This window comes from Bombella sp. ESL0380, assembly GCF_009725805.1.
GTDB classification, from domain to species: Bacteria; Pseudomonadota; Alphaproteobacteria; order Acetobacterales; family Acetobacteraceae; genus Bombella; species Bombella apis.
This window is the reverse complement of sequence record NZ_WNIH01000002.1, coordinates 57,672-115,342: the sequence shown is the minus strand read 5'-3', so window position 1 is coordinate 115,342 and position 57,671 is coordinate 57,672. Positions and strand designations below refer to the sequence as shown.

General features: G+C 61.7%; 52 protein-coding genes and 4 tRNA genes (2 of these 56 cut by a window edge). 33 read left to right on the top strand and 23 right to left on the bottom strand.

Features of this window, described 5'->3' with window-relative positions:
* The 3 genes from GM608_RS00810 to rph all read right to left on the bottom strand — a co-directional run.
* A protein-coding gene (locus GM608_RS00810; protein WP_333644827.1) for an alginate export family protein crosses the window boundary here: on the bottom strand, positions 1-122 show its start. Its footprint begins 1,498 nt before the window's first position; the window shows 122 of its 1,620 coding nt (coding positions 1-122); it begins with the start codon at positions 120-122; the stop codon falls past the left edge of the window.
* Between the two features lie 271 nt (positions 123-393).
* Positions 394-1,014 (bottom strand): RdgB/HAM1 family non-canonical purine NTP pyrophosphatase, encoded by a 621-nt coding sequence (gene rdgB / locus GM608_RS00805; RefSeq protein ID WP_276825300.1) that lies wholly within the window; start codon positions 1,012-1,014, stop codon positions 394-396.
* On the bottom strand, positions 1,014-1,736 hold the full coding sequence (gene rph, locus GM608_RS00800) for a ribonuclease PH (RefSeq protein WP_103765752.1): 723 nt from the start codon (positions 1,734-1,736) through the stop codon (positions 1,014-1,016). The genes rdgB and rph overlap by 1 nt, the downstream gene beginning before the upstream one ends.
* A gap of 174 nt (positions 1,737-1,910) precedes the next feature.
* Between rph and GM608_RS00795 the strand changes: the two genes are divergently transcribed.
* The 8 genes from GM608_RS00795 to GM608_RS00760 all read left to right on the top strand — a co-directional run bounded on the left by GM608_RS00795 (position 1,911) and on the right by GM608_RS00760 (position 13,121).
* Positions 1,911-4,469 (top strand): penicillin-binding protein 1A, encoded by a 2,559-nt coding sequence (locus tag GM608_RS00795; RefSeq protein WP_249079985.1) that lies wholly within the window; start codon positions 1,911-1,913, stop codon positions 4,467-4,469.
* 39 nt (positions 4,470-4,508) lie between these two features.
* Positions 4,509-5,640, top strand: a protein-coding gene (prfB, locus tag GM608_RS00790) for a peptide chain release factor 2 (RefSeq protein ID WP_103765750.1) whose coding sequence is annotated in 2 segments (ribosomal slippage) — positions 4,509-4,577 and positions 4,579-5,640 — 1,131 coding nt in all. Because the reading frame shifts where the segments join, the coding sequence is not laid out codon by codon here.
* A gap of 601 nt (positions 5,641-6,241) precedes the next feature.
* Positions 6,242-6,931 carry an energy transducer TonB gene (locus GM608_RS00785; RefSeq protein ID WP_043558736.1) on the top strand — a complete coding sequence of 230 codons (690 nt, stop codon included), beginning with the start codon at positions 6,242-6,244 and terminating at the stop codon, positions 6,929-6,931.
* Between the two features lie 202 nt (positions 6,932-7,133).
* Positions 7,134-8,180: a MotA/TolQ/ExbB proton channel family protein gene (locus GM608_RS00780; protein ID WP_249086094.1), complete on the top strand. Its 1,047-nt coding sequence runs from the start codon at positions 7,134-7,136 to the stop codon at positions 8,178-8,180.
* Between the two features lie 3 nt (positions 8,181-8,183).
* Positions 8,184-8,606 (top strand): biopolymer transporter ExbD, encoded by a 423-nt coding sequence (locus GM608_RS00775; RefSeq protein ID WP_043558738.1) that lies wholly within the window; start codon positions 8,184-8,186, stop codon positions 8,604-8,606.
* 113 nt (positions 8,607-8,719) lie between these two features.
* The gene (locus tag GM608_RS00770) at positions 8,720-9,160 is read left to right on the top strand and encodes a biopolymer transporter ExbD (protein WP_043558836.1); all 441 of its coding nucleotides are present in this window, start codon (positions 8,720-8,722) and stop codon (positions 9,158-9,160) included.
* A 3-nt stretch (positions 9,161-9,163) separates the two neighbouring features.
* On the top strand, positions 9,164-10,447 hold the full coding sequence (locus GM608_RS00765) for a tetratricopeptide repeat protein (RefSeq protein WP_333644826.1): 1,284 nt from the start codon (positions 9,164-9,166) through the stop codon (positions 10,445-10,447).
* 211 nt (positions 10,448-10,658) lie between these two features.
* Positions 10,659-13,121, top strand: a complete 2,463-nt coding sequence (locus tag GM608_RS00760) for a mechanosensitive ion channel family protein (protein WP_181005237.1) — start codon at positions 10,659-10,661, stop codon at positions 13,119-13,121.
* A 109-nt stretch (positions 13,122-13,230) separates the two neighbouring features.
* On the opposite strand, the gene GM608_RS00755 is transcribed toward GM608_RS00760, so the two are convergent.
* The gene (locus tag GM608_RS00755; RefSeq protein WP_333644839.1) at positions 13,231-13,395 is read right to left on the bottom strand and encodes a YqaE/Pmp3 family membrane protein; all 165 of its coding nucleotides are present in this window, start codon (positions 13,393-13,395) and stop codon (positions 13,231-13,233) included.
* A 212-nt stretch (positions 13,396-13,607) separates the two neighbouring features.
* Between GM608_RS00755 and GM608_RS00750 the strand changes: the two genes are divergently transcribed.
* The 6 genes from GM608_RS00750 (at position 13,608) to GM608_RS00725 (ending at position 18,630) form a co-directional block, all read left to right on the top strand.
* Positions 13,608-13,895 carry a YciI family protein gene (locus tag GM608_RS00750; RefSeq protein ID WP_043561763.1) on the top strand — a complete coding sequence of 96 codons (288 nt, stop codon included), beginning with the start codon at positions 13,608-13,610 and terminating at the stop codon, positions 13,893-13,895.
* A 176-nt stretch (positions 13,896-14,071) separates the two neighbouring features.
* Positions 14,072-14,944 (top strand): 3-hydroxyacyl-CoA dehydrogenase family protein, encoded by an 873-nt coding sequence (locus GM608_RS00745; RefSeq protein ID WP_043561766.1) that lies wholly within the window; start codon positions 14,072-14,074, stop codon positions 14,942-14,944.
* Positions 14,941-15,828, top strand: coding sequence for a hypothetical protein (locus tag GM608_RS00740; RefSeq protein WP_333644825.1), 888 nt, complete (start codon positions 14,941-14,943; stop codon positions 15,826-15,828). Before GM608_RS00745 ends, GM608_RS00740 begins: the two co-directional genes overlap by 4 nt.
* 306 nt (positions 15,829-16,134) lie before the next feature.
* Positions 16,135-16,965 (top strand): MetQ/NlpA family ABC transporter substrate-binding protein, encoded by an 831-nt coding sequence (locus GM608_RS00735; protein WP_081562507.1) that lies wholly within the window; start codon positions 16,135-16,137, stop codon positions 16,963-16,965.
* Positions 16,962-17,999: a methionine ABC transporter ATP-binding protein gene (locus tag GM608_RS00730; protein ID WP_043561769.1), complete on the top strand. Its 1,038-nt coding sequence runs from the start codon at positions 16,962-16,964 to the stop codon at positions 17,997-17,999. Before GM608_RS00735 ends, GM608_RS00730 begins: the two co-directional genes overlap by 4 nt.
* Positions 17,980-18,630 carry a methionine ABC transporter permease gene (locus GM608_RS00725; RefSeq protein ID WP_043561771.1) on the top strand — a complete coding sequence of 217 codons (651 nt, stop codon included), beginning with the start codon at positions 17,980-17,982 and terminating at the stop codon, positions 18,628-18,630. Before GM608_RS00730 ends, GM608_RS00725 begins: the two co-directional genes overlap by 20 nt.
* A gap of 88 nt (positions 18,631-18,718) precedes the next feature.
* Here GM608_RS00725 and GM608_RS00720 read toward each other — a convergent pair whose 3' ends face one another.
* From GM608_RS00720 to gyrA, 9 genes are all read right to left on the bottom strand, one after another.
* The gene (locus tag GM608_RS00720; protein WP_333644824.1) at positions 18,719-20,002 is read right to left on the bottom strand and encodes a cystathionine gamma-synthase family protein; all 1,284 of its coding nucleotides are present in this window, start codon (positions 20,000-20,002) and stop codon (positions 18,719-18,721) included.
* A 270-nt stretch (positions 20,003-20,272) separates the two neighbouring features.
* Positions 20,273-20,857 carry a cytochrome b gene (locus tag GM608_RS00715; RefSeq protein WP_227431408.1) on the bottom strand — a complete coding sequence of 195 codons (585 nt, stop codon included), beginning with the start codon at positions 20,855-20,857 and terminating at the stop codon, positions 20,273-20,275.
* A 110-nt stretch (positions 20,858-20,967) separates the two neighbouring features.
* Positions 20,968-21,411, bottom strand: a complete 444-nt coding sequence (locus GM608_RS00710) for a pseudoazurin (protein WP_154980901.1) — start codon at positions 21,409-21,411, stop codon at positions 20,968-20,970.
* Between the two features lie 87 nt (positions 21,412-21,498).
* The gene (gene katG / locus GM608_RS00705) at positions 21,499-23,739 is read right to left on the bottom strand and encodes a catalase/peroxidase HPI (RefSeq protein WP_043561779.1); all 2,241 of its coding nucleotides are present in this window, start codon (positions 23,737-23,739) and stop codon (positions 21,499-21,501) included.
* A gap of 486 nt (positions 23,740-24,225) precedes the next feature.
* A tRNA-Leu gene (locus GM608_RS00700) sits at positions 24,226-24,312 on the bottom strand.
* Positions 24,313-24,329: 17 nt separating this feature from the next.
* A tRNA-Lys gene (locus GM608_RS00695) sits at positions 24,330-24,405 on the bottom strand.
* 141 nt (positions 24,406-24,546) lie between these two features.
* Positions 24,547-25,026, bottom strand: coding sequence for a peptidylprolyl isomerase (locus GM608_RS00690; protein WP_043561902.1), 480 nt, complete (start codon positions 25,024-25,026; stop codon positions 24,547-24,549).
* 116 nt (positions 25,027-25,142) lie between these two features.
* Positions 25,143-25,649, bottom strand: a complete 507-nt coding sequence (gene coaD / locus GM608_RS00685; RefSeq protein ID WP_373364577.1) for a pantetheine-phosphate adenylyltransferase — start codon at positions 25,647-25,649, stop codon at positions 25,143-25,145.
* A complete protein-coding gene (gene gyrA / locus GM608_RS00680) occupies positions 25,642-28,419 on the bottom strand; it encodes a DNA gyrase subunit A (RefSeq protein ID WP_081562510.1) in 2,778 nt (925 codons plus the stop codon). Before gyrA ends, coaD begins: the two co-directional genes overlap by 8 nt.
* A 120-nt stretch (positions 28,420-28,539) precedes the next feature.
* Here gyrA and GM608_RS00675 point away from each other — a divergent pair, with 120 nt between their 5' ends.
* Genes GM608_RS00675 through GM608_RS00665 form a run of 3 tightly spaced genes read left to right on the top strand, consistent with a single transcriptional unit; the run spans position 28,540 to position 32,965 of the window.
* Positions 28,540-29,946: an anthranilate synthase component I family protein gene (locus GM608_RS00675; protein WP_333644823.1), complete on the top strand. Its 1,407-nt coding sequence runs from the start codon at positions 28,540-28,542 to the stop codon at positions 29,944-29,946.
* 3 nt (positions 29,947-29,949) lie between these two features.
* Positions 29,950-30,771: an aminotransferase class IV gene (locus GM608_RS00670; RefSeq protein ID WP_081562512.1), complete on the top strand. Its 822-nt coding sequence runs from the start codon at positions 29,950-29,952 to the stop codon at positions 30,769-30,771.
* Positions 30,772-30,823: 52 nt separating this feature from the next.
* A complete protein-coding gene (locus tag GM608_RS00665; RefSeq protein WP_333644838.1) occupies positions 30,824-32,965 on the top strand; it encodes a S9 family peptidase in 2,142 nt (713 codons plus the stop codon).
* A gap of 65 nt (positions 32,966-33,030) precedes the next feature.
* Here the strand turns inward: GM608_RS00665 and GM608_RS00660 are convergent, their stop codons facing one another.
* Complete coding sequence (locus tag GM608_RS00660) at positions 33,031-33,447, bottom strand: hypothetical protein (protein WP_043561914.1); 417 nt, start codon at positions 33,445-33,447, stop codon at positions 33,031-33,033.
* Between the two features lie 230 nt (positions 33,448-33,677).
* Here GM608_RS00660 and ykgO point away from each other — a divergent pair, with 230 nt between their 5' ends.
* Both ykgO and GM608_RS00650 read left to right on the top strand, forming a co-directional pair.
* Positions 33,678-33,803, top strand: a complete 126-nt coding sequence (ykgO, locus tag GM608_RS00655; protein ID WP_043561915.1) for a type B 50S ribosomal protein L36 — start codon at positions 33,678-33,680, stop codon at positions 33,801-33,803.
* A gap of 27 nt (positions 33,804-33,830) precedes the next feature.
* Positions 33,831-34,577, top strand: a complete 747-nt coding sequence (locus GM608_RS00650) for a M48 family metallopeptidase (protein ID WP_248630819.1) — start codon at positions 33,831-33,833, stop codon at positions 34,575-34,577.
* A gap of 10 nt (positions 34,578-34,587) precedes the next feature.
* Here GM608_RS00650 and GM608_RS00645 read toward each other — a convergent pair whose 3' ends face one another.
* Positions 34,588-36,837 carry a primosomal protein N' gene (locus GM608_RS00645; RefSeq protein WP_249109188.1) on the bottom strand — a complete coding sequence of 750 codons (2,250 nt, stop codon included), beginning with the start codon at positions 36,835-36,837 and terminating at the stop codon, positions 34,588-34,590.
* Positions 36,838-36,871: 34 nt separating this feature from the next.
* On the opposite strand from GM608_RS00645, the gene GM608_RS00640 reads away from it, so the two are divergent.
* The 6 genes from GM608_RS00640 to GM608_RS00615 all read left to right on the top strand — a co-directional run bounded on the left by GM608_RS00640 (position 36,872) and on the right by GM608_RS00615 (position 41,165).
* Complete coding sequence (locus tag GM608_RS00640) at positions 36,872-37,876, top strand: tyrosine recombinase XerC (protein ID WP_227656450.1); 1,005 nt, start codon at positions 36,872-36,874, stop codon at positions 37,874-37,876.
* Positions 37,877-37,939: 63 nt separating this feature from the next.
* Positions 37,940-38,890: a retroviral-like aspartic protease family protein gene (locus GM608_RS00635; protein WP_052349223.1), complete on the top strand. Its 951-nt coding sequence runs from the start codon at positions 37,940-37,942 to the stop codon at positions 38,888-38,890.
* A 121-nt stretch (positions 38,891-39,011) separates the two neighbouring features.
* A tRNA-Asp gene (locus GM608_RS00630) sits at positions 39,012-39,088 on the top strand.
* Between the two features lie 144 nt (positions 39,089-39,232).
* Positions 39,233-39,874, top strand: a complete 642-nt coding sequence (gene queE / locus GM608_RS00625; protein WP_043561795.1) for a 7-carboxy-7-deazaguanine synthase — start codon at positions 39,233-39,235, stop codon at positions 39,872-39,874.
* Complete coding sequence (queC, locus tag GM608_RS00620) at positions 39,874-40,614, top strand: 7-cyano-7-deazaguanine synthase QueC (protein ID WP_333644822.1); 741 nt, start codon at positions 39,874-39,876, stop codon at positions 40,612-40,614. The genes queE and queC overlap by 1 nt, the downstream gene beginning before the upstream one ends.
* A complete protein-coding gene (locus GM608_RS00615; RefSeq protein ID WP_103765739.1) occupies positions 40,611-41,165 on the top strand; it encodes a 6-carboxytetrahydropterin synthase in 555 nt (184 codons plus the stop codon). The genes queC and GM608_RS00615 overlap by 4 nt, the downstream gene beginning before the upstream one ends.
* Before the next feature lie 20 nt (positions 41,166-41,185).
* Here GM608_RS00615 and folE read toward each other — a convergent pair whose 3' ends face one another.
* The 4 genes from folE to GM608_RS00595 are packed head-to-tail and all read right to left on the bottom strand — an operon-like array spanning position 41,186 to position 44,366.
* A complete protein-coding gene (gene folE / locus GM608_RS00610) occupies positions 41,186-41,827 on the bottom strand; it encodes a GTP cyclohydrolase I FolE (RefSeq protein WP_081847770.1) in 642 nt (213 codons plus the stop codon).
* Between the two features lie 17 nt (positions 41,828-41,844).
* Positions 41,845-42,714, bottom strand: a complete 870-nt coding sequence (folK, locus tag GM608_RS00605; protein ID WP_103765738.1) for a 2-amino-4-hydroxy-6-hydroxymethyldihydropteridine diphosphokinase — start codon at positions 42,712-42,714, stop codon at positions 41,845-41,847.
* Positions 42,711-43,571 (bottom strand): dihydropteroate synthase, encoded by an 861-nt coding sequence (gene folP, locus GM608_RS00600; protein ID WP_227431411.1) that lies wholly within the window; start codon positions 43,569-43,571, stop codon positions 42,711-42,713. Before folP ends, folK begins: the two co-directional genes overlap by 4 nt.
* 27 nt (positions 43,572-43,598) lie before the next feature.
* The gene (locus GM608_RS00595) at positions 43,599-44,366 is read right to left on the bottom strand and encodes a DsbA family protein (protein ID WP_103765771.1); all 768 of its coding nucleotides are present in this window, start codon (positions 44,364-44,366) and stop codon (positions 43,599-43,601) included.
* Between the two features lie 338 nt (positions 44,367-44,704).
* Between GM608_RS00595 and GM608_RS00590 the strand changes: the two genes are divergently transcribed.
* Both GM608_RS00590 and recA read left to right on the top strand, forming a co-directional pair.
* Positions 44,705-46,126 carry a gamma-glutamyltransferase gene (locus GM608_RS00590; RefSeq protein ID WP_333644821.1) on the top strand — a complete coding sequence of 474 codons (1,422 nt, stop codon included), beginning with the start codon at positions 44,705-44,707 and terminating at the stop codon, positions 46,124-46,126.
* A 141-nt stretch (positions 46,127-46,267) separates the two neighbouring features.
* Positions 46,268-47,368 carry a recombinase RecA gene (recA, locus tag GM608_RS00585; protein WP_052349241.1) on the top strand — a complete coding sequence of 367 codons (1,101 nt, stop codon included), beginning with the start codon at positions 46,268-46,270 and terminating at the stop codon, positions 47,366-47,368.
* Between the two features lie 120 nt (positions 47,369-47,488).
* Here recA and GM608_RS00580 read toward each other — a convergent pair whose 3' ends face one another.
* Both GM608_RS00580 and GM608_RS00575 read right to left on the bottom strand, forming a co-directional pair.
* Positions 47,489-48,508 carry a hypothetical protein gene (locus GM608_RS00580; protein WP_081562520.1) on the bottom strand — a complete coding sequence of 340 codons (1,020 nt, stop codon included), beginning with the start codon at positions 48,506-48,508 and terminating at the stop codon, positions 47,489-47,491.
* 26 nt (positions 48,509-48,534) lie between these two features.
* A complete protein-coding gene (locus GM608_RS00575; protein WP_333644837.1) occupies positions 48,535-49,140 on the bottom strand; it encodes an ATP-dependent Clp protease proteolytic subunit in 606 nt (201 codons plus the stop codon).
* 330 nt (positions 49,141-49,470) lie between these two features.
* On the opposite strand from GM608_RS00575, the gene GM608_RS00570 reads away from it, so the two are divergent.
* The 6 genes from GM608_RS00570 to GM608_RS00545 all read left to right on the top strand — a co-directional run bounded on the left by GM608_RS00570 (position 49,471) and on the right by GM608_RS00545 (position 56,145).
* Positions 49,471-50,442, top strand: coding sequence for a hypothetical protein (locus GM608_RS00570; protein ID WP_333644820.1), 972 nt, complete (start codon positions 49,471-49,473; stop codon positions 50,440-50,442).
* Positions 50,443-50,591: 149 nt separating this feature from the next.
* Positions 50,592-51,785 (top strand): LL-diaminopimelate aminotransferase, encoded by a 1,194-nt coding sequence (locus tag GM608_RS00565; RefSeq protein ID WP_043561808.1) that lies wholly within the window; start codon positions 50,592-50,594, stop codon positions 51,783-51,785.
* Positions 51,786-51,848: 63 nt separating this feature from the next.
* Positions 51,849-53,183 (top strand): homoserine dehydrogenase, encoded by a 1,335-nt coding sequence (locus GM608_RS00560; RefSeq protein WP_103765737.1) that lies wholly within the window; start codon positions 51,849-51,851, stop codon positions 53,181-53,183.
* Positions 53,180-54,184 (top strand): class II fructose-bisphosphatase, encoded by a 1,005-nt coding sequence (gene glpX, locus GM608_RS00555; RefSeq protein ID WP_333644819.1) that lies wholly within the window; start codon positions 53,180-53,182, stop codon positions 54,182-54,184. Before GM608_RS00560 ends, glpX begins: the two co-directional genes overlap by 4 nt.
* Positions 54,185-54,201: 17 nt before the next feature.
* Positions 54,202-56,028, top strand: a complete 1,827-nt coding sequence (gene recJ, locus GM608_RS00550; RefSeq protein ID WP_333644836.1) for a single-stranded-DNA-specific exonuclease RecJ — start codon at positions 54,202-54,204, stop codon at positions 56,026-56,028.
* 41 nt (positions 56,029-56,069) lie between these two features.
* A tRNA-Glu gene (locus GM608_RS00545) sits at positions 56,070-56,145 on the top strand.
* Positions 56,146-56,308: 163 nt separating this feature from the next.
* Here the strand turns inward: GM608_RS00545 and GM608_RS00540 are convergent.
* Positions 56,309-57,304: a hypothetical protein gene (locus GM608_RS00540; RefSeq protein ID WP_333644818.1), complete on the bottom strand. Its 996-nt coding sequence runs from the start codon at positions 57,302-57,304 to the stop codon at positions 56,309-56,311.
* A gap of 98 nt (positions 57,305-57,402) precedes the next feature.
* Positions 57,403-57,671, bottom strand: partial view of a hypothetical protein gene (locus tag GM608_RS00535; RefSeq protein WP_333644817.1) — the 3' portion only. It continues 403 nt past the right edge of the window; only the last 269 of its 672 coding nucleotides appear in the window; its start codon lies off the right edge, out of view; it ends in the stop codon at positions 57,403-57,405.

The following is a 57,671-nucleotide window of genomic DNA, read 5'->3' as shown; positions in this document are numbered from 1 at the left end:
CCGATCACCCCGGCTCCCGGCATGGTCTCCACGGCAGGGGGAACCTTTTCAGTAACCTGCGCTTCCGCCTGTCCCAGCCCTGCAGCAACGGACAGTACGGCAAGAACTACCGGGGACCGCAAAAACCTGCCCGTCCGCCCCAACAGGCTGACACACCTCAGAGACAGGTCCGGTCTTTCCTGCATCGTCACTCGCCACGATGGCCTGCCTGTCTGCATGAGCGGCTCACTTATTACTTTAAATAATAGTTATTTTTATTAAATATCATTTTATTACCTATGTGAAGACGTGAATTAACTTTTCTCTCATCCATCACGTTTCCCATGGCCAAAAAAAAGATGGGCACAGCCACCAATGGTACCGTACCCATCCCCTACACAGCCACTATTACAGTCAGGCTACGCACTCTTTCAGAAACTGCTGCATCGCCTGCCCACGATGGCTGAAGCGGTTTTTCTCCGTTTCGGCCATCTCGGCAAACGTGCGGCTTTCTCCTTCAGGAATGAAGATGGGGTCATAACCATGCCCATGCGTCCCTCTCGGTGGCCATGAGACCTGCCCCCGACACTCACCCCGTACGAAGCGATGCGTCCCATCCGGCCATGCCAGACACAGCACCACCACAAACGACGCTGCCTTGTCAGCCGACCCGCTGGCCTGCATCTCCTCATGCACACGGTTCATCGCCAGTGTCATGTCCCGCTGCGGGCCTGCCCAGCGGGCAGAATAGACGCCCGGTCTGCCATCCAATGCCGCCACGCAGAAGCCGGAATCATCGGCCAGTGCCGGCAGGCCCGTTGCCCTGGCAGCGGCTTCCGCCTTGATGAGCGCATTGCCCTCAAAGTCGGCAGCCGTCTCTTCAGGCTCTGGCAGGTTCAGTTCGGCAGCCGAGCGGACCGTGATGCCGCTCTCTGCCAGCAGGAGAGAAAATTCCCGCAGCTTGCCTTCATTGTGACTTGCCAGAACAATCTCGCTGCCACGCTCCAGACGGCGGCCAGAATCCTGCCCGCTCATCATGCACTTTCCTTCCTGCGGGCCAGAGCCTCTTTCTGTACGGCGAACAGCTCCTTTGCACCTTTCTGGGCCAGACCAAACAGAATCTGGAATTCTTCAGGCCGGAAGGGGCGCTCTTCTGCCGTACCCTGAATTTCCACGATGCCGCCATCAGCGGTCAGAACGAAATTGGTATCAGCCTGTGCCGTGCTGTCTTCCGCATAATCAAGGTCCAGCACCGGCCCGGCATCCGTCAGCCCGCAGGACACGGCAGCCACCTGCCCCGTCAGCGCCTTCGACTTGCCCATGCCTTCCAGAGCGATGGCCAGAGCCACCCACGCCCCGGTAATGGAGGCACAGCGTGTGCCGCCATCGGCGTTCAGCACGTCACAGTCCAGCGTGATCATGCACTCGCCCAGAGCCTTGAGGTCCACACAGGCCCGCAGGGAACGGCCGATGAGACGCTGGATCTCCTGCGTGCGGCCGGACTGCTTGCCACGGGCGGCCTCGCGGGAACCACGGGTGTGGGTGGCACGGGGCAGCATCCCATATTCCGCCGTGACCCAGCCCTGGCCCTGGCCCCGCAGGAACGGCGGGACCCGTGTCTCGACGGAAGCGGTGCAGAGCACCTCCGTCCCGCCGACACGGATCAGGGCGGACCCTTCCGCATGAGTGGAAAAACCGGTCTCGATGGTAACCGGGCGAAGGGCGTCGTCAGTACGGCCGGAGGGACGTTCGAACATGAAACAGCTTCCTCGAATCTCTTCAGAAAATCCACATGGGCGGGACTGGACCAGCCACCCCATGACAGGACACCACCATAGGCAGCCCCCGTCCCCTCGGCCATACCCACCCATAAAAAACAGGCAACACTCTGCTTCTTCCCGTTCTTTTGCAGGCCATGTTATAGGGAGGGCATGAAGCGTTCCCCCATGCTGCCAGACAGCCCGCCCTCACCATCCCAGAAGCCCCGTTTCCGCCGCTGGCGGTTTCTGCTGGGGGCTGCCCTTGGCATCGGTACGTTTGGCGTTTCTGCCGTCATTCTCACAGGGGTGGGACTGTATGCCCATCTCAGCGCCAATCTGCCCAGCGTGGACGCTCTCCAGCATTACAAGCCGCCCGTGGTCAGCCGGCTGTACACGGCCGATGACCAGCTCATGGCAGAACTGTCCCACGAGCGGCGCATCTATGTGCCCATCCGGGCCATTCCCCCGCTCGTCCGCAATGCCTTCATTGCGGCGGAGGACCAGAATTTCTATTCCCATGGCGGCGTGGACCCGCTGGCCATGCTGCGGGCGGGCGTGACGGACATCGTCAGCATCCTCACCCATCAGGGCAAACGGCCTCTGGGGGCCTCGACCATCACCCAGCAGGTGGCCAAGGTCATGCTGCTGAACAACAACAGCCTGACCATCGAACGGAAGGTGCGGGAAGCCCTGCTCGCCATGCGGATCGAGCACACGCTTTCCAAGGACCGGATTCTGGAAATCTACCTGAACGGCATCTATCTGGGGAACGGAGCCTACGGGGTCGAGGCGGCGGCGCAGACCTACTTCAACAAGACGCTGGACCAGCTGAGCGATGCCGAGGCGGCGATGCTCGCCAGCATGCCCAAATCCCCCAGCAACTATAATCCGTTCCTCCACCCCAAAGCGGCCATGTGGCGGCGCAACTGGGTGCTGGACCGGATGGGCGAAACCCACGCCATCCCTGCCGATGAAGCCCAGCAGGCCAAGCAGGACCCGCTCGTGCCGCAAGGGCAGGTGCGCTTCGGTCCGCTTGCAGGGTCCGAATGGTTCGCTGCGGAAGTCCGCCGCCAGCTGACATCCCTCTATAATGAGGAACAGACAACGGAAGGCGGGCTGGACGTCCATACCAGCCTCGACCCGCACCTCCAGCAGGTCAGCACGAAACTGCTGCGGGAAGGGCTGATGGCCTATGCCCGCACCCATGAGGGCTGGCACGGGGCTGTCGGCCATCTGGACAGTGACGCCATGGCAGACTGGCAGGGCAGCATGGCCCGGCAGAAAAATCCGGCTGGCATGCTGTCCACATGGCGTCTGGCCGTCGTCCTCTCCACAACACCAGCACCCCGTGTCGGCTGGGTGAAGGCGCATGAGGCCCACACTGCCACGCTTCGCAAGACAGACGAAACATGGAGCCGCCGCACCCATCCGCTTCAGACGGGTGACCTCGTGATGATCGAGCCGCAGGATGACGGCTCCGCTGCCCTGGAGCAGATTCCGCAGGTGGAAGGGGCGACCGTTACGCTGGATGCCCATACGGGGCGTGTCCTGGCCCTCGTGGGGGGCTGGTCCTTCCAGCAGAGCCAGTTCAACCGTGTCACGCAGGCGCAGCGCCAGCCGGGGTCTTCTTTCAAGCCGCTGGTCTATCTGGCAGCGATGGAACGGGACATTTCCCCCTCCGAAACATTCGATGATTCTCCCATCAGTTTCGGAGACTGGAAGCCGCAGAATTACGAACACGACAACTGGGGCCCCACCACCCTGCATGATGCCCTGCGGGAAAGCCGCAACCTCGTGACCATCCGTGTGGCGGCCCATCTGGGCATGAAGGCCGTCAGCGACATGGCCGTACGGTCCGGCATGGTGGACAACATGCCACCCTACCTGCCCGCTGCCCTCGGAGCCGTGGAGACCACCGTCCTGCGGGAGGCCGGGGCCTATGCGGCCATCGCCAATGGTGGCCACAGCATCACCCCCAGCCTGATCGACTACATCCAGAATCCTGATGGCACCATCATCTGGCGCAACCAGGCCAACCGGCGTACCGTGACAACAGAAAACGGGATGCCCGTCATCCATGATGGCCGTCCGGTCCTGGCCTCGCCGCAGAGTGCCTTCCAGATCACCACCATGATGCGGGATGTCATCGCCCGGGGCACGGGCGTACGGGCTGGCGTGGGAATCGACCGCCCCATCGCCGGGAAGACCGGTACCAGTCAGGACTATCATGATGCCTGGTTCGCCGGGTTCTCTCCCGACACCGTCACCGTGGTGTGGATCGGCTATGATGCGCCCCGCAGCCTGGGCAAGAATGAAACAGGCGGCCATCTGGCCGGGCCGATCTGGAACGGCATCATGAAGGCCGTCTTCGCCACCCGGCCCCGGCTGGAGTTCCCCGCACCGGACGGCATCACGCTGGCGGAATATGATACAGGGCGCATCCGTGCCACGGATGCCTTCAAACCGAACCAGATTCCGGGAGCCTCCGTGCCGCTGCATGGTTTCGGAGCCGGAACACAGGCCCTTACCGCTGCTGACACCGGTGCGGACATGATTCCTGATTCCGAGACGGACATGCCCAGCTCCAGCCCGTCCAGCAGTGGTACCATCACCGACCCGCTGGATGGAACCATGCCCTCACATGCCCCTGCTTCCCTGCCTGCGGCACCGCCCCAGGAGAAAGCAAACCCGGCAGAGGGAGGTGACATTGGCGTCGGTGGTCTATACTAAGGCAGCAACATCAACCTGAAGAAAGCAGGAGAACGCCTGATGTCGGCTGAGACCGAAGCCCTCTCCGAACAGATCAAGCAGTCGGTGGCACTGCTGAGGAGGCATCTTTGACTGGGATGTCGCCAAAACACGCCTTGCCGAACTGAACCATCTCTCTGAAGACCCGGACCTCTGGAACAACCCGGACGCCGCCCAGAAACTGATGCGTGAGCGCACGATGCTCGCCAACCAGATCGAAGGGGTCGAGGCTCTGGAGGCCGACGTGCAGGACACGCTGGACCTTGTCGAGCTGGCCGAGATGGAAAATGACGACACCGTGGTGCAGGAAGGCCTCGCCACCCTGCGCAGCCTCGCCGCCCAGGCCCAGCAGCGTGAGACGGAAAGCCTCCTCTCCGGTGAAGCCGATAGCAATGACTGCTATCTTGAGGTCAATGCCGGTGCTGGCGGTACGGAAGCGCAGGACTGGGCCGAGATGCTGCTGCGGATGTATACCCGCTGGTCCGAAAAGCATGGCTACAAGGTCTCTCTGATGGAAAGCAGTGAAGGGGAACAGGCCGGGCTGAAATCCGCCACGATCCTCGTCAGCGGTCCCAATGCCTATGGCTGGCTGAAGACGGAAGCCGGGGTGCATCGCCTCGTGCGCATCTCCCCCTTCGACTCCGCTGCACGGCGGCAGACCTCCTTTGCCTCCATCTACATCTCACCTGTTGTGGATGATTCCATCGAAATCGAGATCATCGATTCCGACCTGCGTGTGGATACGTTCCGGGCCTCCGGGGCTGGTGGGCAGCACGTCAACAAGACGGACTCCGCCATCCGCATCACCCACATCCCGACAGGTATCGTCGTGGCCTGCCAGACGGACCGGTCCCAGCACCGCAACCGGGCTACGGCCATGGAAATGCTGAAGGCCCGCCTCTATGAGGCCGAACTTCAGAAGCGGGAGGCCGAGGCCTCCGCCGCCGAGGCCGCCAAGACGGACATCGGCTGGGGGCACCAGATACGGTCCTACGTTCTGGCGCCGTATCAGCTCGTCAAGGACCTGCGGACCAACATCGAGAAGGGCAACCCTGATGCTGTTCTCGATGGCGATCTGGATGAGTTCATGGCAGCATCTCTGGCCCAGCGTGTGAGCGCCACACGCTCCGAGGCCAGCGCCACGGCACAGTAAACCCGTCTGACACAGGGGCACTCACCCGGAGCAGACCGTAAAAGAGGGGGCATGACATTCTGGTTCATGTCCCCTCTCTTAATGGTAGCTTTTTCCGCCAATAAAACGATTAAATATCGTATTTAATGTCAATCATCAAAAAAAATCTGTTTTTTTCATAAGAAGGACCAACCAAAACAATTCACAGGCCGGGCATCATCCCAGCCACGAAAAACCTTTCAAAATCGTCCATAAACTGCCGTTTTTCCGGTTTCCTCAAAAAATATCCACAGATATGCCCCTGTTTATGCACAGGCGATCCTGCGAAAGAGTCGCATGAGAGCCCTTGCATCAAAGGGGCGGCTTGGGCCATTGGTAAAGGAACCGATACGGGAACGTTCCCGTGCTGCTTTGCTGTCTCCCCTTACCGGGCAGGGCCTGACCGCCAGGGACGAAGAGAAGGAATCGGCATGGGGCCGTGCCCGTGATGCGGCACAAGGTTTTTCCCCTCCCCCGTACGGGTACGTCCCGTCTTGTGAGGGTACCAGTCATGCTGGCAGGCCTGCCCTGCCGGGAAGAAGCGCCGGACCTGCGGCGTGGAAAAGGGTAAGAAGGTTTTGGAATGAGAAGCTATGCCGCCCAGCAACGCAAACCGACGGATTACATCGTCGCTGTTGTCGTGGCTTTTCTGGCCATCGGGCTGGTGGTCTATGCCTTGACACTTACCAGGATGGAAAAGCAGGAACCCTCGCATCCTCCCATCCAGACACGTGTCATTGCGGAGGCTCCCCCACCACCGCCGCCTCCACCACCACCGCAGCCGGTGATGGTGCAACCGCCGCCACCTTATATCCCCCCTCCCAAGATCAGGGTGGCACCCCCCCCCAAACCGCCGATCCAGCACAGCCACCAGAAGGCCCCCAAACCGAAGGCGGCGGCACCCCAGCCTGCACCATCGGCCCCGGCCCAGTCTTCAGCAGCGGCACCGTCGGCAAGCTCCAGCAACAGCTCGTCTGAAAGTGACCATTCCGCTGGTGCCATGCCCATCAACAATGTGCGGCCGGAATATCCAGAGGAAGCGCAGGAGGAAAGCCGTGAAGGCTCCGTGACGGCCTCCTGCGACATCCTCACCAACGGCAAACCGGCCAACTGCAAGCTGCTGAGCGTCAAGGGCGGGCACGATTTTGCCGAAAGTGCGCTGGACTTCCTCGAGCGTTCACCAGTCCGCTACCAGCCAGCCGTGGTGGGTGGGCAGCCAGTCGTGGAACACAACCACGTCCTGCATGTGGACTTTACCCTTGGTGATGAATGAAGCCATTCTGAGCCAGCACAGACCAGCATGAAGCTGCCCTGCCCCAAACGGGCCACCCCTGCGGGGGCAGGGTAGCAGACGTTTTCACATTGTCCCGACCTGCCATGGATGGCAGGAATGACAGGGAGACCGATACGGGAGGTTTCTCCCACCGGTGCAGCACCTCCAGACTGGTGCTTTTTTAGACAAGGATATGGGATTCATGACCAGACTGTTCCGCCTCCCCGTAACTGTTGCTGCGCCCCGGGCGCACGCTGTCTATGGCACGGCCCTGGCCCTGACTCTGGCTGCCATGCCGCTGGCCTCCACCGCTTTTGCGCAGGACGCTGCCCCGGCCGCTCCGCCCGCCGGGACCACGATGGCAGCCCAGCCTCCCGCAGGCACCACACCCGCAGTTCCCCCCGCCGGGGCTGCACCGGCCACGGCACCAGCAGGGGCCACACCCGCTGCTCCGCCAGCTGGTGCTGAAAGCGGCACCCCGGTCACCGCTACGCCGGTCAGTGAAAAACCGACCGAGGAAGCACCGAAGGAAAACCCCTACGGGCTGGGTGCACTCTGGAAAAACGGTGACATCATCGCCCGTGGCGTCCTGCTCATCATGGCCATCATGTCTCTGGGGACATGGATCATCATGATCAGCAAATTCCTTGAACAATCCCGCCTCTTCCGGGCCTCCAGGGCCGTCAACCAGACCTTCTGGACACAGAAGACCATCCAGGAAGGGGCACAGACACTGAAGGCGGATTCCCCCTTCCGCTACATTGCCGAGACCGGCATCGTGGCAGCACGCCATCATGAAGGCTCCATGCGGGATTCCATCGACCTCCAGTCATGGACGAGCATGTCCATCCAACGGGCGCTGGAGACCATCAACACACGTCTTCAGGGCGGGCTGGCCTTCCTTGGTACGGTCGGCTCCACCTCCCCCTTCATCGGGCTGTTCGGTACGGTCTGGGGTATCTATCATGCCCTGACAGCCATTGGCATTGCCGGCCAGGCCTCCATCGACAAGGTGGCCGGTCCTGTCGGTGAATCCCTGATCATGACAGCCATCGGTCTGGCCACGGCCGTGCCGGCCGTGCTGGGCTACAACCTGCTCGTCCGTCGCAACAAGGGTGCGATGGACCGTGTCCGCAACTTCGGGTCCGACCTTCATTCCGTCCTGATCGGCGGTTACCGTCATGACGCCGTGTTCAACAGCACGAAGGATAACAGCCCGACCACGACAACCACGAACGAGCGGATCTGAACCATGGCATTCAACACCGGAGACATGGGTGATGATGGCGAGGTGGTATCAGCCATCAACACGACACCGCTGGTTGACGTCATGCTGGTGCTGCTCATCATCTTCCTCATCACCATCCCGGTGGCCACGCACACCGTAAAGGTCAAGCTGCCGGTAGACCGCAACCAGCCAACCCAGACCAAGCCTGGCAACATCGTGCTGGCTGTCACGGCGGATGGGCAGACCTACTGGAACACACAGCCCATCGGGGACCACAAGGTGCTTGTCAGCCGTCTCATGGAAGCAGCACGCCAGCAGCCCCAGCCGCAGATACAGATCCGCGGGGACGGTTCGGCCCAGTACATGCCCATTGGCAAGATCGTGGCGGCCTGCCAGGAGGCAGGCATCCAGCACGTTGACTTCATCACAGAGCAGCCGCACGACTGACCTGTGGTCTTTCCGGCCCCTGCCCTGCCGGGTGGGGGCCCTTCCTGCCGGTTCTCCCCGGCCCGGTTCACCGGGGCATGACGCCCGAGGCAGACAGTTTTTGGAGATTCCTCATGGCCATGAACGTTGGTACGGGCAGCACTCATGAAGATGAAGCCATTGTCGACATCAACACGACACCGTTGATCGACGTGATGCTGGTGCTGCTCATCATGCTCATCATCACCATCCCGCTTCAGACCCATTCCGTAGCGATCGACCTCCCCCAGGGCGATCCACCACCCTCTGCAATACAGCCACAGGTTGCAACAATTGGCATCAGCTATGACAATACGCTGAGCTGGAATGACACGCCCATCACCTCGGAGGAGGACCTTCAGGCCCATCTGAACGGGGCCGTCCATCCCGTGACAGGTGAGCAGCCGGAGATCCATATCCGTCCCGACCGTCTTGCCACCTACAAGACCGTGGCCCATGTGATGGCGGACGCCCAGCGCCTTGGCGTGACGAAGCTGGGCATTGTTGGTCTGGACCAGTTTGTGGAAGGACAGTAACCCATGAGCCTGCCAAACCCGAAACACCCGCACGGCTGGCTGCTGGCTGGCATGTTTGGCCTGTCTGCCCTCTCCTGCCTGTCCCCCATCTCCGGGCAGGCTCCCACCCGCCTGCTCATCGGGGCAGCGCAGGCAGAGGATGAGCTGGGCCGGGAGGTCGGCACGCAGCTCCAGAATGCACAGTCGGCTCTGTCCAGCCATCAGCCAGCCAAAGCCCTGGAGTTCGTCAATGCTGCTGATGCCGTGGCAGGAAAGAGCGACTATGAAAGCTACGTCATCGCTCAGATGCGGGCAGCGGCGGCCAGCCAGGCGGGCAATGTCTCTGTCGCACTGAAGGCCTATGAAACCCTCATCAGGAACAGCCGCACCACTCCGGCCGCACGGCAGCAGATGCTCATGGCGCAGGCCAGTCTGGCCTATGGAGCCCGTGACTATGCCAGTGCCGCCAACGCAGCCAGCCGTTATCTGAAGGAAGTCGGCCCGAACCAGCAGATGCAGACCCTTCTCCTCCAGTGCCACTATCTCCAGCAGGACTGGAAAGGCACGGTGGAGGCAGGCCGGGCCATGCTGGCCGCCGACCGGAAGGCTGGACAGATTCCGGCGGAAAACCAGCTCCAGATGCTCGCCGCCGCTTACGACCAGCTGCATGACACGGCGGGCAAGACAGGCATCTATGTCAAACTGGTGAAATATCATGCCCGACCCCAGTACTGGCAGATGCTGATCCATGACCTGACAACCGACCATTCCCTCACGCCACGCATGGTCTTCAATCTCCAGCGTCTGCGCCTGGCCACTGGCCTGCTGACCAGCCCGGCCGAGTTTCAGGACATGGCAGAGCGGGCCGTGCAGATGGAGCTGCCCCAGCTGGCCCTGAACCTTCTGGATGAAGGCTATGCCCGCCACCTGCTGGGAACTGGCACCGGGGCAGAAGCCCAGGCGCATTTCCGGGCTTTCGTGGCTCAACGTGCCGCAGAAGCCCGCACCAGCCTCCCCGCCATGGTAGAAAAAGCCAAAACCTCCACCGAGGCGGGCCCCTCCCTGACAGCCGGATACAACCTTGTCCTCAACGGACAGGTGGATCAGGGTCTGGCCCTCATGCAGCAGGGACTGGGGAAACAGCCCCACCAGCCGGACCTCGCCCGCCTCTCCCTGGGCATGGCCATGATGGACGCCGGACGCCGGACAGAAGCCCTCCAGCTCTTCAGCAGCATGGATGGCGAGGGGACTGCCAACAATCTGGCCCAGCTATGGGCCGTTCAGCTCTCCGCACGTCCATCCCACTGAAAAACGGGCCATAAGGCCTTGCATACTCCGCCATTCCATCTCCGATACCGGGACGGGATGGCGGCACCCCTCCTGCCTGAAACAGGGGATTTCAGAAAATTAATCCTCCTTTCACCAGAGCGTGCCTTAAAATCCTGACACTGTTCTGCGAAAACGGCCCGGACAGAAGGCATGCTGCCGCCTCACACCAAAAAAGGAGATGCGTATCTACATGACTGACAGAATACCGCACCCCAACACGGGGGCCGCTCCGTACCGGCATTTTACCGGTCTGTTCGTACGCAGCCTGTTGCCAGCCCTGCTGGTGGCCTGTCTGGCCCTGTTCGGGTCCCTGCCCGCCCGGGCACTGGCCGCAGACGCCCCGGCACCAGCCACCACGACAGGTCTCTCCGCTGACCAGGCCCGCCAGCTCATTTCTGTCCTGAGCGATGATGCCCAGCGTCAGAAATTCCTGACGACCCTCCAGAACCTGACCCAGGCCGAGCCACAGGCGAAACATGCCTCCGTCATTGATCTGGCCCGGGAAAACATTGCCCTTTTCGGTGACCGTGCCCTCCAGCAGCTGCACATCCTGCATCAGAGCATCATCGATTTCGGCGCCATTGCCCCGTGGGTTCAGGCCCTTGTGCATGACCCGGCCCTACAGGCCCGTGTCGGCCACATCGCCCTGCGTGTGGTCATCATGCTGGTGTGCAGCTACCTGCTTTTCTTCGGCGTGCGCATCATCCTGCGCCCTCTCTACCGGCGCATCAGCAGCATGGCGAAAAAGCACGACCACATGGTTTTCCAGCAGGAAGCTGAAAAACTGCACAAGACCCGTGCCGAAGCAACGGAAGCCGCCACGGATACAGCCCGCACGGCAGCCACCCATAATGAGCAGACCAAAGAGGAGGCCGCCGCCACCCAGGCCAGCCTTGAGGACAGTCTCCGCCATCAGGGGGCACTGACACAGCTCATGCTCTGCCTGCGCCGCGCTCCCTATACGCTGGCCTGCGCCCTGCTGGAGCTGATCACCATCTGCACCTTTCCCCTGATCGCCCTGCTGATGGGCGTGCTGGACCCTGCACCTTCCACCGAAGCGGCCCATGCAATCTGGAGCATCTCCTGGCTGATCGGCATCGGGCTGGGCGTGTGGACCCTGGTCCTGCGCATCTTCCTCGCCCCACAGACCCCATGGCTGCGGCTGAGCATCCTGCGGGACAGTTCCTCAACCTTCATCTTCCGCTATTTCCGCCAGATTGGTGTCATTCTGGCCTGGGGCTTCTCACTGCTGGCCATGCTGCACGCCATGGCCATGCCTATGGCTGTTTCCAGCGGTCTCCAGAAGCTCCTGCTGCTGGCCGTCCACCTCTTCCTCGCCGTCATGATCATCCGCTCCCGCAAGCGGGTGCAGCATGCCTGCCAGCATATCGGTGCAGCCAACCGCCGCCTCCAGTCCATCATGGCGCTGGTCTCCGGCAGCTGGTGGATTGTGGCCCTGTTCTTCGACTTCGCCCTGTGGCTTGTCTGGGCAGCCGACATTGATGGCGGATACCAGCTCATCCTCCAGATATTCGTCCGTACCCTGGTGGCGCTGGTAGCTGTCCGCATTGTCAGCATTCTGGCCTATGGCGGACTGGAGCGCTTCATGCGGGCACTGGACAGCTGGAATCTCAATGAAGAAACGCTGTTCCGCATCCGCCGTTACTACCCAGCTGCCACGACGGTCATCCGTCTCGTCATGGCCGTCCTGACCATTCTGGCCCTTGCTCTGGCGTGGGGCGCTCCGGTTTACATCCTGCTCGGCCATGACACGCTTGGTCCCCGCATCTTCCAGGCAGCCTTGACCATTCTGGTGGCTCTGGTCATCGGGATTCTGGCTTGGGAGGTCGCCAATGTGACCATCGAGCATCATATCCGCCGTCTGGGCGAACAGGACAGCCGGGATGTGCAGATCCGCATTGCCCGCCTGCAGACACTGACACCGATGTTCCGCATCCTGTTCCTGCTGGTTCTGGCTGTCATCATCGGGCTGACGGTCCTCTCCCAGCTTGGAATTGATACAGGCCCGCTCATCGCCAGTGCTTCCATCTTTGGTGTGGCGCTGGGTTTCGGCTCCCAGAAGCTGGTGCAGGACTTCATCAGCGGAATTTTCCTCCTGCTGGAAAATGCCCTGACTGTCGGCGACTCCGTAACGCTGAACGGCACCTATGGCGTGATCGAACGGCTCTCCCTGCGCTCCGTTCATGTCCGGGCTAATGACGGATCAATGAACATTTTCTCGTTCAGCTCGCTCAGCCAGGTGACCAACTACAACCGTGACTTCTCCCGTGCGATGATTCTCGCCACGGTGGACATCGACAGCGATACGGACCAGGTCGCTGCCATCCTTGTGGAAATTGGCAAGGAAATGCGGAATGAAGAGGCCTACAGAGACCTCATCCTGGCAGATTTCGACCTTTGGGGCGTGTCTGCCATCGGCACATCCTCCGTCTCCGTGAAGGGTGTCTATCCCACCACGAATGCCGGACGCTGGACGGTGGAATGGGAATTCAACCGCCGCATGAAAAAACGGTTCGAACAGGCGGGCATCCAGTATCCCCGTGATGTGGTGGACATCCAGGGCCCGGCGCTGGAGCATTTCATCAACAGCAGGGGCGTGCCCGATACAACCACCGGGCAGAACAAGGCCTGACCGGCCTCTGCCCTTCCCCCCCCCCTTCCGCCATGACAGGCAAGGGGGGCTGATACAGAAAAGCCCCTGCCTTTACGGACAGGGGCTTTTTTCCGGCCAGACTGAAAGCTCAGCGAGCCTCATCATAGGAACGCAGAGCCAGAAGCGCCCAGATGGCTGCCGGAATCCAACCCAGAATGGTGATCTGCAACACCAGGCAGATGATTCCTGCAATCGGACGGCCAATGGTAAAGAACGTCAGCCAGGGGATGAAAAAGGCGATCAGAATACGAATCATGATTATTCCTCCATGCAATACGGGCATGACTGCAAAAATAGTGGGTTCCCAGTACGGAAAACCATCTCCTTCATCCTTAAAAAAAATGCCATTATTATGAAAGTGTTATTCTGTCCGCTGGAATGACACTGCCAGAAAACCGGAACTTCCACCCGCCCCGGGGGCTCCTCTCCCCCAAAACGGCACCATGAATCAGAAGAGTGTCTGCCATGATCATCGCCTCAGTGTCCTATCTCGCCTCCCCGGATGAGGTTCAGGCCCAACGCCCTGCACACCGTGCCTTCCTTGCAACGCTTTTCGAGCGGCGCATCCTGCTGGCATCCGGCCCCAAACTATCGGGGGATGGGGGCATTCTCATTGTCCGGGATGGGATCACCAGAGAGGAAATTGAAACCCTTCTGGCGGAAGACCCTTTCATCACCTCTGGCGTGGGGCAATACGACTTCACCGAGTTCAGAACGGCGCAACTTGCCCCCGAACTGACAGAGACCCGCTGACCATGAGCCCGGCAGGCCACGCCACAAGGAGCATGGCCTGCCAGATGACGTCTCCGTTATCCAAAGATGATCGCAGCAGGCGACGCGTAATGATAAAGTAAATGTTAGCCATTCATTCAATAAGATGAGCCGTGAGGTCTGGCCCCCGCCAGCCCCTTTCAGCAAAGGAACATGCCATGGCAGATTTTCTGACGGAAAAGGTGCCTGAACGCCCTGCCGCCATCCTTGGCGCTGGCACGATGGGCTCCCGTATCGCCCTGATGCTGGCAACACGCGGCGGCACCGTCCGCCTTTTTGACAGGCAGGAAGAAACCACCCGGAAGGCCATCGCCTATGTCGGGCAGCACCTGCCTGACGTTGTCGCCTCTGTCGAAGGTGGAAAAGCCGGCCATGTGGACATCGCCACCACACTGGAAGACGCCGTGAAAGACGCCTGGCTTGTCATCGAGGCCCTGCCTGAAAAGCAGGACCTCAAGACAGACATCTTTGGCCAGCTGGACCAGCTGGCACCTGCCGATGCCATCCTCGCCACCAACTCCTCCTCATTCCCTTCCAGCCAGATCGTCGGCAAGGTGACGAAGAAGAACCGGGTCCTCAACACCCACTTCATGATGCCACCTGAAAAACGGGCCGTGGAACTCATGTCCTGTGGAGAAACTGACACGGCCCTCATGGAGGATCTGGCCCGCTATTTCAGCGAGGTGGGACTGTCCCCCTACATTGCCCGGAAAGAGAGCATCGGATTCATCGAGAACCGCATCTGGGCCGCCATCAAGCGTGAAGCCCTCTGTGTCGCCGCAGAAGGTGTGGCCGACCCCGAAACCATAGACCGCCTCTACTGCGAGACACAGGGCACGACTGCCGGGCCATTCCGCCTCATGGACCAGGTCGGACTCGATATCGTCCTCCAGATCGAGGAACATTATGCCGCAGCCTTCCCCCACCTGCCCGAAGCGCCCCGCACGCTGCTCCGCAGGATGATTGCCGAACACAGGCTGGGCGTGAAAAGCGGGCGTGGTTTCTATGATTACAGCAAGGCCACCTCATGACCCGAAACATCATTCTTCATTCACTCGAGATCGAACCTGCCCGGATCACTGCCCTCTCCGTACAGGATGGCTGCCCACTGTCCCATATCGACATCGGCTGGGGCTGCCCGGACGGGGTGTGGATCGACCCCACGGAAGGCCGGATATACTGGACGAACATGGGCGCCAACCCCAGTGATGCCGATGGCACCATCGAATCCGCCCGACTGGATGGCAGCGACCACAAGGTGCTTGTGGCCAACGGACTGGTCGTCACCCCAAAACAGCTGACATCCACCCCGGGAGGCGAGCATCTCTACTGGTGCGACCGTGAAGGAATGCGCATCATGCGGTGCCGCCGTGATGGCTCCGACGTGGAGGTGCTTCTTCAGACCGGCACCTACCCGGAGCACATGAAGGATGCCACACGCCACTGTGTAGGCATCACCCTTGATACCAGCAACGGCCATCTCTACTGGTCGCAGAAAGGCCCTCCCAAAGGGGGGCGTGGCCGCATTTTCCGCATGTCTCTGGACCTCCCTGCCGGTACGGACCCCGCAGACCGTCATGGCATCGAGCTTCTGGCCGACCATCTGCCAGAGCCGATCGACCTGCATGTCTCGCCTGCTCTGGGCAAGCTCTGGTGGACGGACCGTGGCGCTGCGCCCGATGGCAACAGCCTCAATGTCGCCCGGGTGGATGAACACGGGCTGCATGACCAGCAGGTCATCCTGCGGGACCTGGATGAGGCCATCGGTCTGGCGGTCGATGCCGAAGGTACCCTGGCCTTTGTCAGTGACCTTGGCGGATCCATCCGGGAAGTCATTCTCGAAACCGGACAGGCCAGACTCATCACCAAACAGGCACCAACAACAGGTCTCTGTTTGGTGGTACAGGAAGACTGACCTCCTCTACAGGGGGCAGGAACACCTGCCCCCGAACAGACACGGTGAAAGGCCTTTCATAAAGTCCCGCACATATTCATCAGGCTTTATATTCCTTTATCATTAACTGTTCATATGGTCATCTCTTTACCTTGACAGAATAGAGCGACCCGCTAAAAACACTCTCTACGCACGGCCTTCCCCGGCCAGAAAAATCATTCCGCACAAGCGGGATGTAATGGTGCAGCCTTGGCAAGACTTTTCCACCCCTGTGGAACTGTCCATGATACCGTACTGATCCACCCCTTAATGTTGAAAGGTACCACCATGTCCCGGTTTTCCCACCTTCCCCGGCGCCGTTTTCTTGGCCTTTCAGCAGGGCTGGCTGGTGCTGCCGCCCTTGGCCTGGCCCATCCGGGAATCGCCCGTGCCGATGGCCGTACGCTGAAAATCGGCATCATGTCTGGCGAGGACGAGGATATCTGGCGGCTCGTCAGCCAGAATGCTGCCCAGCGTGGCCTGACGCTGAAGATCATCCCATTCTCCGACTACAACACGCCCAATGAGGCCCTGTCCGAGCATGACGTGGACGCCAATGCCTTCCAGCACCGGCCCTTCCTCGATGCCCAGATCAAGGCCCACGGCTACAGGATCGTCCCTGTCGGCGACACATACTTCCAGCCGATTGGCCTGTATTCCCACAAATGGCACTCCGTGGCCGAAATTCCGCAGAATGCCCGTATTGGCATCCCCAACGACCCCAGCAACGAGGGTCGTGCCCTCCATGTGCTGGAAACACTGGGGCTGATCCGTCTGCCTGCTGATTCCGGCCTTTTCCCCACGGCGCTGGATGTCACCGACAACCCCCGCAACATCTCCATCGAAGAGCTGGATGCCGGTGTGGTTGGCCGCTCCCTGCCTGATCTGGATGCTGCCGTTGTCAACATGGACTGGGCCCGCAAGGCAGGCATCACCGAGCAGGAACGCATTGGCGTGGAGGGGCTGAAGAACAACCCGTACGTCAATTTCATCTCCGTCAATGAGGGTGATGCCAACGCTGAATGGGTCAAGCCGCTGGTGGAAAGCTATCACCAGCCGAATGTCCACAAGCTCATTCTGGACATCTATCACGGCACAGTCACACCTGCGTGGCCATGAAGCCCATTCTCGACATCCAGCACGTCACCCACAGTTTTGGGCAGCATACGGCTCTTCAGGACATCTCCTTCTCGGTAAAGCAGGGGGAGGTCGTGGGGCTGATCGGCCGCTCTGGAGCAGGTAAGTCCACCCTGCTCCGCTGCCTCTGTGCGCTGGAACGCCCCCAGCAGGGCCACATCCTGCTGGATGGTGTGGACCTCACCACACAACCAGAGCGGCAGCTTGTCCGCATCCGCCGCAAGATCGGTCTGGTCTTCCAGCATTTCAATCTGCTGACTTCCCGCACCGTGGCAGGCAACATTGCCCTGCCCCTCCAGATCGCCGGGTGCCCCCGCAAAGAACAGGCCAACCGCATTGCGGAACTGCTGGAGCTTGTCGGGCTGAAGGGCTTTGAAAAGAAATACCCCTCCCAGCTTTCCGGCGGGCAGAAACAGCGTGTCGGCATTGCCCGTGCTCTGGCAGCCAACCCGACGCTGCTCCTCTGCGATGAAGCCACCTCTGCTCTGGACCCGGAATCCACCAGCTCCATCCTCAACCTGCTGGCCGACATCAACAGGAAGCTGGGGCTGACCATCGTTCTCATCACCCATGAGATGGATGTGGTCCGCCGCTTTGCCCAGCGGATCCTGGTCCTCGATCATGGCCGCCTCGTCGAAGATGGAACCCTGCTGGACTTCCTCCGGGATGGACAGAACAACCGGACCCTCCAGACCCTTCTGGCAGATATCCGTCCCTCCCTCCCTGCCTTTCTGGCACAGACAATGGCTGCCACACCGTCAGCAGGACCACACAAGGCCATCGTACGGCTCGTCCTCAGCGGGACTGATGCCAGCGAGCCGCTCTTCAGTGCACTGCATGAACGGTTCGGCGTGCAGACGGCCCTGCTACAGGGCGGCGTGACCACCGTCGGGGACCATCTGAGTGGTGACATGATCCTCAGCCTTGAAGGAGACAGGACGGAACAAGCTCTGAATCACCTGAAGACGGCAGCGCAGAACATGGAGGTCCTGGGATATGTCCCCTCTCATTCTTAAGCTGATCCTCCATTCCACATGGCAGACGCTGGAAATGGTCGTGGCCTCCACGGCCCTTTCCGTCCTGTTCGGACTGCCGCTGGCCCTGTTCATGATCGCCACCGGCCCGCAGGGGCTGTACCGGCTGCCTTTTGCCGCCCGACTGATGGGCATGGTGGTGGATGCCGTCCGTGCCGTGCCATTCATCATCCTGCTGGTGCTGCTCATCCCTGTCACGCGCTTCATCGCCGGGACGTCTCTGGGGACGGAAGCGGCCATCGTGCCGCTATCCATCGCCGGGATTCCCTATTTTGCCCGCATTGCCGAAATGGCCCTGCGGGAGGTTGATTCCGGCCTTGTGGATGCCGTCCGGGCCATGGGTGGCACACGCATGACCATCATCCGCTCCGTCCTGATTGCCGAAGCCCTGCCGGGACTTGTCACCGGCGTGACGGTCACGCTCATCACCATGGTCGGGGCCTCTGCCATGGCGGGCGTCATCGGGGCGGGGGGCCTGGGTGACCTTGCCATCCGTTACGGGTATCAGCGTTTCAACACCACCGTCATGTTCGGGGTGGTGGTGGTTCTCATCATCATGGTCAGCCTGATGCAGCTCATCGGCAACAGTCTGGCCCGCTGGCTGAAACACTGAAGCATCCGCCTTCTTTCTATCGCCACTAAAAAAAGCCCGCCCCTTCAGAGAGGCGGGCTTTTCCGTATCAGGGCTGACACCGTGACCTTCAGGCGACGTCCAGCGCCTGCTTCACGTCCACCAGCAGATCATCCACATGCTCCACACCGATGGAGAGCCGCACGGTGGATGACGTGACGCCAATGCGCTCCCGTACCTCTTTCGGCACGCCGGAATGTGTCATCGTCGCCGGATGGCTGGCCAGAGACTCCGTGCCTCCCAGGCTGACAGCCAGCTTCATGATCTTCAGCGCATTAAGGAAGCGGAAAGCCGCAGCCTCACCCCCTTCAATATCAAAGGAGAAGGTCGAGCCGGCACCACTGCACTGGCGGGCATAGACTTTCCCCTCCGCCGAATCAGCCTCGTAGAACGGTGGGAAATGCACCTTGTTCACCTTGGCATGATCCCGCAGCAGCTCCGCCACACGCTGGGCATTGAGGGTGGCACGCTCCATGCGCAGCCCCAGCGTCTCCAGAGAGCGGCCCAGCATCCAGCAGCTATGCGGGTCCAGATGGGTTCCAATGGCCCCACGGAGCTGACGCACCGGGCGTGTCATGGCATCACTGCCCAGAACGGCCCCGGCCACGAGATCGGAATGGCCGCCGACATATTTTGTCAGGGAATACAGTGACAGATCGGCCCCATGCTTCAGCGGATGCTGATAAAGCGGCCCGAGCAGCGTGTTGTCACAGACGATGATGGGACGGCTGCCCTGTCTGGCCTCGATCTCCTCGGCAATGCGGCGCACCAGCTTCAGGTCCACCAGACCATTGGTCGGATTGGCCGGTGTCTCGATCAGGATCAGGGAGACACGCCCTTCTGCGATGGCCTTTTCGGCAGCCTCACGCATGATGGCCTCATCCACTCCGCAGCTTCCCAGCCCCACGGACTTGATTCCCAAAGAAGCCATGGTCTTGGTCAGCAGGGTTTCCGTCCCACCATAGAGCGGCTGGGAATGAAGAATCACATCACCGGGGCGGGCATAGGCCAGCAGAGTGGTGGCAATGGCCGACATGCCAGAAGAAAACAGCACCCCACGCTCTGCTTCTTCGTAAACAGCCAGACGGTCTTCAACAATCTCACTGTTCGGATGGTTGAAGCGGGAATAGACCAGCCCCTGCCCCTTGCCTTCCGGCGGTTCTTTCCGGCCGGAAACATAATCAAAAAAATCCCGGCCATCTTCTGCCGTGGGAAAAACGAAGGTCGACGTCAGAAACACGGGCGGTTTCACGGCTCCTTCCGAAAGGGCCGGGTCATAACCGTAATTGAGCATCTGTGTCTCGGGATGCAGCTTGTGGCTGCCAATATGGGTCTTCTTGTGATCTGACGCCATTGGGAATTTCCTTCAGCAGGTACCTAGCCTGTATATGATCCATCACCCAGCTTCAGGACTGCCGGACAGTGCCAATACGGCACCAGGGCAGCCAGTCTGGAAAGCAGAACAAGGATATGTTGTTTTCCTTATATCCTGCCTGATCCATCGACTGATACCACATCCCCCAGACTGGATAAAGCTGTGCCCCCCATTGGCAGCCAACATAAAAAAACACCCCCATCGGACCGATGAGGGTGCTTGCTGGCTGACCCGGCAAAAAGGAACCGCTTACCGTCCCCCCCCATGGCGGGGCAGGATGCGGTCCACCACCTGATCTTTCCGGATGAAACGGTGATAAAGAGCTGCCAGCACATGCAGGACTATGAATCCACCGAAAGTCCATGCAAGCCAGTTATGAACATCTGGCATGATTTCCGCCAGATAGCCGCTATCCATCACGCTCTGCGGCAGAGGGATCAGCGGCCACGATACCAGCCCGAACAGCACGATCGGCATGGCCATGGCAGAGACCATGAGCCAGCCCGTCACGGGCAGGATGATCTGATACAGGTAGAGGAGCCCTTCCATCCCACCTGCCACCACACGCTGCCCTGCCGACAGGTCCTGCGGCAAGGCCGGGGCCCTGTGTGTCAGGCGCCAGAGGACACGCACCACGATCAGCAGCATGGTCACGATGCCGACAGACTTGTGCAGCTGATGCAGGGGTGTCGGATCATTGAGGGGTACATGATCCATATACAGCCCCAAGCCGATCATGAAGAGGATCAATACCGCAATCACCCAATGCAGGATGATGGCCACCGAACCATAACGTTCCGGTCTGCCGGTTCCTGTTTCCACTTTCTCTGACACACTCTGTCTCCATAGACCATGGAATAAAAAAAACGGCCCCTCCGTTCCTGAAAACGGAAACAGGGCCGACCCAGCAGTAAACAGTCTCCAGCCCTCGGGCCAGACCCCTCTTACTTGCCCTTCTTGCTGTCCACATCCTGGAACAGCTCATTGAAGCGACGCTTGGCAGCGCCATAAAGCGGCGCCTTGCGGGCCTCTGCTTCATTGTTGGCATTATCGACAACAACCAGCCCTACCATGCCCAGCGCAAAATGGGGCAGGCACTTATAGCCATACAGACCCGGCTTGGTGAACTGTACCGTCTTTTCCTGGCTGAAAGGAACATTGATGGGCTGTGCGCCATCAGGTGTCATGCCGGGGATGGACTGGGCGTTATGACCCTTGTCCGTCGGAATGAAATGAACACTGTCACCAGAATGGATGTAAACGACAGCTGGCTCAAAAGAGAAACCGTGACTGCCACGGCTCAGCATCTGCACATCAACCGTAGCCGCCGTGGCAGAAAAGGCTGTTGCCATAAACAGGGCGAGTGCACCACCAGCAAATTTCAACATGCTATCCTCCACGTTTGGACAGACCGCCGGGGAGATGTCTCCCCGACGGAATGTATCGTCTGATCTTCCCGCAGGAAGGGACAGATCTTAGCGCTGCAGGTCGAAGCGGTCGAGGTTCATCACCTTCGTCCAGACCTTCACGAAGTCATTGTAGAACTTCGCCTTGCCATCGTTGGAGGCGTAAACCTCAGCAACGGCACGCAGCTCGGGGTTGGCACCGAAGACCAGGTCCACGTCCGTGGCTGTCCACTGCTTCTGCCCGGTTGCACGGTCAAAGCCCTCGTAAAGGTCTTCCTGACCCTCAACCTTCTGCCAGCGTGTGTCCATCGTCAGCACGTTGGTGAAGAAGTCCGTGCTCAGCACACCCGGGTTCTTCGTCAGCACACCGTTGGCGGAGTGACCCGTGTTGATGTCCAGAGTACGCAGACCACCCAGCAGGACTGTCATCTCAGGGATGGTCAGACCCAGCGTGTCAGCCTTGTCCACCAGAGCGTTCAGAGGCGGCGTGTTGTCCGCATCCGCACGGTAGTAGTTGCGGAAGGCATCAGCCGTCGGCTCCAGCAGGTTGAAGGAGTTGACGTCCGTCTGGTCCTGTGTGGCATCGCCACGGCCCGGAGCGAACGGCACCTGGATATTCACACCAGCCTTCTTGGCAGCATCCTCGATACCGACGCTACCGCCGAGAACGATGATGTCAGCCAGAGCAACCTTGCGGGCGCTGTGAGCGTTGAACTTGTCGCGGACCTGCTCCAGCTTCGGCAGGACGGTCTTCAGCTCTTCCGGATCGTTCACGGCCCAGCCGTTCTGCGGCATCAGGGCCAGACGGCCACCGTTGGCACCGCCACGGTGATCGGTCACGCGGTGGGAAGAAGCAGCAGCCCATGCTGTCTTGATCAGCTCACGGTCGGACAGACCGGTTGCAGCGATCAGCTTGCGCAGCTCACGGACGTCAGCCTGGTTGATCGGCTTGGCCGGCATGTTGACCGGGTCCTGCCACACGAAGGTTTCCTTCGGAACTTCGCTGCCGAAGTAGCGGCTCTTCGGACCCATGTCACGAACGACCAGCTTGAACCATGCACGGGCGAAGGCATCGGCGAACTCGTTCGGATGCTCGGCCCAGCGGGCAAGGATCTTGTGGTAGGCCGGATCGGTCTTCAGGGCGATGTCCGTGGTGAACATCATGATCGGACGCATCTTGGACGGATCGTTCGGGTTTGCCGGATCCGGAGCAATCTTGTCATCCGTCTTGGTGTGCCACTGGTGAGCACCGGTCGGGCTTGTGCCCAGCACCCAGTCATTGTTCAGCAGGTTGTCAATGTACTGCGTGGTGAAGTGGATCGGATCGGCAGACCAGGAGCCTTCCAGACCGCTGGTGGACGCATCGTCAGCCGTCTGCTTGCCCTTGATGCAGTGGTCGGCCCAGCCCAGACCCTGATGTTCCACACCGTTGGCAACCGGCGGGCCGCTCAGGCAGGAGTTCGGATGGGCACCATGAGCCTTGCCGAAGGTATGACCACCGGCGATCAGGGCCACGGTTTCTTCGTCATTCATGGCCATGCGGCCGAATGCCAGACGGATCATGGCAGCGGACTTGACCGGATCAGGATCGCCGTTCGGCCCTTCCGGGTTCACGTAGATCAGGCCCATGTGCGTGGCAGCCAGCGGGTGCTTCAGAGTACCGTTCTGACCGACCTGGAAGGAGCTCTTGTTCGGGAAGAACGTCGTGCCCGGACCCCAGTAGATCAGCTCGGACTGCCAGTCATCCGGACGACCACCGACGAAGCCGAGGGTCTTGAAGCCCATCTGGTTCAGGGCAACGTCACCGGTCAGGACGATAAGGTCACCCCAGGAGAGCTTCTCACCATACTTCTTCTTGACGGGCCACAGGAGGCGCTTGGCCTTGTCGAGGCTGGCATTGTCCGGCCAGTCGTTCAGCTGGGCGAAACGCTGCTGGGCACCCTCTTCACCACCACGGCCATCGATGGCACGGTACGTACCGGCATTGTGCCAGGCCATACGGATGAAGAACGGACCATAGTTGCCGTAGTCAGCCGGCCACCAGGGCTGAGAGGTCAGCATGACCTTCTCGATGTCCTTGCGGACTTCCTGAAGGTTCAGCTGCTCAAACTTCTTGTGATAGTTCGTATAATAATCCGCACCGTACGGATCAGACTCTGAATCGTGAGCACGCAGCTTGGCCAGGTTCATGCCCTTCGGCCAGTAGTACTGGTTCGGGCTCGGAACATCGGCAGCCATGGCTGCAGAGGCGAAAGATGTCAGGGTCGTGCTGGCGATCAGCAGAGCAGCCCCGAAATTCTTCAGTTTCATCCTGATCAGTTCCCCATTCATGGATAAGATCTCGACAGATTGTATAGCAACAACGAGCCGGAGCACGATTGGAGCCGTCCCACACGCCACTACTACACATCGCAGGAGTTATATTATCGAGGGGGGATAAAACAAGTAAATCGTTATTTTTAATAACTCTTATAAGTTAACTCTTTTCAGAGAAACCCTTCCTCATAAAGGAAACCTAGCATATATACAAGGAAAACTATTATTGCAAGCCCCTCACGATACCTTTGTTATCTTTTTTTGCCAGTTTCCTGCCATTTTCGGGCCATCTCTTACAATGTGGAACCTGGCCTGACAGCTTGTGTTTCCGCCCCACACGCTACCAGCGCACAGGCAGGGGCATGAAATAAAGGGGCCGCTCTTTTATCAGCTGTTAAATATTCACAACAGCCCACACCAGTAATTCTGCTTCATATCAAGCACTCTGTTACCGGATATTATATTTTCTGAAAAAAAGACTGGTGCCCAGAAGAAGACTCGAACTTCCACGTCCTTGCGGACACAGGCACCTGAAGCCTGCGCGTCTACCAATTCCGCCATCTGGGCACACTCTCTTGCGAGCATGGTGAACCGGCTGGGACTCGAACCCAGGACCATTCGATTAAAAGTCGAATGCTCTACCAACTGAGCTACCGGTTCACTTGAGGAGGCTATCTACCTGCTCCCCCGGGGAGCGTCAACCCCGGAGGCCGCAGAAAACACCACCCTCATGATTTTCTTCATCCGCCGGACGGCACGCCACCATGCGGACGGAGAATCATCAGGTTTCAGACAGTTATGTCAGTTCTCGATGTAAGCCTTGATGATATGATCCGGATTCTGGACCATGCCGGAAGCCCCGGAGCCACGCTTGATCTTGTCCACATGCTCCATGCCCTCGATCACCTGACCGGCAATGGTATACTGGCCATCCAGGGACGGTACACGGTCGAACATGATGAAGAACTGGCTGTTGGCGGAGTTCGGGTCCATCGTGCGGGCCATGCCCAGCGTGCCACGGTCGAAGGTGGCCGTCTGGCTGAACTCGGCCGGCAGGTCAGGATAGGAGCTGCCGCCCGTCCCCGTGCCTGTCGGGTCACCACCCTGTGCCATGAAGCCCTCGATCACACGATGGAACTTCACGCCGTTATAGAAACCCTCATTGGCCAGCGTCTCCAGACGCTCGACAGCCTTGGGGGCCAGATCGGGACGCAGGGCGATGACCACCTTGCCATCCTTCAGCTCCAGAACCAGCTTCTTGCCTGTTGTCGTACCTGTCATTGTCGTGCTCTCCCTGAGCTGATCGTTACCATCCTGACCACCGGCCCATGCCTGTGTCAGGGTTCCACCGGTCAAGGCAGAAACTGCTGCAAGACCGGCCATGAAATGTCGCCGTCTCATGTCTGTTCTCCTGTCAGTTTTGCCCGCACGAGACGGGCGGTCATGGGGCTGACAAATGGGGAAATATCCCCCCCAAGACGGGCAATTTCCTTCACGATCCGGCTCGCCGTCGTACGGTGGCTCTCGGATGCCAGAAGAAAAACCGTTTCAATCTCCGGGGCCAGACGCCGCAGCGCACCGGAAAGCTGGGTCTCGAAATCGAAATCCCCGGCAGAACGCAGACCACGGATCACCGTGCCCGCCCCGGCCTGCCTCACGGCATCCACCAGAAGCGTGTCAAACCCGGTGACGGAAATGCGGTCCTTATGCGGCAGGGCGGCCACTTCCTGCTCCAGCAGCTCCCGCCGCTCCTCGAAACCCAGAAGGGGCCCCTTGGCATCATTGATCGCCACACCGACCACGACATGGTCGAACAGGGCCGCCGCCCGGTCGATCACGTCCAGATGACCGAACGTGACCGGGTCGAACGTGCCAGGATAGAAGCCGATGCGCCGGTCAGTCATCCGTCCCACCGGCATCAGCCGCCGGGGCAGCTCCGGTGTCTCCACCGTCCGCCCCATCAGCCTCGGTCTCACCCTCGGCGGTATCGTCCGCATCATCTTCCATCACGGGGAAGACGCTGATGATGCGCTCGTCACCATCCACACGGAAGAGCGTCACCCCCCCTGCCTGACGGGACATCACACGCACCTGCTCGACCGGCAGACGGATGAGACGGCCCGTATCCGTCACCATCATCACGTCCGTGCCATCCAGCGTCACGAGCGTACCCACGACCTCACGCCCACGGCGGGCGTTGGAGAAGGTCATGTTGTTGATGCCCTGCCCGCCACGGCCGGAGACACGATAGTCATAGGCCGAGGACCGCCGCCCGAAGCCCGTGTCCGTCACGGTGAGCAGGATCTGCTCCTGCGCCTCAAGCTCGGCATAACGGTCTTCGCTCAGCGGGCTGTCAGCCAGAATCTCCTCAAGCCCTTCCTCATCGGAAGCCAGCTCGCTGCCATCCTCGATCTCTTCCTCCAGCCCCTCATCCCCGGGCTGGGCCGCCAGAACACGGCGATGGGCATTGGCAGCCCGGAGGTAAGCAGCCCGCTCCTCCACGCTGGCCTCGACATGGTTCAGCACGGCAAGGGAAACGACCCGGTCACCATCAGCAAGGCGGATGCCCCGCACACCGGTGCTGCCACGGCCAGCGAAAACACGCAGCACGTCATCCGTGATCTGGAAGCGGATGGCCCGGGCATTACGGGTGGCGAGGAACACGTCCTGCCCCTCCCGGCATGTTGCCACGCCGATCAGCTGGTCATTCTCATCCAGCTTCATGGCGATCAGACCGGAAGAACGGATGTTGCGGAAGTCGCTCAGGCGGTTGCGTCGCACGTTCCCGCTCGCCGTGGCAAAGACGAGATGCAGGTCATCCCACAGCTCCTCATCCTGCGGCAGCGGCAGAACGGCCGTGATGGTATCCTCGCCCAGCTCCGGCAGCAGGTTGACCAGTGCCCGCCCCTTGGCCGTCGGGGCCGCCTCCGGCAGGTGCCAGACCTTCATGCGGTAGGCCTTCCCGCCCGAGGAGAAGAACAGCACCCACTGGTGGGTATGGGCATTGAAGCTGCGGATGACGATGTCATCGCCTCGCCGCCCCGCTGCCGTGCGGCCACGGCCACCACGGTTCTGCGAACGGAACAGCTCCAGCGGCGTCCGCTTGATGAAACCGTCCCGTGTGATGGTCACCACCATCTGTCCCGGCTCGATCAGGCTCTCATCGGACTGGTCACCCAGCGCATCGGAGATTTCCGTGCAGCGTGGGTCAGCCAGAGCAGCACGGGCGGCCTGAAGCTCGTCCCGCATGACCTCCATGCGGCGCACATGGCTGCCAATGATCTCCAGAAGCTCCGTGATGCGGGCACTGACCTCTGCCAGCTCCGCCTGAATCTTCTCACGCTCCAGACCGGTCAGACGCTGGAGGCGCAGCTCCAGAATCCCACGGGCCTGCGCTTCTGTCAGATGGACACGGCCATCGACGATCACATTGCCTTCATCATGGATCAGCTCCAGCAGCGGCTCCACATCGGCGGCAGGCCATGTGCGTGTCATGAGCTGCTCACGGGCCGTGGCGGCATCCGGGGCGGAACGGATGAGGGCGATCACCTCGTCAATGTTGGCCACGGCCAGCACCAGACCGACCAGCAGATGCCCCCGATCCCTCGCCTTGTTCAGGTCGAAACGGGCACGGCGGAGAATCACATCCTCACGGAAGCGGATGAAGGCCTCCAGCACGTCCCGCAGCCCCATGGTGCGGGGGCGGCCTTCATCCAGTGCCAGCATGTTGACGCTGAAGCTCGTCTGAAGCTGGGTGAAACGGTAAAGCTGGTTCAGCACCACTTCCGGCGTGGCGTCACGCTTCAGCTCGATCACCACCCGCATGCCGGAACGGTCACTTTCATCCCGGATGTCGGAAATGCCTTCAATGTCCTTGGAGCGGACGAGATCGGCAATCTTCTCCTGCAGTGTGGCCTTGTTGACCTGATATGGAATCTCCGTCACCACGATGGCGAAGCGGTCCTTGCGGATCTCCTCGATCTCGGCACGGGCACGGACAGGGATGGAGCCACGGCCCGTCTCATAGGCCTGCCGGATGCCCCGACGGCCCATGATGATCCCGCCGGTCGGGAAATCCGGCCCCGGGACGATCTGCATCAGCTCTTCCAGCGTCATGTCCGGGTTGGCGATCAGGGCCAGAACGGCATCGATCACCTCGCCCGGATTGTGGGGCGGGATGTTGGTGGCCATGCCCACCGCAATGCCGGACGCCCCATTGACCAGAAGATTCGGGAAGGCAGCCGGAAGAACCTGCGGCTCCTGCTCGCTCTCGTCATAGTTGGGCTGGAAGGCGACCGTATCCCGGTCAATGTCATCCAGCAGGAAGGAGGCAGATTTGGCCAGCCGGGCCTCGGTGTAGCGCATGGCCGCCGGACTGTCGCCATCGACAGACCCGAAATTGCCCTGCCCATCCACCAGCCGCACACGCATGGACCAGGACTGCGCCATGCGCACCATGGCGTCGTAAATGGAACTGTCACCATGCGGGTGATATTTACCCATCACGTCACCGACCGCACGGGCCGACTTGCGGTAGGGCTTGTCCGCCGTGAAACCACTCTCCCGCATGGCGTACAGGATACGCCGGTGCACGGGCTTGAGGCCGTCACGCACATCTGGCAGCGCACGGGAAACAATCACCGACATCGCATAGGCCAGATAGGAGGAACGCATTTCCTCTTCAATCGTCACCGGGAGGCGGTCGGAAGGCAAAATATCGTGCGGCTCGCTCAAGACAGGTCCACCAGTTTTCTGTAAATGGTCAGTGATCGAGCATAACCCATTCTACCTCAGGTGCCTAGTTCCTCCCCACCCGCCCTGCTGCAACGTGACCGGATACCCCGCCCCTCCCCCATGCCTTTTTCTCCTCCTCTTCCTGCCCCCCACATCACGGAACTGCCATGGTGCCCCCCGGAGCGGCTCTTCCCCCTCTGCCGGGAGGGAGGCGCATCCGTCTTTCTCGATAGCGGCGGCCCGGCAGAACAGGAACGGCATCGCTGGAGCTTCCTCTGTCCCCGTCCGGCCGGACGGCTCACCCTGCCCCTGGCGGAGATGCACCATCTCCCGCAGCATCTGCGGGCCTTTCTGGCCGCCCATGCACCGGCGGGCCGCCCTTCCCCCCATCTGCCGGAACTTCCCTTCACCGGCGGCGTGATCGGCCTGCTCAGCTATGAGGCCGGCATGGCCCGTGAGGGCCTCACCTCCCGCCACGCAACGGGCTGCCCCGCCTTCACAGCACTGGCCTGCCGGGACCTGTTCATTTTCGACAGGCTGGAGCAGAGGCTCTGGTGGGCCAGTGCGGACGGCACCCCACCACCGGGCCAGCCCGCCACCACGGCCAGATCGGACCACCCGGGGCCGTCTCTCACCCCCGTGGCCGAACAGGATGCCGCCACGTGGCAGGCTGCCGTCCGGACCGTGCAGGAGTACATTGCGGCCGGAGACATCTTTCAGGCCAACCTGACAATGCGCTGGGTCGCCCCCCGCCCGGAGACGCTCGATCTGCACGCCCTCTACAATCAGCTCCGCACCCGCTGCCCGGCCCCCTTCGGGGCCTGGTTCCACACGCCGGACTTCACGCTGCTCAGTGCCTCGGTCGAACGCTTTCTTTCACTGGACCGTCAGGGACGCATCGAGACACGGCCCATCAAGGGCACCTGCCCCGTCAGTGATGATCCCCAGCAGAATGGCGCCCTGAAAGAGGCCCTCCACAGGGATGAGAAAGAGCTGGCCGAGAACCTGATGATCACCGACCTCATGCGCCACGACATCGGCAGGGTCTGTCAGCTGGGCAGTGTGGATGTTCCGCAGCTTTTTGCCGTGGAACGGTTCGCTCACGTTCACCATCTCGTCTCCAGCGTGACGGGGCAGCTTCAAAGGGACCATGATGCCGCCGACCTTCTGGCAGCCACGATTCCCCCCGGTTCCGTCACCGGAGCCCCGAAATACCGGGCCATGCAGATCATTGATGAGGTCGAGTCTTCTGCCAGAGGAGCCTATTGCGGCACGCTTTTCCGGCTGGGCTGGGATGGTGCGCTGGACAGTTCCGTCATCATCCGCAGCATCAGCGCCACAGCCAGCCATTTGCAGGTAGGAGCCGGTGGGGGCATCACCTACCCTTCACATCCAGAGCGGGAATATGAGGAAATGTGCCTCAAGGCCGCTCCCCTGCTGGCCGTCCTGCGTGACCATGGAGCCTGATGCATGGCACCCACACCCTGCCCCTTTCTCTGGCTCAATGACCAGCTGCTCCCGGCGGACAGTCCAGCCATCATGGCACAGGACCGTGGTTTTCTGCTGGGTGATGGGCTTTTTGAAACCATGCAGCTTCGCCACGGGGCTGCCCCCCGGCTGGAAGCCCATCTGGCACGGCTGGAAGATGGCTGCCATACCCTGCGCCTGCCCTTTCCCGGACGGGACACGATCCGGCAGGCCCTGCCCCACCTGATGGCTGCCAACAGCCTGACGGATGGTTCCGCCCGCCTGACCCTCACACGAGGCCCCGGCCCAAGAGGGCTGGCTCCGCCTGTCAGACCACACACCACACTGCTCATCACGACAGCCCCGCCGTCAGAACAGTCCGCCACCCCCGTCCGGCTGCATGTCAGCACGCAGCGACGGGACAGGCAGGCCGTGCTGAACCGGGTGAAGTCCCTCAACGCCCTGCCCGCCATCCTTGCCCGCATGGAAGCACGGGAAAAAGGGGCCGATGATGCCCTCTGGCTCACCCACGAGGGTGAGATTGCCGAAGCCACAGCCGCCAGCTTTCTGGCCCTGCTGGATGGGCAGATCGTCACGCCACCCCTCTCCGCCGGAATCCTGCCCGGAATCTCCCGGGGCCGCCTGCTCGCTGCCGGTCTCTGCACGGAACGCCTCCTGACGGAAGCCGACATTCCCAAGTTCCAGGGGGCCTGGCTCATCACGGCCCTGAGCCTGACTCCGGTCGCCGCCATAGGGACGCAGGCGCTGCCACTTCAGCCGGAACAGACGGGCCGGCTGCGGCATTTTCTTTATGACGCCTCATGACGTCTCCATCTGGACCATTGAATCCCTCCCGATCAACCGCCACATCTCCCCCATGACTGCTGACAAACACACCGCTCCCGCCCTGCCCAAGGCCCCCGTGGCCCGGCGCAATCCCGTCGTGCTGGAACAGCTCGGCCGCACCCGTACGGATTCCTACGCATGGATGAAGGACGAAAACTGGCAGAAGGTCCTGCGGGACCCGTCCGTCCTGCGGAATGACATACGCTCCCATCTGAAACAGGAAAACGCCTATGCGGAGGCCGTCCTCGCCGGAACGGTGCCGCTTCAGGAAGACCTCTTCAAGGAGATGGTCGGCCGCATTCCTCCGGCAGAAGAGTCCGTGCCGCTGCCTGACGGGCCGTGGCTGTACGGCCTGCGCTTCGAGAAGGACGCCCAGTACCCGCTCCATGTCCGCCGCCCCCGCAAGGCCGGGGCCAGCGAGGCCGACGGACCGGAAGAAATCCTGCTGGACGTGAACGAACTGGCCGCCCGGCACAGCTTCTACAGCCTCGCCCAGGCCGCCCACACAGAGGACCACCGTTATTACGTCTATGCCGAGGACGTGCAGGGGTCGGAAGTCTACCGGATTCAGGTCAAGGACCTTGCCACGGGTGAACTCTGCGCCCCCGCCGTGGAAAGCAGCACGGGCAGCTTCACCCTCTCCCCGGACAGCCAGCATCTCTTCTGGATCTACCGGGACGACAATGGTCGCCCCTCCCGCATCTATCGCCGCCCGCTTCTGGGTGGTGAGGACACGCTCATCTTTGACGAAACCGACCCCGGCTTCTTCCTCAGCATCGGTGTCAGTGCCTCCCGGAAATGGATCGCCATTGAAAGGGGTGACCATGACACGAACGAGACCCTGCTCATCCCCGCCTCAGACCCGACGGCCATGCCCAAAGTCGCTGCACCGCTGGTGCGGGGGGAACGCTACAGCCTGACCCACTGGCAGGACCGCTTCATCGTCCTGACCAACGCAGGCGGGGCCGTGGACTTCAAGCTGATGACGGCCCCGGAAGCCACGCCGGACCGTGCCCACTGGCAGGAGTTCCTGCCCCATGAGGAAGGCCATTTCCTCCTCGGTGTCAGTGCCGGGAAGGACCATCTGGCCTGGCTGGAGCGGCGCAACGGCAATACGGAAATCTTCACCCTCAGCCGTGAGGACGCCGACAGGGGCGACATCCGCCGCCATGCCCGCCATATCAGCATGGACGAACCCGCCTATACGCTCAGCCTGCTGGGCGTTCTGGAATATGACCAGCCCTTCCTGCGCTACATCTACCAGTCCCCCACGACCCCGGCGCACTGGTATGATTATGACATGCGGACAGGGGAGAAAAACCTCCGCAAGGTGCGGGAGGTTCCCTCGGGCCACGACCCTGCCGCCTATGAAACACGCCGCCTGTTCGCCCGGGCTGATGATGGCGCCATGGTGCCCGTCACCCTCCTGATGAAGAAGGGGACGAAGCTGGATGGGCAGAATCCCATGCTGCTGTACGGCTATGGTTCCTACGGCATCTCCATGGAGGCCAGCTTCTCCACCACCGCCCTCAGCCTCGTGGACCGTGGCGTGATCCATGCCACGGCCCACGTGCGGGGTGGCAGTGAAAAAGGCTGGAACTGGTTCCTTGAAGGGCGGGCAACCAAAAAGACCAACAGCTTCACCGACTTCATCAGCTGTGCCCGGCACCTGATTGCCGAAGGCTACACCGCCCCCCGCCGCATCGTGGCGCATGGGGGCTCGGCAGGCGGGCTGCTGATGGGAGCCGTTGCCAACATGGCACCGGAGCTGTTTGCCGGTATCGCCGCACAGGTACCGTTCGTGGACATGCTGAACACCATGTCGGACGTCTCCCTGCCGCTTACGCCGCCGGAATGGCCGGAATGGGGTAACCCGCTGACGGACCCGGAGGCTTACGACCTCATCGCCAGCTATTCTCCCTATGACAATATCCGCCCCGTCTCCTACCCGGCCATTCTGGCCCTGGGAGGGTTGTCCGACCCACGGGTGACCTACTGGGAGCCTGCCAAATGGATCGCCCGCCTGCGGGAAGAGGCACGGGGAGGGCCCTTCCTCTGCCAGATCAACATGGAGGCAGGGCATGGTGGGTCTTCGGGGCGCTTTGCCCGCCTGAAGGAAGTGGCTCTCGTGCAGGCCTTCGCCCTCTGGAGCCTGAAACAGGCAGAAAACTGACCTCCTGAAAGAAAAGCCCCTGCTCCTTTTACGGAACAGGGGCTTTTTCTGGCGGTCCCGCCCACTTACTGGAGATCGTCGCCCTGATCTTCCGAATCGAGTTCAGAGAGCTGGTTACATATCTTGCCCAGCCGTGCATTCTGCCCGGCAACCCCACCCCCACAGGCCGTGCGTGCATCCCGGCCGCAGCTGGCAATCACGCTCTCCATGTCCGATTCCAGCACATCCCGCAGAAGACCGACATCGAAGCTGCGCTGGGCCGTTTCCTCGTCATCCAGCTGCTTCTGCACCTTGCGCATCTCATCCAGGGTCTTCAGGCACTGGTTGCCCGCCGAATTCGGGCTGACCCGCAGAACAGCAAGGATATTGTTCACCACGACGCCCTTGGCATTCACGGCTGGGTCGTCATCATCCGTTCGGGCCGCACCCCCTGCCCAGGCCTGGCTGGCCAGACAGAGGCTCCCCAGGAAAAGAACCGGCACGAGCTTGCGGAAACATGAAGGACGAAAAGATGGAAACTGGCTCATGCCGGGCAGCATAATCTGAAAAGGATCAGGAAGAAATGGGGTTTTGGCCGCCACAACCTTGACTCACCCCCAAAGGACAGGGTATGCGGACGCCAAGTTTCGCGGGCGTCTCAGCCCTGCATTATGAGAGCCGCTGTCCGGAAGGGCAGGCAGGCCTGTCTTTTCTGTCGGGGAGCCTGAACATCATGAAGATCCGTAACAGCCTGAAGTCCGCCAAGGTTCGTGACAAGAACTGCCGTGTCGTGCGTCGTCGCGGCCGCGTGTATGTCATCAACAAGCAGAACCCGCGCATGAAGGCCCGTCAGGGCTGAGCTGACAGACGGATGGGACGGTGCGGCATGTCCACGGCTCCGCTGCGCCACCCTGTCTTTCATGCTCTGAAGCGTGAAGCCCCCTCCGGGGGGCTGAAGCCTCCCGCTTTTCGGCTGGGGGCTTTTTTTATGGCGGCGGCCTGTCTGTTCTACAGTGCAGGGCCAGCGGCCATGGCAGCCACCGCTCCGGCCCACAAGCCAGTGCAGGGCCAGCCCCATGCAGCAATACCCGCACCCGACTCCAAAAACAGCCTTCATGTTCCACCGCCCCCAAAGCCGCACAGCCCGAGCCTGAAAGAAAAGCTGGAACAGACCGAGCAGGCCATTGCCAGCGAACAGGATGACCAGAAGGCCCACAGCCTGATGAAAAAGGCTGACACGCTGCGCCTCTACAGTGTCAAGAACAGTGGCCGCATCCTGCTCAGCGAGGCACAGGATGAACTCAAACAGGGCCATACAGGTGACGCTGAAAAAGACCTCTCCGCGGCTCTGACCCTCCAGCCCGACAACGCCTTCCTCCGCCGCCAGCGGGCTGCCGTCCGCTTTCTCGGCAATGATCTGACAGGAGCCGTGCAGGACCTTCAGGTGGCGCTGGTGCATGACCCTGGCGATGCCCAGAGCTGGGACATTCTGGCCCACACGCAGGAACATCTCCATCATCCCCATCAGGCCCTCCATGCCTATACCGAGGCCCTGACACACGCCCCCCTGCTCCCGGACGGACAGAAACGCTACCGGCAGCTGGAACAGCAGGCCAACGGCATCCCGGACTGACCTTTCCCGGTTACATGAAAGACACCGGGTCCACGTCCACGTCGATGCGGGCATCATTCTTGCGGGGCGCACCGTCCAACCACCGCCTCAGCAGGGGCTGAAGGGCGATGTCCCGCCGGGTCCGCAGGAGAAGACGGTACCGGTACCGGTCCCGCAACAGGGCCAGAGGGGCCGGAGCCGGCCCCAGAACCTGAATCCCCTCCCCCCGTGGGGCGTGCATGGCCAGCAGGCGGGCCAGCTCCTCCGCCTGCCGCTCCTTCGGCGCACTGACGATCACGGCAGCAAGACGCCCGTAAGGAGGCCAGAATCCCGGACGACGCTGGGCGGCCTCCTGCTCCATGAAGCTGATGAAGTCATTGGCCAGCAGGGCCTTCATCACCGGGTGATCACCCGCATAACTTTGCAGCATCACCTGCCCCGGCTTCGTGCCACGCCCTGCACGCCCCGCCACCTGATGCAGCAGCTGCATGGTCCGTTCCGCTGCCCGCAGGTCACCTCCACCCAGTCCGAGGTCCGCATCCACCACCCCAACCAGCGTCAGGTCCGGGAAGTGCCAGCCCTTGGCCACGACCTGCGTGCCGATGATGAGGTCCACCTCCCGGCTGGCGATTTTCCGCACGGCCTCTTCCATGGCCGTGGGTGAGGTCAGCGTATCGGAGGCCATGCTCAGCAGCCGTGCATCCGGGAAGCGGGCCTGCGCCTCCTCATGGATGCGCTCCACCCCCGGGCCGATCGGCACGAGACTGTCCTGCGCCCCGCAGGATGGACAGGCACTGACAAGTGGCTGGGTGTATTCACAGTGATGACAGGCCAGAATCCGGCGGCGCCTGTGCTCCACCATCCACGCTGAACAGTGAGGGCATTGCAGGCGGTGCCCACAGGCCCGGCACAGCGTCATCGGTGCATAACCACGCCGGTTCAGAAACAGCATGCTCTGCTCTCCGGCCTTCATCCGCTCTTCAATGCTCTCACAGAGCAGAGGGGATAGAAACTGCCCCCGCTCCGGGCCATGCTCCTTCATGTCGATCAGGGTGATCTCCGGCATCCGGGCCGTTCCATGCCGAGCCTCCAGCACCTCATGACGGAAGCGCCCCTTCTGCACATTGACGAGCGTCTCCATGGACGGTGTGGCGGAGACGAGAATGACCGCCCCCTGCACCAGCCTCGCCCGCACGATGGCCATGTCCCGCCCGTGATAGAGAACGCCTTCTTCCTGCTTGTAGGTGTTCTCGTGTTCCTCATCGACCACCACAAGCCCGAGACGGGCAAAAGGCAGGAACAGGGCAGAGCGTGCCCCCACGACAACCTGCTGCCGCCCCTCGGCAATGGCGCACCATGTCTCCCGCCGTGTCTTCTGCCCCAGCTCGGAATGCCAGACGGCAGGCCGGATGCCGAAGCGCCGTTCAAAACGGTCCGTCCACTGGGCCGTCAGGACGATCTCCGGCAGCAGCACCAGTACCTGCCTGCCCTGCCTCAGGCACGCTGCCACAGCCTCGAAATAGACCTCCGTCTTGCCGGACCCCGTCACCCCCTCCAGCAGCGTGACATTGAAGGTCCGCTCCTCCACGCCGGCCACCAGAGCCTCCGCCGCCTCGGCCTGCTCTGCGGAAAGGGTCGGCGGGGCATGGTCCGGGTCCGCCTGTCCGGCAGGGGATGGTACCTCCATGAGGCACTCTTCCAGCACCCCTGCATTGGCCAGACCCCGGATCACCGCCGCACTGGCCCCGCTCTGCGCCGCCAGCATCGCCGTGGTGCCGGGACCACCCTGTTCCAGAGCCTCCAGAACGGCCCTGCGGGCCGGGGTCAGACGCAGCGTGTCCGGCAGGGGGCCGGGTTTCCGCATCCAGCCCATGAGGGGTTTCATGCTGCCCGCCTGCGCCGGAACCCGCAGGGCAATGGCCAGCACCATGCCCGGCGCACTCAGGCCATAGGCCGCCACCCAGTCGATGAACTGGCGGAGATCATCCGGGAGGGGCGGTACATGTTCCAGCACGGCCGAGATGGGACGCAGTTTTGCAAAAGCGAACGTTTTCCCTCTGGAGACCGGACGGAAATCGACAGGAAGATGGGCTGGCTCGCCGTCCCACACACAACCTGTCAGCTCCTGCCGCCCCAGCGGCACACGCACCAGCGTTCCCGGTGCCAGAAGCCTGTCGGACCGATAATCCAGCGGGCCATCGAAGGGACGGGGCACCAGAACGGAAAGACGATGACCGGCTTCCATTCTCCTGCTATGGGGAGGGAGGCTGTTTTCTGCCATGTCTTCATCCTAACCTCTCCGGCAGGGAAATACCATGCGCCTTCCATTTGGAAGCCCCCCCTCCAGCGCCATGACCATTCATACGGCCCATGAGGCCCTCACGGCCTGGCAGGACTGGCTGACCCATGAGAAAAGAGCCAGCAAGGCCACACGGACAGCCTATCTGCACGATGTCTCCCTCGCTCTCGGTTTCTTCAGCCGCCACTTTGGTGGGGACCTGCCGCTGGAAGCGCTGGACAAGCTGACACTGGCTGATTTCCGCTCATGGCTGGCCCATGAAACGAACCGGGCCGAAAAGATGGCCCGCCTCCATCCTGGCAGCCGTCACACGCCAGATGGCCACGCCCGCAGCCGGGCCCGCCGCATCTCCGCTCTGCGGGCCTTTTACCGCTATCTGGAAAAAGAACACCGCATCACCAATCCGGCCCTCACCCTCCTGCGCAGCCCCCGGCTGAAAACCCGCCTCCCCCGCCCTCTGACGCCGGAAACCGCACGCACGGCCCCGGACGGTATTGCCGACCAGACAGCCGATGGCCATTTTGCCCTGCGGGATGCCGCCCTGTTCACCCTGCTATATGGCACGGGCCTGCGCATCAGCGAGGGACTGTCCCTCAATGTCGGTGACGTGGAGCGGATCAGCGATGACATTCTGTTTGTCACAGGCAAGGGAGGGAAGGAAAGAGCCGTGCCTGTCCTGCCCGCCGTCCGGGATGCTCTGGGACGCTGGCTGGCCGTCCATCCCTCACCCCATGCCAGTGCACCGCTTTTCTGCGGCGTACGGGGTGGACGCCTCAATCCGGGTGTGGCCCAACGGGCCATGCGGCAATGGCGCCTGATGGAAGGACTGCCCGATTCTGCCACCCCCCACGCCCTGCGCCATGCCTTCGCCTCCCACCTGCTCCAGAATGGAGCAGACCTGCGGGCGATTCAGGAGCTTCTGGGCCATGCCAGCCTGTCCAGCACACAGATATACACGCTGGCAGACGAGCATCACCTCATGGAGGTCTGGCAGAAGGCCCATCCCCGGGCCGACCGTTGACAGCTCCTTCCTGAGCCAGACTGACCTTTCATTGCCGACCTCTTCGGACAGACCCATCATCCCATGACGACGCACGCTTCCCGTTTCCTCCCTTTCCTCACCGGCATCATTCTGGCATTTGGCAGTTCCTTCATGGCGTCTTCTGCGGCTCTGGCCTCCAGCCCCGAACCGGCCTGCCGCCAGACCCACATCACCACGCTGCCCCTCAAGGAAACAGGCTATTACCTGACGACCGTGGCGCAGATTCATGGCCATTCCCTCTCCATGATCGTGGATACAGGGTCCGAGGGCAGCCTGCTGACACCAGATGCCATCACCCACCTGCATCTCACCCCCAATGAGGAAGATGCCACCATCATCTCCGGGCCGGACGGACGGGGGCATGTAGTGCCGACCATCCAGCTGGCGACCATCACGCTTGGACAGCTCACCTATCACCATCCTGTCCTGCCTTTGGGCACCCTGCCGGGATTCCCCGCCATACAGCCCCCCGTGCTGGGGCTGATCGGCATGGACCTGCTCGGCCATTATGATCTGGACCTCGACCTGCCCCATCACCGGCTCAGCCTGTGGGACATCCATACCGGGTCCCTCCTCTGCCGCCAGCCGCCTTTCTGGTCCACACCGGGGCAGCGGCTTGTCGCCCAACGCATCCGCAACCGGTTCTTCATCCCCTTCACGCTGGATGGTCAGAAAGGGCTGGCGCTGATCGACAGCGGGGCCCGCTCCCACATCATCAGCCGGGACTTCGTCCACAGGCTCGGCATCACGAAAGAGCAGCTGGACCGGGACCCCGGCGGGACCAGCGCAGGCATTGGCGACAGAGAACACCGCTATCACTGGCACCGTTTCAACCGCCTCACCCTTGGCGGGCAGACCCAGCTGCACCCGGTCCTCACCGTCACTTCCCTGCATGAACAGGCCGACATGCTCCTCGGAGCCGACTGGCTGATCCATCATCAGCTCTGGCTCTCGGCAGGGCCGGAGGGGGCCGTTTTCATACACGCCCCCTGAAATGGAATTTTCATGAAGAAAAACGTAAAAAAGTGATATTTCTCTATTGCCAACAACACCGTATCCCGCTAGATAGACGCCATCCCAAGGGAACGATGCTTTTCCAGAAAAGCTGAAGACTGCGGGTGTAGCTCAGTTGGTTAGAGCGCCGGCCTGTCACGCCGGAGGTCGCGGGTTCGAGCCCCGTCACTCGCGCCACTCTTTTTCAAAAGGGTGGCGTTTTTTATTCCCTTCTCTCCCCCTTGATATCATGATCCGCCTTCTGCTGCGGAAAGATCGTTTCGGCCCTTTCAGGCAAGAAAATCCTTGCATCCTGAACGCAGCTGCCCGACATCTCTGCCCATGCCTTATATCGTCAAGGAACTATTCGCCACATTGCAGGGTGAGGGTGCCCATTCCGGGCGTGCGGCCATATTCTGCCGGTTCACCGGCTGCAATCTCTGGTCCGGCCGGGAAGAGGACCGCCACAAGGCCCAGTGCACCTTCTGCGACACGGACTTCATCGGGACGGACGGCCCCGGCGGAGGCCGCTTTGCCACGGCTGAAGCTCTGGCCGCTGCGCTGGATGACTGCTGGCTGGCCCACACTGCGGACGTGACCCGGCGTTATGTCGTCTTCACCGGTGGGGAGCCCCTGCTCCAGCTTGATGCAGCCCTGATCGCCGCCACAAGGGCCCGTGGTTTCACCATCGCCGTGGAAACCAATGGCAGTCTTCCTGCCCCTGAAGGAATCGACTGGGTCTGCGTCAGCCCCAAACCCGGCCAGCCGCTGAAACAGACACATGGCCATGAGCTGAAGCTCGTCTATCCACAGGACACCCTGACGCCGGAACAGTTTGCGGCGTGCGACTTCCAGCATTTCTGGCTACAACCCATGGATGGACCGGACCGCCCTGCCAATACGGAAAAGGCCGTGCGCTACTGCCAGACCCACCCGCAATGGCGGCTGAGCCTGCAAACCCACAAACTGATCGGAATCCCCTGATGACGACACCCGCCTCCCCCTCCGCCAGCCATCAGGCCGCCCGGAACCGCCGTGCGCTCGTCCTCTTCTCCGGTGGGCAGGATTCCGCCACCTGTCTGGCCTGGGCCCTGCATCATTTCGACCATGTGGAGACGGTCGGCTTCGCCTACGGGCAGCGTCACGCCGTGGAGCTGGAGTGCCGCACCACCCTGCGGCAGAGCATCAGTGCCCAGAATCCCGCATGGGCAGAAAAGCTGGGAGAGGATCACACGATCGACCTGGCCAGCCTCGGCGCCCTCTCTGATACCGCCCTGACACGGGATGCCGAGATCAGCATGGGGGAGAGCGGGCTGCCCAACACCTTCGTGCCGGGCCGGAACCTGATCTTCCTGACCTTCGCCGCTGCCCTCGCCTTCCGCCGCAGCATCCGCCACATCATCACCGGTGTGTGCGAGACGGACTATTCCGGCTATCCCGACTGCCGGGATGACACCATCAAGGCCCTTCAGGTTGCCCTCAATCTGGGCATGGAGCAGCGTTTCGTCCTCCACACGCCGCTCATGTGGATCAACAAGGCACAGACATGGCAGCTCTGCCACGATCTGGGCGGAGCTGACCTGACAGAAACCATCCGCCATGAGAGCCATTCCTGCTATAAGGGAGACCGCACCCATGAGCATGCATGGGGATTCGGCTGCGGAGACTGCCCCGCCTGTGCCCTGCGTGCCGAAGGGTGGCGGCAGTATCAGGAGGGGGCATGAGCGACATCACCCGGACAGAACTGGTTTTCACACGGCGTTTCTGCATGGGGCACCGGCTCATCTCAGGCAGCAGCGAGCGTTGTGCCATCCCGCACGGGCATAATGAATATGTCACCGTCACGCTGGTGCCCGGCCCCAACGCTCCGCAAGACCGGCGGCTGGATGGGCACGGCAACATGCTGCTGCCCTTTGCCGAGGCCAAGGGTCGTTGGCACCGCTTCATCGACGAACGGATGGACCACAGTTTCCAGCTTTCCGAGTCTGACCCGCTTCTGGGCTGGTTTGCCGAGCATGAACCCCAGCGGCTGGACCGCCTTGTCGTCACGCCCGGCGACCCGACGACGGAACTGCTCGCCGCCCTGCTGATGAGCAAACTTCAGGCGTTCCTGACCGCCCAGGGCGGGCTGCTGTCCCCCGCCTCGCTCGAGATCAAGGAGACGCCCACCAACACGGTGCGCCTGCATGGCGACCCGTCCCTCTATCTCCCGCTGGTGGACCGCCCGGCAGACCGGTGCTGGTGGCACCGGGCCGACGATACCACACGGGACTGACACCGCCCCGCAAAGCGGTCTCAGTCCCGCATCAGGGCCATGACTTCCTGCCGGGCCTGAGCATCATCGGCCCAGAGACCGTAAGAACCTGTCGTCACGGTCGTGGCACCGGGGCTGCGGACCCCCCGCAGGCTCATGCACATATGCTCGGCTTCCACCACGACCAGAACGGCTTTCGGCTCCAGCACCTCCACCATCGCCTGCACGATCTGGTCTGTCAGACGTTCCTGAAGCTGCGGGCGGCGGGCATAGCCCTCCACGACACGGGCCAGCTTGCTCAGCCCCGTCAGGCGGCCACCTTCCGGCAGATAGGCCACATGGGCACGCCCCAGAACCGGCAGGAGATGATGCTCGCAGGTGGACTGGAAGCGTATGTCCTTCACCAGCACCATGCCGCCATGCTGGTCGGCACTGAACTGCTTTTTCAGGTGGTCCCGCGGGTCCTCATACAGGCCGGAGAAAATCTCCAGATACATCTTGGCCACACGGTCCGGCGTATCCCGCAACCCTTCACGGGAGGGGTCTTCCCCTATGGCCAGCAGAAGCTCCCGCACGCCTCCGGCAATGCGGCTGATGGCGTCCTCCGGCCGGGTGATCGCTCCGGCGGCACCCTCCGGTGTCGGGGCCTGTTTCCCCGGAATCCCTGTCTCATTGGCTGACATTCAGCATCCCCCAAAGTTCATCCACCCTGCCCCGGCCTGCGCCGTGTGACATCCCCAGCTATACGATCCAACCCTGCTAACGCTTCCTTCACGGAACGTCCAGCGATCTCAAGCTCCGGCTCCAGCTCGGCAAGGGGTTCCAGCACGAAGGCACGGTCAAAAAGATGACGATGGGGAAGTGTCAGAAGAGGATGGCACACGGTGCCATCCCCATGAAAAAGCAGGTCCACATCCACCGCCCGCTCGCCCCAGCGTCGCCCGGGCACACGGCCCAGCGACCGCTCGATCTCCTTGCAGAGACCCAGAACGGCCTGCGGAGGCAGGACCGTCCGCCCCAGGGCGGCGATATTCACGAAAGGAGGCTGATCTTCCACACCCCACGGAGCACTGTCGTAAAAAGAGGAAACCGCCTCGATCTCCAGCCCCGGCTGATGGCCCAGAGCCTCCACGGCAGCCCGCAGCACGGCCTCCCGCTCGCCCAGATTGGCCCCGAGCGAAAAACCGACCCGGTATTCCCGCTGCTGCGTCACCGTGACGGATACATCCTCCACCGCATGGGGCACAGGGGCTGAAGGCTTGCGCACCGTGACGGACACATCCTGCACGGCGGGGCAGTCCGCCAGCACGGCAGTGCCTATCCGCCCGGCCAGAGTTTCGATCAGCTTGCAGGGACCAGCCTGAAAGACCCGCTCGGCACTCTGGCAGAGCTGCCCGTAACAGACGGCCTGTGTATAATCATCCCCCGCAATCGCTACCGACAGGTCAGCCCGAACCTCCAGCGACACATAGAAACGCTGACCGAGACGGGTTTCTTCCTCATGTACGCCATGATGCCCGAACAGGCAGAGATCATGCACCCGCACATGGGTCAGGGACGGAATGATCACTCGACATCTCCCTTCACCATTCCATTCACGGCCAGCAGGGCGGTCATGTCCAGCATGTCCCTGTGTGCCTGCACGTCATGCACCCGCACCATGCAGGCCCCCTGCGTCGCCCCGTAAAGATTGACCGCCAGCGTCGCTGGCAGACGGTCATGCACTTCCCGCCCCAGCAGCCTGCCGAACATGGATTTGCGGGACACACCCAGCAGCACGGGCAGACCGTAATAGGCCTCCAGCCGCCGCATGTTCTGCACGGCCCAGAGATTCTGCATCACCGTCTTGCCGAACCCGACGCCGGGGTCCAGAAGGATGGTCTCACGGGCGATGCCTGCCCGGTCGGCCAGCTTCAGGGACCTGTCAAAGAAACGCCGCCAGTCATCCCAGAGATCAACGCTGGCATCAACCACCTCACGATTGTGCATGATGGCCACCACGGCACCGGCGGAGGCCACGACGGAAGCCATGTCCGGGTCGGCCTGCAACCCCCACACGTCATTGACCATCTGCACGCCAGCCACCAGGGCCTTCCGGGCCACGGAGGCCTTCGTGGTATCGACGGACAGGACCGCCCCCTCCCGGGCCAGAGGCGTCAGGACCGGTTCCAGACGCCGCCATTCCTCTTCCGCATCCACGGGCGTGAAACCCGGCCTCGTGGATTCTGCACCGACATCCAGCAGGTCCGCCCCCTCGGCCAGAAGGGCATGGGCCTGCTTCAGGGCGGCCTCCGGCGTAAAGAACTGCCCGCCATCCGAGAAGGAATCCGGCGTGACATTGACGATCCCCATCAGCAGGGGCTGCCTCCATGAAGGGGAAGGACGTGCTGCCAGCCAGGCGGCCATCTGCTCCGCAAGGGTCATCATCTCAGCCTTTCACCAGCAGGGGGAGGATCACCCCTTGCGGGCTGCCTCGAGAAACTGCTCCATCTGCTCCATGCCCAGCGCACCGGGTGCCACGGCAGCCTGACCGAACAGGAAGGTCGGCGTCCCCTGCACGCCCACACTCTGGGCCTGACCAAGGTTGGCTGTCAGCAGCCCCATGACGGCCTGCCCCTTCATGTCCTTCTCGAAGCGGGCCACGTCCAGCTTCAGGCTCTTTGCCACATCACGGAGATGCTCCATGCCGGGTTTGGCCGTCTCCTCCATCAGGCGGCGGCGCATGGCGTCATACTGCCCCTGGAAGGCTGCCGCATAGATGGCCTGTGCATCCAGCAGGCTGGCATCACCCAGAACGGGAATGACCTTCTCCACCAGCCGGACATCCGGGTGTCTGGCAAGGAACTGGTCCACCACCGGGGCCATGTGGCGGCAGTAGGTGCAGCGCGGGTCCAGAAATTCCACGACCGTGACCTGCCCCTGCGGGTTGCCGCGTACGGCGTAGGATGGCGCCGTGGAAAGAGCCTGCCAGTTGGCCCGCACGGCCGCCTTCACGTGGGCTTCCTGCTGGGAACTGGCCTGCTGCTGGATGGACCGGATGGCATCGGACAGGATGCTCGGATCATTCTTCAGGGCCTCACGGACAATCTGTACGATCGCCGCCCGCTGCTTTGCGTTAAAAACCGCTTCATCCGCCGCATGGGACGTCCCCGCAAGGGACAGCCCCATGAGAGGGAGGCCAGCCAGCAGGGCCAGGGAAAATGACTTCACACGCTGTTTCATGGTCGTGCCCTCCATGGGGTTATGCAGCATTTCATGGGCGCTTGAGAAAGAGAGGGGCCCCTCCACCTGACCATGCAGGTAGAACCGCCCCGATGACCAGCCCTGTTAAACAGCAAACCGGTCTGTTTTTGAAGCCCCATCCCTTCATGAGGAACGATGATGCTGCTCCCCAGCCTACAGCCGAAGCATGTAAGACCCGTTAAAACCACCCCCTGCGGGGTTGCCCTCCCAATCCCGGCAGTTTAACGCTATCATACCTCAATCCGGGACCGCCATGATGGCAGACAGTCCCTGCAAACAGCCCTGATCGTGACCCGCAACACTGGAGAGCCGCCACCGTGGTAAAGCCTGACAGCCGGACCCCTCATCCCCCCTGCCTGTCTGACCGTCCCACTCCCCGGTGGGCGCGCGGGCTTGGTCTGCTGGCCTGCCTGAGCCTTCTGGGCAGCAGCCTTGTCGCCTGTTCTGGTGGCAGGAGCCTCAAGCATCATCTCTTCGGCCATACAGCCCCATCCGCCAGAGCCAACACAGGCATTGTGGTAGCTGATGAACCGCAGGCAGCACTGGTCGGCCGTGATGTCCTCGCCCGTGGGGGCAATGCCGCCGATGCTGCCACGGCAACGGCCTTCGCTCTGTCCGTCACACTCCCCTCCCGTGCCTCTCTGGGAGGTGGCGGGGCCTGCCTGGTTGCCCGCCCGGGCCAGCCCGCCGAGAGCATTTCCTTCCTGCCTGTTGACGGCACCGGCACGGGCGGAGACCGCCCCGCTGCCGTACCCATGATGGCCCGTGGACTGTTCCTGCTGAATCTCCGGTACGGGTCAGTCCAGCTGGGTGATACGATCGACCCGGCCATAACACTTGGCCAGCAGGGCATCACGGTCAGCCGCCAGCTGGCCAATGACATCGCCGCCGTGCAGGGGCCTCTCCTTTCCAACGAAGGAATGAAGGCCCTCTTCAGCCGGGGGGATTCCGGTGTGGCCATCCGGGAAGGGGACCAGCTGACCCAGCCCCGCCTGACATCATTCCTCTCCCGCCTGAAACTGGTTGGGGTGGGAGACCTCTATACCGGTGCCCTGTCCGATGTTTTTGTCACACAGGCCAACAAGGCTGGTGCAGGCCTGACACGCGACGACCTGCGCCGCTCCCTGCCCGGACAGACATCTGCCCTGCATTTTACCAGCGGGCCGTATCGCCTCAGCTTCCTTGCGCCACCAGCTGATGGTGGACTGGGCAGTGCTACAGCCTTCCGCCAGAACCTGCGGGCTGAAAATGTCATCAGCGCATGGCGCCGTTCCGGCCGGACAAGCCTCCAGGAAGGCCAGATATTCATGGCCTCTGGCCAGAGCGATGCCACCGGCCTGCCCCCTCTGCCGGCCTCCACCTCCTTTGTCGTACGGGATGGCCATGGCCTGAGCGTTGGCTGCGTGCTGACAGACAACAACCTGTTTGGCACGGGGCGTCTGGCCGGCAGTACGGGGGTTGTCCTCGCTGGAGCCCCGCATGACTACCCCCGCCCGCTCCTCAGCGCTGCCATGCTGGAAGCCCCCCACAAACGGATGCAGGCCGTCCTTGCAGCCTCGGGGCAGAATGACGCCGCCCAGAGCGTTGCTGATGCGCTGCGGCAGCTCGCACAGGGGCAGGCCATTGCTCCCTCTACAGGGACAGGGCAGCTCAACAGCATCGTCTGCTCCGGTGATGACTGTCTCGGACGGGCCGCCCCCAACGGGAACGGTCTGACCGCCCACACCATCACCCACTGAACCAGCAGGGAACACCACTCTGGACAGATACGCCCCAAGGGCTTGTCCAGAGCCCTTCTGAACGCCATCTGATGGGGCAGGCACATGCCCCGCCACCACTCCCTGCCCCATCATCCGGGGCCTGTCAGTCACGAGGTCTTCATGTCAGCAGACAAGAACGCAGAAAGAAGCAAAGCGCTGGATGGCGCTCTCAGCCAGATCGAACGCTCCTTCGGCAAGGGGTCCATCATGCGGCTGGGCCAGCGGCCCAAGGAGCAGGTGGATGTCATTTCCACCGGGTCGCTGGGACTGGATATCGGGCTGGGCATCGGTGGGCTGCCACGGGGCCGCATCATCGAGATTTATGGCCCGGAGAGCTCCGGCAAGACCACGCTGGCTCTCCACGCCGTGGCTGAGGCGCAAAAAAAGGGCGGTACGGCTGCCTTCATTGATGCTGAACATGCGCTGGACCCCATTTATGCCCGCAAGCTGGGGGTGGACATCGACAATCTGCTGCTCAGCCAGCCAGATGCCGGGGAACAGGCTCTGGAAATTGCTGATACGCTCGTCCGCTCCGGGGCCATCGACATTCTGGTCGTGGACTCTGTCGCTGCCCTTGTGCCCAAGGCCGAGCTGGAAGGGGAAATGGGGGACAGCCATGTCGGCCTCCATGCCCGCCTGATGAGCCAGGCCCTGCGCAAGCTGACAGGCTCCGTTTCCCGCTCCAACACCACCATCATCTTCCTGAACCAGATCCGCATGAAGATTGGCGTGATGTTCGGCAATCCGGAAACCACGACAGGCGGCAACGCCCTGAAATTCTATTCCTCCATCCGCCTGGACATCCGCCGCATCGGCTCCGTGAAGGACAAGGACGAGGTCGTGGGCAACCAGACACGGGTGAAGGTCGTCAAGAACAAGATGGCCCCCCCTTTCCGGCAGGTGGAATTCGACATCATGTATGGCGAGGGCGTCAGCAAAATGGGCGAGCTGCTGGACCTTGGCGTAAAGGCCAATGTGGTGGAGAAATCTGGCGCCTGGTTCTCTTACGACAGCACCCGCATCGGCCAGGGCCGGGAAAATGCAAAGCAGTATCTGCGTGAGCATCCTGAAATGGCTGCGGAAATTGAAAAACGAGTCCGGCAGGATGCTGGCATCATCGCTGAAGACATGATGGTTGGTGAGTCGGCAGAGGATGATACGGATTCATCCAACGAGCTGCCGCTGGACAGCACCAGCACCGGCAACCGCCGCAAAAGCTGACGGAAGGTCCTTTTGTCCCCCAGCAGCGGGGGACAAAAGAACGCCTCATGCAAAAAGCCCCGCTCCAGCATATTGGAGCGGGGCTTTTTTCCATCCAGTCCCAAGAACTGGCACTACCCCTCAGGCAGCCTGATGGGCATCACCATCCTTCTGACCACGCAGGCGACGCCACAGCTTGACACCGCGCAGGGCCATGCGGGCCGCAAACGGTGCCATCTGCGGGCGCAGCAGGCGAGGGTCATACCCTGCAAAGCGGCGCTCGTTCTCCTTGAGGCACAGCTCCATCAGCTCAACAAAATCCACCTTCTTGTCCGTCATGCTCTGGGCACCGGTCACGGTGAAATTGTTGTCCTGCGTATGCTCCACACCATCATCATCAAAGCTGCGGACGAGGCTCAGACGCTCATAAAGCAGGAAGAACAGCACACCGATCACCCGCATCTCGAACCACGGACGGCGCCAGAGCGGCATGACGGCACGATGGTAAGCCAGCCAGTTGGCAAACAGCAGGATGTGGCGACACTCCTCCTGCATGACAGGCTCGAATGTCTCGATCAGCTCCATCGGGAACAGGCCGGCCTTCTCGGCCAGAGAAAACAGACCGAAGGCGAAGAAGCTGTCCCAGCACTCGGAGAAACCCGTCACCAGATAGGCCCATTCCGTATCCCGCGGCTCGATGTAAGGGTCTTCCGGGGCAAGCGGAATACCGTAATGCTCCACCATGCGGGCCAGAACCTCCTTGTGGCGGTTCTCTTCCCATGCATTACGGGCAATGGCGTCCTTCACATCCGGGTCGTCCAGCATGTCGGCATAGGCAGCCATGCGCAGGCGGGCCTTGCCTTCGGTCTGCACGGCGATATCCCAGATCGGCAGGGAGGTGATGCGGTGCAGCGTCTCCGGGTCCAGCTTCGGCCAGGGGATGACTGACGGCTTGTAGGGGTTGAACGTCTCCCGGAACATGTCGGCCATGGCCTTCTTGTGCTCCGGGGTACCCGGCTTCAGCGGCCCTTTGACCGGGCTGCTCCAGTGGCGGGCATCGTAGTCCACCTGCTCCAGCGTTTTTTCGGATGGGCTGTCCGGCAGATGGGAATAAATATCCGCCAGAGAGCTCTTCCCGTCCGCTTTATATGCATCGCTCACGATAAGGCTCCTTTCCTTGCTGGGACTCAGGCCTGTTCGAGATCGGCTGCCGAAGAAATGATGCGGCCAACAAGCCCGTACTCAACCGCCTCCTTCGCCGACATCCAGTAGTTGCGGTCCGTATCACGGGCCACTTTCTCGTAGGGCTGTCCCGTTTCACGCGCGAAAAGCCTGTTCAGACGTTCACGCATCTTGATGATCTCGCGGGCCTCGATATCAATATCGGTCGCCGGGCCCCGCACACCGCCCATCGGCTGGTGCAGCAGGAACCGGGTATTGGGAAGACACAGACGCCGCTCCGGACGCCCCGCCACAAAAATCAGCGCACCGGCAGACGCCACCCAGCCCGTACCGATGATGTTGACCGGAGCAACAGAATCCACAAAGCGGATCATGTCATGGATGGTATCGCCACTCTCCACGTGGCCGCCGGGAGAATTGACGTAAACATCAATCGGCCTGTCCGATTCCCCAGCCAGAGCCAGCAGCCTGCCCGTAATGTCACGGGCCATGCGGTCATTCACTCCACCGAAGATCAGCACCTTGCGCTGCTCGAAGAGGTGGCGCTCCACCTCCGGGGCCGGGCCGGACTTTTTCTCATCCTCCGGAGGCCCATCCGGCTCGTCCTCCATGCGGGGACGCACCGTGGCGGTGCCATGGCGGACATCCTCTCCAGAAGAGGCAGAAGCCCGCAGGCGGGCAACATCATGGGTGTGGCATTCATCATATGTCATCATGCCGCTATCCTGCCCCTGCTTGACCTCTCTGCCAAGCCTTAAAACGACGCTTTCTTGCAGCTTTTTCATCATTTCCCATGATCGAATCAGGACCCTTTTTCTCCCTTTCTTCCCCAGTAAGGAATTGCGTCCGAGGGAAGAGACACATATCCTGCCTCCCCACCCTTTCATTCCGGGGCTTTCCTGTTTTGGCCCTGCCCCTTCCGCCCTGTTGCACGCCGGACCATGACACCCAGCCTTTTCACCCGTTCTTTCCGTTCCATTTCCACCACCCTCACACGGGGTGCCGGCCTCTTCCAGTTCGGGCTCTGCCTGCTGGCCCTGCCTGCCTTCACCGCAGGCTGCCAGCACCGTGATGCCATCGACACCACACGGGACATCGCACACGACATCATGGGCGGGGAGATCAGACGGCTGCGCCCCCCCACGCCGGGTTATGACAGGCCCGCCCCCAACATCGCCCTCATCCCCACCACCCGGCCGGAATTCCCAAGTGCCGATGCCCGGGCGATGATCACGACTCGTCTGGAGCGGGATCGCAACTACTCCCAGCGCATTTCCGCTGCTGGCGGAGCCCTGCCCATCGGCATGATGAACCCGCCACCACCCCAGCCCCAGAATGGCGGTTCCATGACGCTGGAAAGCCAGAGCAACGGGCCTGCTGCCAGCCATCCGGCCATCATCCGTCAGGACAGGTCCACCGGCCCGGCAGGCAGTGGCTCCAGCCTGATCTACCAGCCCGTCACCCATGCGCTGCCCATCCACCTGCCGGACCCCGGCCAGCCACCAAAGCCTCTGCTTTTCCCCGGCTTCTCACTCCCCAGCACGGTTCTGCCCGTCATACCGGATTTCGATACCGCCACACCAGTCGGGGCTCTGGTGCGTTTCCAGGCCGATACCGACCATCTGGATGGAGACCAGACAGACACGTTCAACCAGATCGTAGCCCAGCGACACCGTCATCTCCTGCTCATCCGGGGCTTCGGCACGACCCTGAGCGCCCAAAGCGGCCTTTCTCCTGATGAACAGACGCATGAAATCGGTCTGGCCCTGCTCCGGGCCCGGGCCGTTGCCCAGCGTCTGACCAGCCTCGGCGTGCCGCATGACGACATGCGCCTGACAGGGGAGGCCATCGGCGATGGCGTGCGTGTCTCTTACGAAAAGAACATCAGGGCCGGAACTGCCCCCGCCCACTGAAAGCCGCAGGACCATAGAGGCACGAACCAGGTAAAAATTCCGTCTTTTCTGCTGGTCCCCCCTTGCCGGACTGACCAGCCTCATGAAACATGGGATGCCCGTTTCCCGGGAGCCAGCCCGGCTCCCTTCCATCTGACTGATTGAGTATCATGACCGAAGAGTTCCACAAGATCCGCCGCCTGCCGCCTTATGTCTTTGCCGAAGTCAACAAGGCCAAGGCCGCCGCGCGTGCCGCCGGAGAGGATATTGTGGACCTCGGCATGGGCAACCCGGACAGCCCGCCCCCCCAGCATGTCATCGACAAGCTGGCAGAAACGCTGCGCAATCCCCGTGTGCATGGCTACTCCGTCAGCCGTGGGATTCCCGGCCTCCGAAAAGCGCAGGCCGCCTATTACGAACGCCGCTTTGGCGTGAAGCTGGACCCGGAAACGGAAATCATCGCCACGCTCGGCTCCAAGGAAGGGCTGGCCAATCTGGCCTCCGCCATCACGAGCCCCGGCGATACCATTCTGGTCCCCAACCCGTCCTACCCCATCCACCAGTTCGGCTTCATCATTGCCGGGGCCTCTGTCCGCTCCGTTCCGGCCTCGCCAGATGATGCCATGCTGGAGGCCCTGTACCGGGCCGTGCGCCACTCTGTCCCCAAGCCGACGGCGCTCATCATCAATTTCCCCTCCAACCCGACGGCCTATCTCGCCTCGAAGGAGTTCTACAGGGAGATTGTCAAATTCGCCCGGAGAGAAAACATCTGGGTCTTGTCCGATCTCGCCTATTCAGAGCTCTACTTCGGGGATGAGCCCCCGCCCTCCATTCTCTCCATTGAAGGGGCCAAGGACATTGCCGTGGAGTTCACCTCCATGTCCAAGACCTATTCCATGGCGGGGTGGCGAATCGGCTTTGCGGCTGGCAATCCCCGCCTCATCCAGGCGCTGACACGCATCAAGTCCTATCTGGATTATGGAGCGTTCACACCGGTGCAGGTTGCAGCCACCGCCGCCCTGAACGGTCCGCAGGATTATGTGGAGAACATGCGTCTGCTTTACAAGGACCGGCGTGACGTGCTCATCCGTGGCCTCCATGCAGCAGGGTGGAATGTTCCGACACCGGAAGGCTCCATGTTCGCCTGGGCTCCGATTCCTCCCCAGTTCGCCCACATGGGCAGCGTGGAATTCTCCAAGCTCCTTCTGAAGGAAGCCAAGGTTGCCGTGGCGCCGGGGCTGGGCTTCGGGGAACACGGGGATGGCTTTGTCCGTATCGGGCTGGTGGAGAACAACCAGCGCCTCCGCCAGGCCACACGGTCCATCAAAAACTTCATGAACCAGCACAGCGCCCTCAAACCATAATGCCACACCCGGCCCTGCCTCCGCCTCCATGCAGGGCCACAGCCTGACAGGAAACCGCCTCTCATGACTTCCGTACATCGCAACACTGCCTCATCCTCCGTCACATCCCCGCTCCGGCTGGGCATTGCCGGCCTCGGGACAGTGGGTACGGGCGTCATCCGTCTGCTGCGTGAACATGCAGACCTGCTGCGCCACCGCACCGGCCGCAGCATCGAGGTCGTGGCCGTCAGCGCCCGTAACCGTACGCGGGACCGTGGGATCGACCTTTCCGGCCTCCACTGGCATGACGACCCCGTGGCTCTGGCCAATGACCCGAATGTGGACGTCGTTGTCGAACTGATGGGCGGGGCCGAAGGAACAGCCCACACGCTGGTGACAGAAGCCCTGAAGGCAGGCAAGGCCGTCGTGACGGCCAACAAGGCGCTGGTCGCCCGCCATGCAGAAGAGCTGGCCCATCTCAGCCACCAGCATGGAGCTCCTCTCCTGTTCGAGGCCGCCGTGGCAGGTGGCATCCCGGCCATCAAGGTAGTCCGGGAAGGTGTGGCGGCTGATGCCCTGACCCGTCTGGGCGGTATCCTCAATGGGACAAGCAACTTCATCCTCACCGAAATGGCCGAAACAGGCCGTGCCTTCGAGGATGTGCTGCAAGAGGCCCAGGACAAGGGTTATGCCGAGGCCGATCCCTCTGCCGACATTGATGGCTGGGACGCTGCCCACAAGCTGAGCATCCTGACGGCCATCGCCTTCCGCCCGATCGTTTTTGACAGTCTGGCTGTCAGCGGGATGCGGCGCATCACCACAGATGACATCCATCAGGCCCGCAAGCTGGGCTATGCCATCAAGATGCTGGGCGTGGCCCGACGCCTGCCGGAAGACCGTGTGGAAGCCTGGGTGCAGCCCTGCCTCATCCCGGCACGGTCCGGGCTGGCGCAGGTCAATGGCGTTTATAACGCCCTGACGACAGAAGGCCCCTTCAGCGGTCCCATCACCATCTCCGGGCAGGGTGCCGGGGAAGGCCCCACGGCCGATGCCGTCATGGCCGACGTGATCGACCTGGCCCGTGGTCATGGCCTGCCTCTCTGGGGCCGGGTAGATGAACAGGCTCCCATTCCCTGCGAACCGGTGGAGGGCCTGGTCAGCCGCTTCTATCTCCGCATCACGCTGAAGGGCTCCGTGGAGGCAGAAACGGCTCTGGAAGACATCCGCACCGTCCTCGGCAATGAAGATGTTGCCGTGGAGAAAGGACACCATCACACATCACAGAAGGGCGACGCACAGCTCATCCTGCTGACAGGGCCTGTCACGCTGGGCGGGATCAACCGCATCCTGCCCCTCCTTGAGGAAATGCCCCTGATAAAAGGCACTCCACTGGCCCTGAAAGTGGAAGACCTGCCATGACAACCAAACAGCCCCATCACGTTCCCCATGAATATCGGGTCACGGGCCGCAATCTGGGGCTGGACCTGGCCCGTGTGACCGAGGCCGCCGCCATTGCCTCCGCCCGCTGGACCGGTCGTGGCGACAAGAATGCGGCAGATGGTGCCGCTGTTGAGGCCATGCGGAAAGCCTTTGATACGGTTGCCATCGATGGCACCGTCACCATTGGCGAGGGGGAAATGGATGAAGCCCCCATGCTGTATATCGGTGAAAAAGTGGGCTGTGGCGGACCGGAAATGGACATTGCCGTGGATCCACTGGAGGGCACCAACCTCTGCGCCCGCAGTCTGCCCAATGCCATCACGGTGGTGGCTCTGGCACAAAAAGGCTGCTTCCTCCATGCTCCTGACATCTACATGCAGAAAATTGCCGTAGGTCCCGGCCTGCCAGAAGGCGTGGTGGATATTGACGCCTCCATAGGCCAGAATCTTGCCAGCCTTGCGCAGGCAAAAAAATGTGATGTCAGCGATCTAGTCCTCTGTGCGCTGGAACGTGAGCGCCATGAGGAGCTCGTTGCCAAGGCACGGGAAGCCGGTGTCCGTGTCCGCCTGCTCAGCGATGGTGACGTGGCCGCCGTGATTGCCACCTGCCTGCCTGGCAGTGGCGTGGACATCTACGCCGGTAGCGGAGGCGCACCGGAAGGCGTTCTGGCCGCTGCCGCCATACGCTGCATGAACGGACAGATGCAGGGCCGTCTGCTCTTCGAGAATGAAGCGCAGATTACCCGCACCCGCCGCATGATCCGCCCCGACCTCGACCCCACACAGGCCCTCAGCCTGACAGACATGGCGGCCGGACCGGTCTTCTTCTGCGCTACGGGCGTGACAGCAGGCGACCTGCTACGGGGCATTGAATATCCCTCCGACAATTACATCCGTACCCATTCCGTCATGATGCGCTCAGAAAGCGGTACAATCCGTTACATGGAGACTTACCACCATTTCGACCCCCACAAGGTTTGAGCCACTCCTCCGCCCTTATGCTCCAGACGACGTCCCAGCCAGAACCTGATACCCGGGTCACTCCCGCCCTTGTCCTGAATGTCCAGCGCAGTGCGGGGCTGCGCCGCTGGGTCTGGCGGCATCCTGTCCTGGCTGAAACGGACAACCGGCTTGCGCTGGCCCTCGCCCAGAAGATGGACATCTCCGAACTGGCTGCCCGCATTCTGGCCGGGCGGGGCATTTCGGCTGAAATGGTGGAATCCTATCTGCGGCCCCGCCTGCGTGATGCCTTGCCCAACCCCTCCATCCTGCGGGACATGGATGCCACAGCCCTGCGGCTGGCAGCTGCCGTACAGGCTCGGGCAACCATAGGCATTCTGGGCGATTATGACGTGGATGGGGCCTGTGGTACGGCGCTGCTCAGCTCCACACTCACGGCTCTGGGCTGCCATGTCGTCACCCACATCCCCGACCGGCTGGCTGAAGGGTATGGCCCCAACATTCCGGCGCTGCAATCCCTGCTGGATCAAGGCGCCAGCCTGCTTGTCTGCGTGGACTGCGGCACAGCGGCCATTGATGTTCTGGACCATTTTGAAGGGCAGGCCGACCGGATCGTTCTGGATCATCACAAACCGGATGGACGGCGCCTGCCCAAAGGGCTGGTCGTGAATCCGAACCGGCTGGACTGCGAGTCCGGTCTGGGCCATCTCTGCGCCACGGCCGTTGCCTTCCTGACAGTCGTGGCCCTCCAGCGCACCCTGCGCCAGCAGGGATGGTTTGAAACCCATCACGCCCCAGACCCCATGGCCCTGCTGGACCTCACTGCTCTGGCCACCATCTGCGATGTCATGCCGTTGCAGGGCCTCAACCGTGCTCTTGTGGCACAGGGGCTGAAGGTCATGAACCGCCGTGAACGGATCGGGCTGGCCGCCCTGGCCAATGTGGCCGGGGTCAAAGCCAATGCCAGCGCCATGAGCTGCGGCTTCGCCCTTGGGCCGCGCATCAATGCTGGTGGACGCATTGCCAGGGCTGACCAGGGCCTGCGGCTGCTCCTCAGCCAGTCCGAGCATGAAGCACAGGCCATTGCTGAAGAGCTGGATGACATCAACCGCAAACGCCAGACCGTGGAAAGCCACATTCTGGATGCCGCTGTCGAGCAGGCCCGGGAACAGGTTGAGGCCGGTCATGCGGTCATTTTCCTGCATGGTGATGACTGGCACCCCGGTGTGGTTGGCATCGTGGCCGGGCGGCTGAAGGAACGATTCAACCGTCCTGCTCTGGTCGGTGCCCTGAAGGATGGTGTGGTGAAAGGCTCTGCCCGTTCCGTCACGGGTCTGGATATCGGAGCAGCCATCATCCAGGCCCATCAGTCCGGCCTGCTCCTGACGGGGGGAGGACACGCCATGGCGGCAGGATTCTCCGTAAAAGAAGAAAACTGCGCCGCCCTCCATGCCCGACTGGATGAAGCCCTTGATGAGGCCCGTCACCTCCCCCCCCAGGATGACCTGCTGCTGGATGGTGTCGTCACCATCAGGGGGGCTACCCCCACACTGGCCCAACAGATCGCCCTGCTGGCCCCCTTTGGGCCGGGCAATGAGGAACCCCTGCTGGCCATACGGGATGTCCGCTGCGTGAAGGCCGATCGGATCGGGCAGGATGGCAACACACTGCGTGTCATTCTTCAGGATGCTGATGGCTACAGCCGGATCAAGGGGCTGGTCTTTCGGGCTGGGGACAAACACTTCACCGATCTTCTGGAAGATCGCAGCCGCACCCTGCTGCATGTAGCCGGGCAGCTGCGTCTGGAAACATGGCAGGAACGGGAAAATCTTACTTTTTTCATTTTTGATGCCGCACGGGCTTGACGCCACCCCCGTTCCTGCCTATTAACCGCCTCACGCCTTTAGTCCCGTTCGTCTAGAGGCCTAGGACACCGCCCTTTCACGGCGGCAACACGGGTTCGAATCCCGTACGGGACGCCACATCTTCTTCCACATGAGAAGAGAACAATGTGGCCTTTCATGGGCTATCTCCCATAAATAACGGATTACGTTGCTAGGGGCAAAGCTCTCCGGCCCAGTTGTGCCCCATGAGGCGGGGACACCCCCCATCAGCCCTTGTGCCGATACGGATCAGCCGTCCCCCTCACCCCAGAAACACCCCCTCGACCTCCAGCAGCAGCTCTGCCCGGCAGATGTCGGCAATGAAGAGCGGGGACTGCTCCAGCAGGCACTGGAAGGCCCGTGAAATACCCTCCCGCACGACCGCTGCATCTTCAGGATGACGGACATAGAGCTTCATGCTCTCAAAGCTCCCTGCTTCAAGACGGGGAAAACGTTTCCGGGCCGCATCAAGCAATGAATTGATTGTTTCAATCGTGACAGAGAGCTGCTCCTCCACCGTCGTCCCGACGGATTCATGTCCCCGGATGCTCGCCGTGCCGGAGAGATACAGAGCTGTCCGATCTGGTCCTTCCATGACGGTGGCACGGGCAAAGGACGGTGAACGCCGCCCGTAACGGGGCGGATAATGATAGGCAGGAAGCTGGCTGGGATTCTCCAGATTGACACCACCCACATGACGATGGGCGATCAGGAAGACAGCCACACCACCGGAAGAGAGGCCAATGCCCGTTGCCGCAGGCAGCTCACCCAAACCGATGCTCATGGCTTCAAACGCCTGGGAACGACCACTACAGAAATCCCGATACCGTTCCTCACCCCGGGCATTGTCCTGATTGATGGCCCCCAGATAATTCCACATCCGATAGATGTGGCCAAAACCCTTGCCCCGCGCCAGGCCGATCAGCCGTTCGTAACTGGTCTGCACCGCCTCGCAAAGCTCCGGCTGGTCTTCCACCCAGAAGGCAGCGAAAAGCAGATCACCTTCTGCACTCCAGCCGATCCCCTGTTCCAGCCCTGCCTGCCGGCCTCTGGCAGCCTGTTCGTGCCGGGTCTCACCCGATAGGGATGCTGGACACCACTGTTCGCAGGTCGCCGGCAAAGGCCCGGGCAATGTCATGTGGACACGACCATTCCGCACATCCAGCCCACCACTGGCCCCTCCATAGCAGATCGTGGCCAAGGGGGATGGCCCCACTCTCTCTGGTTCAGAATGATAGACTGGCAGCAATACCATCATGTTTCAGGCCATCCCCTGCAAATTCACCCATCTGCCCGTGTCTTAAGCGAAAGCCCAGCCAGATGACAGGCCTTAATGGCCAGCCAGAAACCTGCCATTCATTTCAGGTCCTTCCGCATGAAAACGGCACGGCCAGCCATGAAATTCTGCTTCAGGGTGGAATGGTCATAATGCCGGATGACGAGACGGCGGATGATCATCTCCACAGCAAAGAAAACGACCGCCGCAAGGCCTGTTCCTCCCTCAAGAGGCCAACGCCATGCCCTCTCATGTGGTGCCCAGAGCCACAACATGAGAGGGGCCAGCAGGGCAAGAGTGAAAAAAATGCTCCATGCCCATGTCACACCCACCGTATAACGCTGCACAT

Bases quoted from the DNA above. Each gene is read 5' to 3' on its own strand.
- rdgB (WP_276825300.1), bottom strand. From the start codon at position 1,014: ATGAGCGGGCAGGATTCTGGCCGCCGTCTGGAGCGTGGCAGCGAGATT.
- rph (WP_103765752.1), bottom strand. From the start codon at position 1,736: ATGTTCGAACGTCCCTCCGGCCGTACTGACGACGCCCTTCGCCCGGTT.
- GM608_RS00795 (WP_249079985.1), top strand. From the start codon at position 1,911: ATGAAGCGTTCCCCCATGCTGCCAGACAGCCCGCCCTCACCATCCCAG.
- GM608_RS00785 (WP_043558736.1), top strand. From the start codon at position 6,242: ATGAGAAGCTATGCCGCCCAGCAACGCAAACCGACGGATTACATCGTC.
- GM608_RS00780 (WP_249086094.1), top strand. From the start codon at position 7,134: ATGACCAGACTGTTCCGCCTCCCCGTAACTGTTGCTGCGCCCCGGGCG.
- GM608_RS00775 (WP_043558738.1), top strand. From the start codon at position 8,184: ATGGCATTCAACACCGGAGACATGGGTGATGATGGCGAGGTGGTATCA.
- GM608_RS00770 (WP_043558836.1), top strand. From the start codon at position 8,720: ATGGCCATGAACGTTGGTACGGGCAGCACTCATGAAGATGAAGCCATT.
- GM608_RS00765 (WP_333644826.1), top strand. From the start codon at position 9,164: ATGAGCCTGCCAAACCCGAAACACCCGCACGGCTGGCTGCTGGCTGGC.
- GM608_RS00760 (WP_181005237.1), top strand. From the start codon at position 10,659: ATGACTGACAGAATACCGCACCCCAACACGGGGGCCGCTCCGTACCGG.
- GM608_RS00750 (WP_043561763.1), top strand. From the start codon at position 13,608: ATGATCATCGCCTCAGTGTCCTATCTCGCCTCCCCGGATGAGGTTCAG.
- GM608_RS00745 (WP_043561766.1), top strand. From the start codon at position 14,072: ATGGCAGATTTTCTGACGGAAAAGGTGCCTGAACGCCCTGCCGCCATC.
- GM608_RS00740 (WP_333644825.1), top strand. From the start codon at position 14,941: ATGACCCGAAACATCATTCTTCATTCACTCGAGATCGAACCTGCCCGG.
- GM608_RS00735 (WP_081562507.1), top strand. From the start codon at position 16,135: ATGTCCCGGTTTTCCCACCTTCCCCGGCGCCGTTTTCTTGGCCTTTCA.
- GM608_RS00730 (WP_043561769.1), top strand. From the start codon at position 16,962: ATGAAGCCCATTCTCGACATCCAGCACGTCACCCACAGTTTTGGGCAG.
- GM608_RS00725 (WP_043561771.1), top strand. From the start codon at position 17,980: ATGTCCCCTCTCATTCTTAAGCTGATCCTCCATTCCACATGGCAGACG.
- GM608_RS00720 (WP_333644824.1), bottom strand. From the start codon at position 20,002: ATGGCGTCAGATCACAAGAAGACCCATATTGGCAGCCACAAGCTGCAT.
- GM608_RS00710 (WP_154980901.1), bottom strand. From the start codon at position 21,411: ATGTTGAAATTTGCTGGTGGTGCACTCGCCCTGTTTATGGCAACAGCC.
- katG (WP_043561779.1), bottom strand. From the start codon at position 23,739: ATGAAACTGAAGAATTTCGGGGCTGCTCTGCTGATCGCCAGCACGACC.
- GM608_RS00690 (WP_043561902.1), bottom strand. From the start codon at position 25,026: ATGACAGGTACGACAACAGGCAAGAAGCTGGTTCTGGAGCTGAAGGAT.
- coaD (WP_373364577.1), bottom strand. From the start codon at position 25,649: ATGACTGACCGGCGCATCGGCTTCTATCCTGGCACGTTCGACCCGGTC.
- gyrA (WP_081562510.1), bottom strand. From the start codon at position 28,419: ATGCGTTCCTCCTATCTGGCCTATGCGATGTCGGTGATTGTTTCCCGT.
- GM608_RS00670 (WP_081562512.1), top strand. From the start codon at position 29,950: ATGGCACCCACACCCTGCCCCTTTCTCTGGCTCAATGACCAGCTGCTC.
- GM608_RS00665 (WP_333644838.1), top strand. From the start codon at position 30,824: ATGACTGCTGACAAACACACCGCTCCCGCCCTGCCCAAGGCCCCCGTG.
- ykgO (WP_043561915.1), top strand. From the start codon at position 33,678: ATGAAGATCCGTAACAGCCTGAAGTCCGCCAAGGTTCGTGACAAGAAC.
- GM608_RS00650 (WP_248630819.1), top strand. From the start codon at position 33,831: ATGTCCACGGCTCCGCTGCGCCACCCTGTCTTTCATGCTCTGAAGCGT.
- GM608_RS00645 (WP_249109188.1), bottom strand. From the start codon at position 36,837: ATGGCAGAAAACAGCCTCCCTCCCCATAGCAGGAGAATGGAAGCCGGT.
- GM608_RS00640 (WP_227656450.1), top strand. From the start codon at position 36,872: ATGCGCCTTCCATTTGGAAGCCCCCCCTCCAGCGCCATGACCATTCAT.
- GM608_RS00635 (WP_052349223.1), top strand. From the start codon at position 37,940: ATGACGACGCACGCTTCCCGTTTCCTCCCTTTCCTCACCGGCATCATT.
- queE (WP_043561795.1), top strand. From the start codon at position 39,233: ATGCCTTATATCGTCAAGGAACTATTCGCCACATTGCAGGGTGAGGGT.
- queC (WP_333644822.1), top strand. From the start codon at position 39,874: ATGACGACACCCGCCTCCCCCTCCGCCAGCCATCAGGCCGCCCGGAAC.
- GM608_RS00615 (WP_103765739.1), top strand. From the start codon at position 40,611: ATGAGCGACATCACCCGGACAGAACTGGTTTTCACACGGCGTTTCTGC.
- folE (WP_081847770.1), bottom strand. From the start codon at position 41,827: ATGTCAGCCAATGAGACAGGGATTCCGGGGAAACAGGCCCCGACACCG.
- folP (WP_227431411.1), bottom strand. From the start codon at position 43,571: ATGATGACCCTTGCGGAGCAGATGGCCGCCTGGCTGGCAGCACGTCCT.
- GM608_RS00595 (WP_103765771.1), bottom strand. From the start codon at position 44,366: ATGAAACAGCGTGTGAAGTCATTTTCCCTGGCCCTGCTGGCTGGCCTC.
- recA (WP_052349241.1), top strand. From the start codon at position 46,268: ATGTCAGCAGACAAGAACGCAGAAAGAAGCAAAGCGCTGGATGGCGCT.
- GM608_RS00575 (WP_333644837.1), bottom strand. From the start codon at position 49,140: ATGGAGGACGAGCCGGATGGGCCTCCGGAGGATGAGAAAAAGTCCGGC.
- GM608_RS00570 (WP_333644820.1), top strand. From the start codon at position 49,471: ATGACACCCAGCCTTTTCACCCGTTCTTTCCGTTCCATTTCCACCACC.
- GM608_RS00565 (WP_043561808.1), top strand. From the start codon at position 50,592: ATGACCGAAGAGTTCCACAAGATCCGCCGCCTGCCGCCTTATGTCTTT.
- GM608_RS00560 (WP_103765737.1), top strand. From the start codon at position 51,849: ATGACTTCCGTACATCGCAACACTGCCTCATCCTCCGTCACATCCCCG.
- glpX (WP_333644819.1), top strand. From the start codon at position 53,180: ATGACAACCAAACAGCCCCATCACGTTCCCCATGAATATCGGGTCACG.
- recJ (WP_333644836.1), top strand. From the start codon at position 54,202: ATGCTCCAGACGACGTCCCAGCCAGAACCTGATACCCGGGTCACTCCC.
- GM608_RS00540 (WP_333644818.1), bottom strand. From the start codon at position 57,304: ATGATGGTATTGCTGCCAGTCTATCATTCTGAACCAGAGAGAGTGGGG.